Genomic DNA, 57,671 nt, shown 5'->3' with positions numbered 1-57,671 from the left:
CGCGGCGCGGTCTTGGCGTCGCCCTTGTAGCGTTCCGGCCCCGACTTGGCGCCGCCCTCGGCATAGGGGTTTGCGCCGCTGGACTTGACGTTCAGACGGATCGGCGTGCCAGGCAGGTCGAAGCTCTCGCGGATCGAGTTGATCAGATAGCGCTTGTAATGCTCCGGCATCGACTCGGCGCGGTTGGCCATCAGCACGAAGGTGGGCGGACGGGCTTTGGTCTGGGCGATGTATTTCGGCTTGATGCGCTTGCCGTCCACGGCGGGGGGCGGATGCCGCTGCGTGGCCATGGACAGCCAGGTGTTCAGGTCCTTGGTCTTCACCTTGACCGACCAGGTGTCATAGGCCTGCAGCACAGCCGGCATCAGGCGCTCGACGCCCCTGCCCGAGTGGGACGACAGGGCCACGAAAGGCGAACCCTTCAGCTGCGGCAGCTTGTCTTCAGCCATGGCTTTCAGCTTGGCCATGCGGGACTGGGGTTCGTCCTCCAGGTCCCACTTGGACGCGACATAGATCAGGGCGCGGCCTTCGCGCTCGACCAGATCGGCCAGTTGCAGGTCCTGGGTGTCGAAGGCGTCGTCCTTGTCCATCACCAGGATCACCACCTCGGCGAAGGTGATGGCGCGGATGGTGTCGGCGACCGACAGCTTCTCCAGCTTCTCCTGCACGCGCGCCTTGCGGCGCATGCCGGCGGTGTCGACCAGACGGATGTTCTTGTCTTCGTAAACCCAGTCCACCGAGATGGAGTCGCGGGTGATGCCCGCTTCCGGCCCAGTCAGCAGCCGGTCGTCGCCGATCAGTCGGTTGATCAGTGTGGACTTGCCCGCGTTCGGGCGACCGATGACGGCGATGCGGATCGGCTTGTCCGGCTCGTCGATCTCTTCGATGAAGATGTCGGCCGAGGCGGCGATCAGGGCGGCGTACAGATCGGCCATGCCCTCGCCGTGCTCGGCGGAGATGGCGACAGGTTCGCCAAAGCCCAGGGCATGGGCCTCGCCCACCCCGCCGCCGCTTTCACGGCTTTCGGACTTGTTGGCCAGCAGGATGATCGGCTTGTGCACCCGACGAAGCCGCTCGGCGAAGATGCGGTCCAGCGAGGTCACGCCCTCGCGCGCATCCATCATGAACATGATGACTTCGGCGTCTTCGATGGCGGCCTCGGTCTGCTCGCGCATACGGGCTTCGAGGCTGTCGTCGGTGACATCCTCATAGCCCGCCGTGTCGATCAGGGTCAGATCGAAGTCGCCGATATTGCCGTCGGCATAGCGCCGGTCGCGGGTCACGCCGGGGCGGTCATCGACAAGCGCAAGACGCTTGCCGACGAGGCGGTTGAACAGGGTCGACTTGCCCACATTGGGGCGGCCGACGATGGCGACCTTTAGAGCCATGTCGGCTTTCTAGCTTAATTCAGGCTGAAAATCAGCGGATGCAGATCAACTGACCATTGTCGGTCAGCACATAGAGCGCGCCATTATAGGCGGCGGGAGCGATATAGGCTGGCGCGCCCAGCTTCAAGGTCGTCTGGGCCACACCTGTCTTCGGATCGAAGGCGACCGCCTCTCCGTACGAGTTGACCATCACCAGACGGTTCGAAGCCAGAAGAGGACCGGACCACTGCGGCGTAATCGTGCGGCGTCCGATGGTCAGGAAGCCGCCCTCCTTGCGCGCGCGACCTTCGTTCAACTGACGCGTCCAATAGACCTGGCCCGTGTCGCGGTTGACGGTGATCAGTTCGCCCGACTTGGACACGACATAGACCACGTCGCCGACCGGCAGGGGCGCGTTCACGCCCACGACCGGCAGCTGCCACTTGGGCTGGCCCGAGCGCAGATCGGTGGCGGACAGAACGCCGGAATGGCTGACGCCGTAAACCATGGCGCGGCTGATGACCGGACGGCCTGCGATGTCGCGAACCTCAGACAAGGCGCTGGTGCGGCTGGTGCGCGACAGGGTTTCTTCCCAGACAGCCTGACCGTTCAAGGCGCTGAGCGCGACCAGTTGGCCTGAGGCGAAGGGCGCAACCACCGTATTGCCGCTGACGGCGGGGCTGGAGGCGCGCATGACGTGCGCCGGTTCGCCGATGCCGCGATAAGTCCAGTCCTGAGCGCCCGTCGTGGCGTCAAAGGCAAACAGCTGGCTGTCCACGTCCACGACATAGACCCGGTTGCCCGCAACAGTCGGTGCGCCGTGGATCGGGGAATCGACGTTCTGGGTCCAGACCTTGGCGCCCGTGTTGGCGTCCAGGGCTGACATGGAGCGATAGCCGGACGAGACATAGACCTTGCCGTTGCCGACCGCGACGCCGCCGCCGAAGCCGCCGTTGCGGTCACGCTCGTTGTCCTTGACGTTGGTCTTCCACAGCACTTCGCCCGTGTCAGCAGACACGGCGGAGACGGTGGATTCGCCATCCAGGACGAAGATCTTGCCGTCGGCGGCCACGATCGGGGCCATGACATTGCCGACATGGGCCGAACCAGAGCCGATGCTGCGCTTCCAGGCGATCTGGAAGTTCGGCGCGGCGATGACGTGTTCGACCAGGTTTTCAGTCGTGCCGCCGGGTTGGGTCCAGGCGGTGACGGCCTGCGGGCCCGGCAGGAAGAAGTCACGTCCCGACAGGGCCGCCGACGGCGCCAGCTGCTGTTCGAACTCCAGCACCGAAATACGCTGGCCTTCACTGGCGGTGGAGCCCGCATCCTTCTTGCCGCCCAGGCCGAAGGGCAGGTTGCGGCTGACGGTGCCGCACGACGCCATGGTGGCCGCGACGCCACAGATCAGTGCGACTTTCAGAACTCGGTTCATCTGGGGCGTCCTGTAAACGGTCGTCACTGTTGGGCAGGGCCGACCAGAGCCGGGCTCTGCGTCGGGGCGGCGACGGGGGCGACAGGCACCTTGTCCGCCGCTGCGATGATATCCTTCAGATTGCCTGCGGTGCCAGCATCAATCGCTTCGATGGCGGCGCTGGCGCGCTGGCGCACGTCGTCAGACACGTTCTGACCCAGTTGCAGCAGGACGAAAGCCTCACGGGCCTCCTTGACCTTGCCGTGCTGCAGACGGGCCAGAGCCAGGGCTTCCTGAGCGAAGGCGTGCAGAGGACGCTTGTCGTCCGTCAGCGGCGTCAGGCGCTTTTCAATCTCTTCCAGCGGCGCGGTGTCCATCAGCAGGAAGGCGGCCTTCAGGGCAGGCGGGTCCGACAGGATCGGGTCCTTGGAGGCCTTGGCCGCCTCGTCGAACAGACGGACCGCATCGGGGAACTTGTTGGCGCTGACGGCCAGACCGGCCTGCTGCTGCAGGGCCAGCGACTTATAGGCGCCGTTGCCGACGTTCACGGCCTCTTCGAAAGCGGCGCGCGCGTCCATCGGCTTTTCAGCGCGCAGGGCCTCCATGCCGCGGTCATAGGCTTCCGCGCCCTTGGCGGCGCGGTTGGTGTTGTAGCTGTCCCAGCCCCACCAACCCAGCGCGCCGATCAGCGCAACGACCAGAACAACCGCCGCAACGGGCAGCCATGTGCGGGCCAGGCGCTTGTAACGGTCGGAGCGGAGCTCCTCCTCGACCTGCTCGAAGACATCAACCACGGATATGCAGCCCCAAAATTCTCTAAAGCAAACCGGGGCGGACCCTAGAGGGTCGTCTCTCCGCCCGCAACGAACCCATTACGACGAAGCCGGTTTTTTCGAGAAGTAGGTCTCGACTTCGGCAGGAAAACGGCGGGCGCGGACGTCAGAAGCGAATGAAGCCGCCGCGCGGTCAATTTCCGTGCGCAGATCGGCGTATTTGCGCACAAACTTCGGCGCCCAGTCGAAAACGCCCAAAACGTCCGTAATCACCAGAACCTGACCGTCACAGGCCGCCGATGCCCCGATGCCGATGGTCGGGGTGTCGATTGTCTCGGTGATTTCGCGCGCCAGTGATTCGGCGACGCCTTCGATGACGATGCAGAAGGCGCCCGCCTCGCTGATAGCGACGGCTTCGGCCATGACCCGTTCGCGCTCGGCGTCGGTGCGGCCCTTGGCCTTGAACCCGCCCTCGGCCAGGACCGCCTGCGGGCGCAGGCCGATGTGGCCCATGACCGGAATGCCGCGCTTGACCAGGAAGGCGACCGTCTCGGCCATCTCCACGCCCGTCTCCAGCTTGACCGCCTGGGCGCCGGTTTCCTGCATCACGCGCACGCTGGCGGCGTAGGCGGCCTCCTTGCTGGCTTCATAGGAGCCGAAGGGAAGATCGACCACCACCATGGCCCGACGCGACCCGCGCATGACCGCCTGGCCATGCAGGATCATCATGTCCAGCGTCACGCTGACGGTGTTGGGCAGGCCATGCACCACCATGCCCAGACTGTCACCGACCAGCAGCACGTCGCAGTGCGGGTCCAGCAGCCCGGCCGTCGGCGCATCATAGGCGGTCAGGCAGACGATCGGCTCGCCACGCTTGCGGGCGGCGATCTCCGGCACCGTAATGCGTTTGACGGTCTCTTGGGTTTGCGCGGACATCCGACGGGCCTCCTGACTGAACTGCGGTCAGATAGGCGCACCCGCCGGTGGAGTCACGCTCAGACGTCCTGGGACAGCTTGACCGCGCCCGCCGCCAGAAGCGCGAACAGCGCCCCTGCCACGATCCAGAACGCCATCATGCCCGAGCCGCTCATCAGATCGAATGAACCGATGCCCAGCCCGTCCAGGCCGCTCTGGGTTGCGCCCTGCGCCGTCGCGGCGACGGCCCGCACGCTGTCGGACAGGCTGGACGCCTGATGCGCGCCGCTCTTGAAGTTAAACTGCACGACCTCGCGCACGGCGACGCCGCCGCCCACAACCCCCGCCGCCGTCAGGGCCAAGGTCCGCCAGCGCGACCGCTTCTCCATCCGCACCGCCAGTTCAGCGGCGAACAGGGCCTCATCGGGCAGAGGCGTCGTCTTGGCGAACAGTCGTTCGATCATCGGATCGTACTCATCAACCGACATAGGTCGACCTCCCGCCAGATGTCTGCGCCGGTGATAGCCGGGCGCGGAGTTTATCCAGACCACGTTTGACATGGGATTTCACCGTTCCGAGCGGCAGATTCATGGCCGCCGCGATTTCCGGATGCGCCATCCCCGCGCCGTGGCAGAGGGTGACGCAGACCCGTTCGGTTTCGTTCAAGGTCTTCAAGGCTTCATCCAGATCCATCAGGCCGGCGGTGTCGACACTGATCTGAGCGTCATCCGTCTCGACCTCTTCGACATAGCGGGCCTCACGCGCGACGCGTTTCAGATACAGACGCGCCGCGATCTTCTTGATCCATCCCGCGAAAGTCCCCTGCCCCCGGAACTCCGCACAGCGCTGGAACCCCTGCAGAAAAGCGTCCTGCGCCACGTCGTCCGCCAGGGACGGCGCGGCGCCCATGCGGCGCAGCAGGCCCCGGACCGCCGAGCCATGCCGACGGACCAGCTCCCCATACTCCCGCCGACCACCGGCCGCCGCCTGGGCGGCCAGTTCGACGTCGTGCATCTCTCGAAGAGATTGCTTCATGACGGTTGCCCCTGCCGGTTCCCGTCAGTCCTTGTGCGGGTTGAAGAAGCTCAGGACGATGAAGGCCAGGCCAATCGTCGCGGGGATGCAGGCGATGCCCAACAGACCGTTGTCGAAATTGCCGTTCCAGCGCGCACCGCCAATCTCGCTGACGACGCTGAATGCGGCGATGCCGATGCCGACCGCGAGCCAGATGATGCCGCGACGAATGTCCTTCAGACGTGAGGGCAGCGCCCGCTGCACATCCTTGGTCAAGGCGTCGATCAGTTCTGCTGGCAAGGGCTGTCCCTTGTCCACCCCGTGGCGGATCGTCTCCTGCATGTCGCGCTTTTCGCGGTACTTCAGGAAGATCGGGCCGAAGACGATGGCCGTGATCGTGCCGAAAACGGCGAAGATGGCGAAGATCGGAATGAAGTCTTCCATGGTGCGTACCCTCGTTAGCCCTTGCGGCCAGCCTGCTGCGGCGGCCTTCTGATCACAAGAGGCTGCGACGCGACCCTATAGATGCGAAATCCTAGGTGAAATCTTCGTAAGGTTCGAACGACGGCAACCTATGCAGCATCTCATGTGTTTCTGGCGCATCCAGACGGGGCGACCCGTTCACCCATCAGGAGCGACCCAATGGCCCACATCACCTATCGCATCGTCGAACATGACGGCGGCTGGGCCTATACGCTCGACGGCACCTATTCAGAGACCTTTCCCAGCCATGAGGCCGCTCGGGGCGCGGCTGTGCGCGCCGCCCGCGAACAGAAGGTGCCCGACCAGAACGCCGTCATCGAATACGAAACGGCTGGCGGCAAATGGGTGACCGAAAGCGCCGACGGCCACGACCGTCCCGAGACCGAAGTTCAGGGCTGATCTCCAGCCTTCCGCCTATGCAAAGGCGGCCGCGTAAACGTCCGGCTTGAAACCGACCAGACGACGCTCGCCCAGGTCCAGCACAGGGCGTTTGATCATCGACGGCTGGGCGACCATCAGGGCGACGGCCTTTGCCTTGTCGATATTGGCCTTGTCGGCGTCCGGCAGTTTCTTGAACGTAGTCCCGGCGCGGTTCAGCACCGTCTCCCAGCCGTGCTCGTCGATCCACTGACCCAGCAGTCCCGCATCCGCGCCCGCCTTCTTGTAGTCATGGAAGACGTAGTCGACGCCGTGCTGGTCCAGCCAGACACGCGCCTTCTTGACCGTGTCGCAGTTGGGGATGCCGTACATGGTGATCATGCACGGCTCCCTAGCGCGTCAGAACCGCTTCGTCAGCCCCAGGCTGAACACGCGCCCGCGCGGGTCAGCCGCCACCGGGTCGTAGCCCAGGGCGAACTGGGCCAGCGGCGGGTCTTCATTGGTGATGTTGACCACGCCCAGCGCCAGATCGAGATCGGCGCCGATGGTGCGGGTGTAGAGCAGATCCGCCGTCGTCTGGCTGGCGATGTTCGGGTCGGTGATGCCGCTGCGGTCGTTCTGGTATCCGGCGGTGTAGTGGACCAGGGCCGTGACTGCATTGGCGCCATTGCTCCAGCCCAGGGCGAACTCACCCCGATTACGCGGCAGAGACCGGCCGATGTTGTTCAGGTTGGTCGAACCCACACCCGAAACCGAGGCCGAACCCGCGTTCAGTCGGATGTCGTAGCTGTCGACATAGGTCCAGGTCGCCGAGGCCGTCGCCCGTCCGCCCCACAGGTCATGGCCATAACGGGCGGACAGATCCACGCCTTGCGTCTCGATGGACGAAGCATTGGCGAAATAGAGCTGTACGAAGGTCAGGGCGCCGTTGGGCGCGCGGGTCACGCGCTTCTGGGCGTCCGTGCCGGTCAGACCCGCCGCCGTGTCGGCCGCCGCCTGATCGATGACGGCCTGTGCGGACTGTTTGACCACCAGATCGGTGTAGTCGAAGCGCCAGGCGTCCAGACCCAGCTCCAGTCCCTGAACAGGCCGCCACAGGGCGCCGAGGCTGAGGCTTTCAGACTTCTCGGGCTTCAAGTTCGCATCGCCCGAGGTCAGGGTGTTGACGAAGACAAAGGCGCCCCGGTCGAACACCGACGGCTGCGACGCCTGTGCGCCCGACAGGGCATAGACGGACGGTGCGCGGAACCCCTGCCCCCAGGAGGCGCGCAGGGCCAAGGCGTCGGTCGCGTCCCAGCGGATCGCCGCCTTGGGGCTGAAACGGCCCTGATCGCCATCGTAGGATTCATAGCGTCCCGCCAGTTGCGCCTCGATCCGGTCCCCCAGATGGATGCGCGCCTCGGCGAAGGCGGCCAGAGCCTCCTGATCGCCGGAAAAGTCCGGCGAATAGCCCGAGGTCAACAGGTCGCCCGCGTTGGCCAGATCGCTCCAGTCATGACGGAAGGTGCTGCGGCGATACTGGGCGCCGACGGCGACATCGACCGACCCGCCGTTCCACGCAAACGCCTGTCCGCTGGTCGCGGCGTCCAGGGTGATCAGACCAGAGGCGCCGCGCAGGCCCACATTTCCGGTCAGGCTGTCGATCAGGGCGGCGCTATTGGCCGTGCCCGTGCCCAGATAGGCGCTGCCGAACGGATTGAAATACTGACAGCCGCCGGCGCCTGGAGCGCCCGTCGCCGGATTGCAGCCTGCCCCACCCAAGCCTTTCAGTGCGTTCTGAAGCGCGCTGCCGATCACGTCCGGCTTGTCATAGGCGACGTGCTGGCGGCTGGCGGTTGCGGCGACGTTCCAGGTCCAGCCGTTGGCGAAGGCGCCGTCCAGACCGGCGGTCAGGCGCCAGGTCTGATATTCAAACTGCGACCGCATGGCCCCGGCCTCGGCGCCCAGCAGACGTCCCCGGAACAGCACGTCCTCGCCAAACGGATTGTCGGGGTGTGAGCCCGGAACTGTCAGGGCCTGGGCCAGGATCGGCAGTGACGGCGTCAGGCGCGCCTCCGTCTCGGTCGAGGAATAGGCCGCCTGGAGCGACAGGTTCATATCGCCCACCGGGCGGCGATAATCGGCGAACACCTGGGTCCGCGTTTCTTCCGGGATCAGGTCGAAGAAGTCGGAATAATCCAGGCGGCAGAAGGTGTCGGATGCCGAATTCTTGTACGCCTTGCCAAAGGCCGGATTGCCGCAATCCGGATCGGGCGCATAGGCGTTCTTGCTCGGTCGGAAATAGGAGCCGGGTTGGCCATAGCTGGTCACGGCGGTCCATCCGGCGCGGCCGTAACGTTCTGCCTGGGTGAAGTCGCGCTCGTCCGAGCCCAGGGCCGAACGGTGGAAGTGCGAGGCCGCCAGCGTCAGGTCGCCGCCCAGCAGCTTGAACCCGCCGATGGCCTCGATGACGCTTTCCTCAGACCCATCCGCAACCGCGTATTTGGCGCTGATTTCCGGGCGGGCCACGTCGTGACGCGTAATGAAGTTGACCACGCCGGCGACGGCGTCAGAGCCATAGACGGCGGATGCCCCGTCCTTGACGATCTCGACCCGCTGCAGCGCGATCATCGGAACCAGCGAGTTGATATCGACAAATGCCGAACCGTCGGTGGCGACCACCGCGCTGCTGGTCCAGCGCTGGCCGTCGACCAGAACCAGGGTCGAACCCAGGCCCAGATTGCGCAGATTGAACTGGGCCGTGCCCGAACTCTGGGGCTGGTTCAGTTGATCGACCCGCGCCTCTGATCCCGAGTTGGCGGCGACCAAACGCAGGATTTCGGAGGTGTCGGATACGCCCGCCGCCGCCAGGGCCTCGCGCCCCACCGTTTCGACCGGGGCAATGCGATCGCCGCCTGCGATGCGCGATCCGGTGACGACGATGTCATCGACGTGGGATGTCGCATCCTGCGCCTGTACGGCGGTCACGCCCGCCATCCATGCCAAGCCTGCTGTCGCCATCAAGGCCTTACGCCGCGCCATATTCACTGCTCCCCGCAATTGGTCGGCGGCTTCTAGCCAGCTCCGCCATTTTGCGAAAGTGTAATTTCGCAATTTTGCAAAAATAGGAAACTGCAAAGCCAACAGCCTCCGAAGATACGCACGCGAACGCACGCTCTCGCGGGAGAGAGAGAGAGAGAGAGAGAGAGAGCGAGGAGGTCAGGCCTGGAAGGGAGGGGCTTGTCGCAGCGGGCTGAACGCCTCACGCCGCAAGGAAAAAGCCCATCCCACGGTCAGCGGGATAGGCTTTTGGCATTCTAGAGTTTGTCTTCCGACGCGGCCTGCGAAGCGGCGGCGGCGCGACGGGCGGCATCGGCCGCCTCAGCCTGTTCGATCAACTGATCGTACCGGGCGCGTGCCTTTTCCTCGTCATAGAGGATCTCGGACTGACGAGGCGGGGCGATGACGTAGAACATCGTGATCGGCGCAAAGGTCATGCGCTGGCGACGCCACAGGGCGAACCCGTCGCGGCCCTCCAGTCGGGCCCAGGCGCCGTCGTCGTTCGGATGATCAGGAATCGCAGCCATGTAAGCTCCTCTACTGTAACGAGTGCGCCTAGAGCTTAGAGACGGCGATTTTGCGTCACACAACCGCCTTTGTGCGGAGCGCCGCTATTCGAGCCACGCTGGCGCGACCGGCAAGGTGGCCACATCCTCAGTCGAATGCTGGACAATGATCCGCGCATTCTCGTGCGCCGCCACCCCGTCAAAACGTGCGAATGAGGCCAGGGTGTCTGCGCGGCTGACATTCACCGACGGGACCCGGTGATAGGCCCTGTTCTCCCGCGTATGATACAGGTCGCCGGTCAGAAGAATGGGGCCAGCGCCCTTCAGCCGGATCAGCAGCGACTTGTGCCCCGGCGTATGGCCAGGGGTCTTCAGGATCAGCACGCTGCCGTCGCCGAACACATCGGCGTCACCGTCAAATCGACGGATCGTGGCGTGATCCAGCACCGTCAGAAGACTGGGGATAACCCCCAGCGGCGCCGGGTCGGCATGCAGGCCGACGAGCTCCACCGGGTCCATGATCCAGGTTGCGTTCGGGAAGAGATTGGCGTTGCCCGAGTGGTCGGCATGAGTATGCGACAGGGCGACATAGGTGATGTCAGATGGCTTCAGGCCCAGCCCAGCCAATTGTGAAACCAGCGTCCGCCCGACGGTCCACCGGCCGCCGAACTGACTGATGCCGCCGGGTACCGCGGCCAGTCGATCACCAAGACCTGTATCCCACAACAGCCATTCCGATCCGTGGCGGATCAGGAAGCATGGAACCGCCATCACGCCACGCTCGCCAGCGTGTTCCCCCGTATCGGAAAACGGCGCCATGTCGTCGAGCGCCAGGGTCCCGCAGTCGAGCGTATAGAGGCGCAACGGCACCGACTGCGCTTGGGCCACTGGCGCGAAAGAAAGGACAGCCGCCAGGGCGGCGGCGAAAACGGCAAGCCGGGACATCAGACAAAGCTCCTATCAATGAGCCCTCGATTTGGCGTCTTCGCCTCTGTGTGAAAACTCGGACAATCCGCACACGATCTGTGCGAATATGATCGGATGCTCGATTGGGACGACCTGCGGATTTTTGAAGTCCTGGCGCGCACAGGATCATTGTCTGCGGCGGCGCGACTGCTGAAGGTCAATCACGCCACCATCGGGCGCAGGGTCGCGGCGCTGGAGGCGGAACTCGGCACAACCCTGGTCACCCGCCTGCCCCGCAACACTGTGCTGACGCCGCAGGGCGATGCTATCGCTGCATTGGCGCGCGAGATGGAGCAGACCGCCCAAGCCGTCACGCGTCGCGCCCGCGCCTTCGACAACAACCTGACAGGCAATGTCCGCATCAGCCTGCCCCCCGCCCTGGCGAGTGATTTTCTGGCGGAAAGGCTGACGGGATTCAGCGCCCTCTATCCCGGCCTGACGGTGACGCTGAAAGCCACGCCGTTCGTCAGTTCGCTTGAGAGGGGCGAAACCGACCTGGCCATCCGCCTGGTTCAGCCCGATGGGCCGACCCAGGTCGCGCGTCGACTGGGCGTCATGCAGTTGGGGTTGTTTGCGGCGCCGTCGGTGGCAATCACGGCTCCGAAGCACTGGAGCTTTGTTCTTTCGGATGAAGACCTGGCGCATCTGCCGCATCAGGTCTGGCTGGCCAACTACGCCGATGGTCGGCCGATTTCGGTGCGGTCCAGCGACATCCACACCCAGATCAGCGCCGTTCGCGCGGGACTGGGCGTCGCCGCCCTGCCGGTCTTCATGACCGAGAACACCGATCTGGTCCGCGTGGACGTGGGCGTCGCGGCGCCCGCTCGCGGCATCTGGCTGGTGGTGCATGAAGAAGTGCGAAAGGCCCCCGCGGTTCAGGCCACGATGAGCTGGCTGGCGGAGACCTTTGCGGCGTCGGAATTCCGCGCGCCTATCGATTTCGACTGGTCGACGGCGCGCTAGAAATCACTTGGCCGGGACGACCGCGCCCTCATAGGTGCGGTTGATATAGTCCTTGATCTGCTGGCTGGTCAGTGCGGCGGCCAGGGCCTTGATGCGCGGATCGTCGCGGTTGTCCGGGCGCGTCACCAGATAGTTCACATAGGGGCTGTCGCCGTCCTCCAGCGCCAGGGCGTCGTTGCGCGGGCTAAGCTGGGCGTCCAGCGCATAGTTGGTGTTAATCACGGCCAACGCCACCTGATCCAACACGCGCGGCAGGGTAGCGGCTTCCAGTTCGCGGAACTTTAGCCCCTTGGGGTTGCCCGAAATGTCGGCGACCGTCTGCAGGGGATCCTGACCCTTGCGCAGGGTGATCAGACCGGCCTTCTGCAGTAACAGCAGCGAGCGCCCGGTGTTGGAGGCATCGTTCGGCAGGGCGACGTCGCTGCCGGCCGGCAGTTCAGCCAGCGACTTGTAACGGCGCGAATAGGCACCCAGCGGCTCGACATGCACGCCCGCCACGGTCACCAGACTGGCCCCGCGCGCCTTGTTGAACTCGTCTAGGTACGGCTTGGTCTGGAAATAGTTGGCGTCCAGCCGCCCTTCGGCCAGTTGCGTGTTCGGCTGGACATAGTCGTTGAAGACCACGATCTGCAGGTCGATGCCCTCATCGGCCAGGATCGGCTTCACCTGCTCCAGAATCTCGGCGTGCGGAACGGCGGTGGCGCCGACCTTCAGCGGCCCTTCGCCCGCGGGCTTGGACTGACCGCAGGCGGCCAGGATCAGGGCGAGGGCGGACAGGAGAACAGCACGACGCAGCATGGCGGAACCTTTGACTTAGCGGTGCGAAACCCTAGCGACCCAACGGTCGCCGAGCACCTGCAGAATTTGTACGATTATCAGAAGCAGAACTACGGTCACCACCATGACGTCGGTCTGGAAGCGCTGATAGCCAAAGCGGATGGCCAGGTCGCCCAGGCCCCCTGCCCCGACCACGCCCGCCATGGCCGTATAGCCGACCAGGGCAATGGCGGTGACCGTGGCCCCGGCCAGAATGCCCGGCAGGGCTTCGGGCAACAGGACGCGAGTGACGATCTGCCACGTCGTGCCGCCCATCGCCTGTGTGGCCTCGATCATGCCGCGCTCGACCTCGCGCAGGGCCGTCTCGACCAGACGCGCATAGAAGGGGGCCGCGCCAACGACCAGCGGTGGAATGGCCCCCGCCACGCCCAGCGATGTCCCCACCAGCAGCACCGTCACCGGCAGCATGACGATCAACAGGATGATGAAAGGCACCGATCGCAGCACATTGACGATGAAGGACAGCACCAGATTGACGACGCGATTCTCCAGCAGCCGCCCCTTGCCCGTGGCGTAAAGCGCCACCCCCAACGGCAGGCCTAGAATGACCGTGATGGCCAGCGACGCGAACAGCATCAGCAAGGTGTCGCTCGTCGCCTCAGCTATCGTGGTCCAGTCGACATTGGCGAACATCAGGACAGGACCTCCACTTCGACACCCTCGGCCCGCAGCCGGCTGATGGCCATTTCGGTATGCTCGCCCTGGAAGGCGATTTCGAGCTGGCCATAGGGTTGATCGCGAAACCGGCCGATGCGCCCCGCCAGGATGGCGTGATCCACGCCCGTCTCGCGCGAGATGCGGCTGAGCACAGGGTCAAACGTCCCCTGCCCCCGGAACACCAGACGGGCCACCGTGCCGCTGGTCGGACGCGGGGCGGCGGTGTGGGATTCGCCCTCGGCCAGCAGACTGCGGGTCGCGGCGGTCTGGGGGTTCAGGAAGACGTCGGCGGTCGCGCCGGTCTCCACGATCCGCCCGTCCTGCATCACCGCCACCCGATCGCAGACGCGGCGCACCACCTCCATCTCGTGGGTGATCAGCACAAGCGTCAGGCCCAGTTCGCGGTTCAGCGAATCCAGCAGCGCCAGAATGTCTTCGGTCGTTTCGGGATCGAGGGCGCTGGTCGCCTCGTCGCACAGCAGGATCGACGGTTCACTGGTCAGGGCGCGGGCGATGCCGACACGCTGTTTCTGGCCGCCGGACAGTTGCGCCGGATATTTGCGGGCGTGTTCGGTCAGGCCCAGCCGCTCCATCAGTTCATCGACACGGCGCGCAATCTCAACCCGCGACCGGCCTTCAAGCACCAGAGGCAGGGCGATGTTGTCGCGGATGGTGCGGCTGTGCAGCAGGTTGAAATGCTGAAAGATCATGCCGATGCGACGGCGGGCGGCGCGAAGCGCGGCGGGCTTCAGGGATGTCAGTTCCTGATCGGAGACAAACACCCGCCCGGCATCGGGCCGCTCCAAAAGGTTGATGGTCCGCACCAGCGTCGACTTGCCCGCGCCGGATCGCCCGACCACGCCGAACACCTCGCCCGCCGCGACGGTCAGGTCGACATTGTCCAGCGCCGTGCGCGCGCCTGCGGCGCTGCGGAATTGGCGGGTGACACCCTCAAGACGGATCATGGCAGACGGATCATGGCTGGTCCTGAACAAGAACGGCGGCGCCGGTCGCGCGGTCTAGTGTGATGACGGCTTGCAACGCAAGTGCGGCCTAGAGTTCGTCCTTCACGACTGCATCCGCCGCCGCCTCGGCCCGCAGCCAGGCGACGAAGGCCTGGGCTTCCGGCCGCAGGGCGCCGCGACGTGTGATCAGACGATAGGCGTTGTCCGTCGCCAGATATCCGTCGGCGAACGGCGCAGCCAGACGACCGGACGCCAGATCGGCGGCGACGAAGGCGCGCGGCGCCAGCGCGACGCCGCGACCATGGACAGCGTCCTCGATGGCGAAGGCGGTCTGGTCAAAGCGTGGACCCAGGGTGGCGTCGATCTGATCCAGCTTGCGTGATCCCAGCCATGCCGCCCAGTCCGGGCGCGGCTCCTCCAGCGTCGAACGGCCGACGTGGATCAGGGTGTGGTTGATCAGGTCGGCGGGCGTCGCCAAGGGCTTGGGGCCATGCAGCAGGCTGGGGCTGCAGATCGGGATCACGCCTGCCTCCACCAGAACCTCGGTCCGCACGCCGGGATAATCGCCCTGACCATAGCGCACCGCCACATCGGCGCGCCCGCCTGCGATGTCGGCCAACTGCATGTCGGCGGAAATCCAGATTTCGATCTCGGGATGCTGCGCCGAGAACCGCGCCATGCGCGGCACCAGCCAACGCACGGCGAAGGACGGCGGCACGCTGACCGACAGGGACTGACGCCGCGACGGCCCATAGATGATGTCGGCGGCGCGCTTCATATGTTCGAAGGCGTCACGCAAAACCGGCTGCAGCCGGGCGCCCAGTTCGGTCAGGACCAGCCCGCCCGCCTCGCGCCGCACCAGCGGACCGCCAGCATGGTCTTCCAGCAGGCGCACCTGCTGGCTGACGGCGCCGGGCGTGACGCTCAACTCCTTAGCGGCCAGCGACACGCTGGACAGACGGGCCGCGGCCTCGAACGCCTTCAGCGCGTTCAGGGGCGGCAGCTTACGGGGATCGGAGTCCTGGCTCATGCGCCCTCCAGCCATGACGGAACCGCAATGCCGCGCGTGCGCAGGAAGGCGGGATTATAGATTTTTCCGGCGTACCTCTGACCGGGGTCGCACAGGACAGTGACGATGGTCTTGCCCGGCCCCAGCGCCCGCCCCAGACGGATCGCGCCTGCGATGTTCACGCCGCTGGACGGACCAAGGCTGAGGCCCTCGTCGCGGACCAGATCGAACAACAGAGCCAGCGCCTCTTCGTCCTCGATCCGCCAGGCATGATCGACCGTCAGACCTTCCAGATTGCCGGTGATGCGGTTGACGCCGATGCCCTCGGTCACAGAGGAGCCGTGACTTTCCAGCACCCCGCGCGTGAACCAGCTGTGCAAGGCCGCGCCCGGCGGGTCCGCCAGGGCGATGGCGATGTCCGGCTTCTGTTCGCGCAGATAGGCCGACACCCCCGCCAACGTCCCGCCGGTCCCGGCGGCGCAGACAAAGCCGTCGATCCGCCCTTCCGTCTGCTCCCAGATTTCTCGGCCGGTCGTGGCGTAGTGGGTGCGACGGTTGGCCAGATTGTCGAACTGGTCGGCATAGATGGCGCCGTTGGGTTCGCTTTCGTTCAACTGGGCGGCCAGACGCCGCGAGAAATGGACGAAGTGGTTGGGGCTCGCAAAGGGCGCGGGATCGACCTCGACCAGACGCGCGCCGTGCATCCGCACCGCCTGCTTCTTTTCCTGGGTCTGACTGCGCGGCATGACGATGACGACCGGGTGCCCCAGGGCCGCCCCGACGATGGCCAGACCGATGCCGGTGTTGCCCGCCGTGCCTTCGACGATCGTGCCGCCTGGTTTCAGTTCTCCTGATGCCCGGGCCGCCTGAATCAGGCCCAGCGCCGTGCGGTCCTTGATCGACTGACCAGCGTTCAGGAACTCGGCCTTGCCATAGATGTCACAGCCCGTCGCCGCCGAGGCGGCGTTCAGGCGGATCAGCGGCGTATCGCCGATGAGGGACAGAATATCTGCGGCGGCGCGCATGGAAGGTCCGATTCGAAAGACAGCTGCGCGTTGTAGAAATTCTCATGCAAAATGAGAAGACCTTCTTTGCTGACAGCCGTTGATAGAGTTTGTGTACAGACGATCTATCAGCAAAGCCGCCCCGCGCACATCGCGCCCCATCATCGGCCGCGAAAACAAGAAGGCCGCGCCCGGGGATAGCAGACGCGGCCTTAAGTGCGGGAAAGAGCGCGGGGAGGCGCGCCTCATCTCTGTAGCCAGCGTCGTGTCCGGACACACGCCAGAAGGAATGAGCGCGGGTGCAGTTTTTCTGAACTAGATCAAAGCCCGGCGCGCCCGTCCCAGACGTTCCGCAGCCTGGTCCAGAACCGCATCCGACTTGGCGAAACACAGGCGCGCCACGGTGCGCGTGATCGGCGTCGCCTCGAAGGCCGACAGCGGAATGGCGGCGACGCCGAACTCGGTGACGATCCGCCGACAGAAATCCTGATCCGCCAGGGTAATGCCCGACGCCGCCAGATCGACGCACAGAAAATAAGTCCCCTCGCTGGGCGTGACGGCATAGCCCTCGGCTTTCAGCGCGGCGCCCAGTCGGTCACGCGACCGTCCCAGATCGTCGCCTTGCGCCCTGAACCAGTCCGCACCCCAGCCCAGACCCGCTGCCACCGCCGTCTGCAGATTGGGCGCTGTGGTGAAGGTCAGGAACTGATGCGCCTTGGCGACAGGGGTGATCAGTTCGGGCGCTCCGCAGGCGAAGCCGACCTTCCACCCTGTCAGACCGAACATCTTGCCCGCCGACCCGATCTTGATGGTCCGCTCCGCCATACCCGGCGCCGACAGCAGGCTGCGATGGGGTCGCCCGTCAAAGACGATATGCTCCCACACCTCATCGCTGACGGCGATCAGGTCATGACGGACGCAGACCCTGGCCAGTGCGGCGATCTCCTCGGTGTCGAACACCCGCGCCGCTGGGTTCAGCGGATTGTTGAACAGCACCATCCGCGTCGCAGGCGTCACCGCCGCCTCAATCGCCTCTTCCGTCAGCCGCCATGTCGGCGCGGTCAGGGTCACCGCCCGCACCACCCCGCCCGCGCGCTGGATCAAGGGACGATAGGCGTCATAGGCGGGCTCGAAGATCAGCACCTCGTCGCCCGGACTGACATGGGCGAACAGGGCGTCCGCGATGGCCTCGGTCGCGCCGGATGTGATCACCACCCCGTCCACCGACAGATCGACCTGCTGCAGACGGCGATAATGCTCGACCACAGCTTCACGCAGGGCGGGCACGCCGCGCGACGGCGGATACTGGTTCGGCCCGTTCAGCACAGCCTCCGCCGCCAGACGACGCAGCGCCTCTGGCCCCGGCGCATCGGGGAACCCCTGCCCCAGATTGATGGCGTCGTGCTGGCGGGCGAGGCCGGACATGACCTCGAACACAGTGGTCGGCATGTCGGTGAAGACGGGATGGCTCATGCCTGCATCCGAACCGGCTTCGCAGCCTCTTGGCAAGCCGACGCAAAAAGAAGGGCCGCACCAGAGGCGCGGCCCAGATCAAAGGGAGGATCACATGACACAACCGTACATGGCACAGGATCGTCGGATGGCCCTTTCAGAAATAGGCACGGCCCCGGCGGTTTTTCTAAGCTGACCGCCGGGACGCTGCCTTCTTCAGATCGTCATGACCACGCGGCCCTCGATCTGGCCCTTGTGCATGCGCTGGAAGATGTCGTTGACGTTCTCCAGCGGCTCGACCGACACCGTCGCCTTGACCTTTTCGTCGGCGGCGAACTGAAGCGCCTCCTGCAGGTCCAGACGCGAGCCGACGATAGAGCCGCGCACCGTCGTTCCGTTCAGCACCATGTCGAAGATCGACAGAGGGAAGTCGCCGGGCGGCAGGCCGTTCAGCGCGATGGTCGCCCCGCGCGAGGTCATGTTGACCGCCTGCTCAAACGCCTTGGGCGAAACGGCGGTGACCAGCACCCCCTGCGCGCCTCCATCCGTCTGGGCCTTGATCTCAGCAGCGGGATCGTTGGAAGTCTTGGCGTTGACGGTCACGGTGGCACCCAGACGCCGCGCCAGATCCAGCTTGGCGTCGTCAACGTCGACAGCGGCGACATTCATGCCCATCGCCTTGGCGTACTGGACCGCGACATGGCCCAGCCCGCCGATGCCAGAAATCACTACCCAGTCGCCGGGCCGCGTCTCGGTCATCTTCAGCCCCTTATAGACCGTGACCCCCGCGCACAGGATCGGCGCAATCTCGGTGAAAGAGATGTTGGCGGGCAGATGGCCGACATAGTTCGGGTCGGCGATAGCGTATTCCGCAAAGCCGCCGTTGACGGAATAGCCGGTGTTCTGCTGATCGTGGCACAGGGTCTCCCAGCCGCTGAGGCAGTGCTTGCAGTGACCACAGGCTGAATACAGCCACGGCACGCCGACCCGGTCGCCTTCCTTCACCAGCGTCACGCCTGCGCCCACGGCGGAGACGAAACCGACGCCTTCGTGGCCCGGAATAAAGGGCGGGTTCGGCTTGACCGGCCAATCGCCCTCGGCGGCGTGCAGGTCGGTGTGGCAGACGCCGGACGCCTCGATCTTGACCTGGATCTGGCCGGCACCGGGTTCGGGAATAGGCGCCTCTTCGATGGTCAGCGGCTTGCCGAATTCGCGCACGACGGCGGCCTTCATGGTCCTGGGCATGGATCAGTCCTTCTAGGTCGGATTGTGAAGGTGACGGGCGGGCCGAAAGCAGGTCATCGACCCGCCCGTCGTGGGGGACGCTCTCCGAAACGGTTGACGGAGAGCGATACAAGGATGACCGGTCAGGGGGTGGTCATCCTTGATTCAGATCAGAAGAAGCCCAGTTTGTCGGGGCTGTAGCTGACCAGCAGGTTCTTGGTCTGCTGATAATGGTCCAGCATCATCCGGTGATTTTCACGCCCGATGCCCGACTTCTTGTAACCGCCGAACGCCGCGTGCGCCGGATACTGGTGATAGCAGTTGGTCCAGACCCGGCCCGCCTGAACGGCGCGGCCCGCGCGATAGGCGGTGTTCATGTCGCGCGACCAGACGCCGGCGCCCAACCCATATTCGGTGTCGTTGGCGATCTCAATGGCTTCCTCCAGCGTCTTGAAGGTGGTCACGGCCAGCACCGGGCCGAAGATTTCCTCCTGGAACACCCGCATGTCGTTGGTGCCCTTGAAGATGGTCGGTTTGACGTAATAGCCGCCCGCCAGATCGTCCTTCAGCACGGCCTGATCGCCGCCGGTCAGAACCTCTGCCCCCTCATCTTTGCCGATCTTCAGATAGGAGAGGATCTTCTTGAGCTGCTGGTCCGAGGCCTGGGCGCCGACCTGGGTGGTCGGGTCCAGTGGGTCGCCCTGTTTGATGGCTTCGACGCGGGCGATCGCCTTCTCGATGAAGGCCTCATAGATGTCTTCGTGGATCAGGGCGCGGCTGGGGCAGGTGCAGACCTCGCCCTGGTTCAGCGCGAACATGGCGAAGCCTTCCAGCGCCTTGTCCAGGAAGGCGTCGTCGTGATCCATCACATCCTTGAAGAAGATGTTCGGCGACTTACCGCCCAGCTCCAGCGTCACGGGGATGATGTTCTGGGTGGCGTACTCCATGATCTTCTGGCCGACGGCGGTCGAGCCGGTGAAGGCGATCTTGGCGATGCGCGGATTGGTGGCCAGCGGCTCGCCGACCTCGACGCCGGTGCCGGACACGATGTTCAGCACGCCTGGCGGCAGCAGGTCCTGGATCAACTCCGCCACCAGCAGGATCGAGGCGGGCGTCTGTTCCGCGGGTTTCAGTACGATGCAGTTGCCCGCCGCCAGAGCCGGGGCGATCTTCCATGCCGCCATCAGGATCGGGAAGTTCCACGGAATGATCTGGCCGACCACGCCCAGCGGCTCGTGAAAGTGATAGGCGACGGTGTCGTTATCCAGCTCCGAAATCCCGCCTTCCTGCGCGCGGATGCAGCCGGCGAAATAGCGGAAATGGTCGATGGCCAGCGGGATGTCGGCGGCCAGGGTCTCGCGAACCGGCTTGCCGTTGTCCCAGGTTTCGGCCTCGGCGACAGCCTGCAGATTGGCTTCGATCCGGTCGGCGATCTTGTTCAGGATCAGGGCGCGCTGGGCCGGGCTGGTCTTGCCCCACGCGTCCTTGGCGGCGTGGGCGGCGTCCAGCGCCAGTTCGACATCCGCCTTGTCCGAGCGCGCGACTTCGCACAGCACGCGGCCGTTCACCGGGGACAGGTTCTCGAAATAGCGGCCGTTGACGGGGGCGACCCATTCGCCGCCGATGAAGTTGTCATAGCGTGCCTTGAACTTGGGGGTCGCAGCGCGGACGAATTCTGGCTTGGTCATCAAAGCCTCCTGCTTGTGTTCCTCGGGCGTCGATTATCGACGTCGTTGGGATCAGAAGGTCTGCCTGATTGGTGCGCGACGCCAGATGGCCGGATGATGGTGCAGCGCAAACCTGTAGCAGGAGTGCGACAGGTCGCGGTCAGTGAGGCTCGCCGCTCAGACCCAGCCGATGCAGCTTGCGGTGCAGGGTCGCGCGGCTGACGCCCAGGGCCCGCGCCGCCGCCGAAACATTTCCGCCGTTCAGCGCCAGCGCGCGACGCACCGCGCCGCGCTCGGCCTCCAGAAGGTCAGCCTCCACGCCGCCGCCGCCCAGAACCTCGGACGCCGCCAGCTGATTGGCGATCCGCTCGTCGGTGATCGACAGGGTCAAACGCGCCGCCCGCGTGGCGCCCACCACCAGATCATCGCGATCCACCGCCAGCAGGGCGGCCGCGTTCCGCTCCATCGGATCGCCGGCCAGCACGATCCGGGCGTCCGCGAACGCCTGCCGGAAGGCCTGCGCCTCGATGGCCCGAGCAGCGTCGGCGACGGCGGCGGCGATCAGGCCCAGCATCGCCTCGGTCGCGTCCGCCCGGCACGATGACACATCCAGCAGGCCCGCCAGCCGCCCCATCGGATCGTGGATCGGATGGCTGGTGCAACTCAGGGCCGTGTTGCGGGTGTGGAAATGCTGGTCGCGATGAATGGTCAGGGGGCGGTGCTCGGCCAGCGCCGTGCCGATGCCGTTGGTGCCCTCGACCGCCTCGGACCAGACTGCGCCGGGCCATAGGCCCCAGCGCTGGAACATCTCATCGTCCGCCGCCGCCCCGCGCCGCTCGATCGGCACGCCGTCGGCGTTGGTCAACAGTACGCAGCAGCCCGTATCGCCCACCGCCAGAAACAGTCGGTCCAGCACGCCCTGCGCCGCCAGCGTCATCGGCTCCATCGCCTGACGGGCTTCGCGCAATTGTTGTTCCGTCAGGCTTTCGGCGCGTCCCCGATCCTCAGGGTCAAGGCCGTAAAGTGACATGGATCGACGCCACGATGCAGCCAGCGCAGACCGGGCCGGTCCCGTGCCGTCGTCCAGCGTCTGGGTGATCAGGCGCCTGTGATCGCTTCCTGGCCGCTCGCCCATGGTGTCTCCCAGGCGTTGTATGCGGTCAGCATCAGACGCGTCGATGCGCCGAACGTCAATGCGACCTTCGGCGACACCCGTGGCCCAAACGCAAAACGCCCGCCTGGAAGGGCGGGCGTCCGGGGGGAGAGCCAGCGCCCTCCCCTTTGCAATCACTCGACTTAGAACGAGGCCGTCAGCGTCAGGGTGACCGTGCGCGGCGCGCCGTAGAAGGCGACGACCGAGTCGCCCGTCAATGCGCCAGGGAAGTTGTAGCCGCCTGCGCGGTAACGTTCGTCGCCCAGATTGCGACCCGCCAGACTGACGCGATAGCGGCTGTCCGGCGCGGTCCACAGCAGGGTCGCGTCGTAGAGCCAGTAGGCGCCCTGATCGAGGATCGGGATCGGCGTCTCGAACATCTGGGTCGCGCCACGGTAAGAAGCCGTCGGCGTGAAGACCAGCGAGCCCCGGGCGCCCAGGTCTATGCTGTAGGGCAGCGCGACCGCGCCGGTCCAATCCGGCGTGTTCTGGAAGTGGCGCTGATCAGCCAAGTTCTCGCGTTTGCCCGTCAGCGGGTTGAACGTGACGAAGTCGTTGAACTTGGCGTCCAGGTAACCCAGCGTCAGACGCGGCACGAAGTTGTTGGTGATCCGCGCGCTGGCTTCCAGCTCCCAACCCCAGATTTCGCTGGAGCCCGCATTGTCGACGAAGCTGACGACCGAGGTCGGCGGAATAAAGAATTGCGACGTGATCTGCTGGTTCTTGTAGTCCGACTTGAAGAAGGCGGTCGCAAAGTTGACCCGGCGGTCCAGCAACGAACCCTTCAGGCCGATTTCATAGGTGTCGACCAGTTCCGGCTGATAGCCATTGACCGTTTCCGGATACAGCGAGGCGTCGCCGCGCATATCGAAGCCGCCCGACTTGAAGCCGCGACCGTATGAGGCATAGCCGGTCAGTTCAGGCGTGAACTTGTAGCTGGCGCTGACCCGCGGCGTGAACTCCGAATAGGTGTCCGAGTTGCTGTAGTTCGTCGACGGCGCACCAACCGGAATGGCGTTCGGGTTGTGGAAGTACGGGCTGCGCAGACCGAGGTAGACTTGGCGCAGTTGCGTGACGCTCTTCTTGTCCTGAGTCCAGCGGCCGCCCAGCGACACCGACAACTGATCCGTCACATCATAGTTGAAATCCGCGAAGACCGCGAAGCTCTTGGTGTCGACCTTGCCACCCGTATAGGTGGTGATGCCCGCATTGCCGACGACCGTGTCAAATGCGCCCTTGGCCATGGCGTCCATGTAGAAGACGCCCGCAACACCCTGCCAGCGCGAGCCTTGGAACAGCAGCTGGAACTCCTGCGTCAGTTGGCTGTCACCGTAATAGCCGGGGATGTCCAGGATCGGCTGCGGCAGACCGTCGAAGTCAATCCCGTCGCCCTTGGTGTCGCCGTCACGATAGGCCGTGATGGACTTCAGGGTGATGGCGTCGGAGACGGTCCATTCACCGGTCAGCGACAGGCCGCGCGTGCGGACATAGCCTTCATCGCCAATTCCAGCGCGGGTGTCGTAAACATTGTCCAGCGTCGGCGCCAGCATGCGCGAACCGTGGCGGGCGTTGGAGTTGTCTTCGGTCAGGTCACCGGCCAGACGGAAGAACAGGCTGTCGCTCGGGGTCCACTCGACGCTGGCGCGGGCGGCGGTGACATCCTTGTCGTAGTGTTCGGCGCCGGTGTTCAGGTTGGTCCCGTAACCGTCACGCGTGTAGCGGGCGATGGCGCCGCCGATGCGCAGGGTGTCGTTCAAAGGCGTCGAACCTGAGGCGATCAGGTCGATCTGGTTATAGCTGCCGTAGGCGGCCTTCAGCGTGGCTTCCTGTTCCTGCGACAGGCGCTTGGTCACATATTTGATCGCGCCGCCGATGGTGTTGCGGCCGTACAGGGTGCCCTGCGGTCCACGCAGGACTTCCAGACGCGCGATGTCGAAGACGTCCAGAACCGCACCCTGCGGACGGGCGACATAGACGTCGTCGATATAGAGGCCCACGCCGGGCTCAAAGCCCCACAGCGGGTCCTGCTGGCCGACGCCGCGGATGAACGAGGTCAGGGTCGAGTTTGAGCCGCGCGCGACCTGAACGGTGGCGTTCGGAGTCTGCTGCTGTAGGGTGGTGATGTCTGCGGCGCCGGTCTGCTCCAGACGTTCGCTGGTCACGGCGGTGACAGCAACGGGCACGTCCTTCAGGGTTTCTTCGCGACGGCGGGCGGTGACGACGACGTCGTCTACATTGGCGGCCTGATCAGCAGAGTTCTGCTGCGCGAAGGCGGGCGCTGCGAACAGCGGGGCTGCGACGAAGACGCTGGTCATCAGCGCCAGACGCAGATGTCTGGTGTATCCCATTCTCTTTTCCTCTCCACGCGCGGTCGTTCAGTCGCCGCTGGTATGTGTTGGGCCTACGGTGGTCAGTGAATGGCCTCGTTGTCAACATCATTCATTCCTTCATGAATGACGAACCGCAAAACGGCTCGACATGAGCGGGAGGGTTGTTCATCCTAAAATGAACGAGTGCGACGCAGATCGCCCAAGGGACGGACAATGAATCAGATCAACGACACTGCGACTCATCCTGTCGTGACGACCCCATCGGGCGACCTTCGCGGCCGTCGCGAGGGTTCGGCGAATGTGTTTCGCGGCATTCCATACGCCGCCGCACCGATCGGTGATCTGCGCTGGCGGGCGACTCAGCCGCACCCGAAATGGGAAGGCGTGCGTGAGGCGTCCGAGTTCGGACAGTCGCCGCCCCAGGCTGGGCCTACCGACGTAGCCGACATCGTCTCCATCGGCGGCGCGCCCGAACCGACCAGCGAAGACAGTCTGACGCTGAACATCTGGTCTCCCGCCGATGCCGCCGCGCCCTTGCCGGTCATGGTCTGGCTGCACGGCGGCTCTAACCGGATGGGCGCAGGCTCCCTGCCCTTCTATGACGGCTCGGCCTTCGCTCGGGACGGCGTGCTGCTGGTCAGCGTCAACTACCGCCTGGGCCATCTGGGCTTCTTCGCCCACCCGGCGCTGGCGTCCGAGGCGCCCGCGCACGAACCCCTGGGTCAGCAGGGTCTGCTGGACCAGATCGCAGCCCTGGAATGGGTGCGGGACAATATCGCCGCCTTCGGTGGCGATCCGACGAACATCACCCTATTCGGTGAATCAGCGGGCGGCTTGGACATCCTGGCTCTGATGACCGCCAAGCGCGCACGCGGTCTGTTCCACAAGACCATCGTCCAGTCGGGCGGCGGCTGGCTGCCTGCGACGCCGTTGAAAACAGCACTGGAACGCGGCGTTGCGGCCGCGACGGCGCTAGGTTTGACCAATCCAGACGCCGCCGCTCTGCGCGCCGTTGAGCCCAAGCAACTGATGGCCGTCGAAGGCGCCTTCAATCCCGTCATCGACGGACGCCTGCTGGACCGCGATCCCGTCAGCGCCTTTGCACGCGGTGACTTCGCCGATGTGCCGATGATGATCGGCGCCAACTCGGGCGAGGATTCGCTGCTGAACTACGGTGGCGGGTTGAAACGGTTCGGCCAGATCATCAAGCCGACCGACAAACTGGCCGCGGTCTATCCCGAGGCCGGGGGCGACAAGGATGAACTGGTGCGTCTGGGCTTCCGCGACTTTGGTTTCGCCGCCCCCGCCCGCTGGATCGCCGCCCGTCCGCGCAAGTCCAAGGCCTGGCTCTACGCCTTTGACTATGTGGAGGAAGCCCGCCGCGCCACGGTGAAGCGCGCCGCCCACGCCGCCGAAATCTTCCATGTGTTCGAGACGCTGGACCAGCGCCCCGACGACTCGCCGCCCGCCACCGACGCCGACCGCGCCTTCAGCGCGGCCATGCACGCCCGCTGGGTCGCCTTCGCCAAAACCGGCGCGCCCGGCGCCGACTGGCCTGCCTATAATCCCGTCAAGGACGCCTGGATGGTGTTCAACTCCACGCCCGGCGGCGAGGTGAAGCGCGGTTGGTGGAAGACGTCGCTGGACCACCATCTGCGCAAGGCCAAGGTGCTGATCCTGCTGCTGCGCGCGCGTGATCGCCTGCGCCTGGTTTTCTCGGCTAAGATGCCGCGATGACAACCGCCAAGCCCCGCGTAAAACCGACCTCCAAGCCCAAGGCTCAACGTCGCGAGGAAACCACCGCCCGCATTCTGGACGCCGCAGAGGCCCTGTTTGCGCGCGACGGTCTTCACGGCGTGACCCTGAAGGCCGTAGCCAAGGAGGCCGGCGTCGATACGGCCCTGCTCCACTATTATTTCGACGACAAGAACCGGCTGTTCTCGACCGTTTTCGGGCGGCGGGCAGAGGTGGTGAACCGGGCGCGGCTGGACAGTCTGGATCGGTATGAGGCCGAGTTCGGCGACGACATGACCATTCGCGGGGCCATCGACGCCTTCCTGCGCCCGCTGTTCGTGCTGTTCGACGGGGATCCAAGCTGGCTGAACTATGCCGCCCTGGTGGCCCAGGTGAACAACACTCCGGTCTGGGGCGGCGACACCATGCACCAGCATTTTGACCCGGTGATCCACCGTTTCATCGGCGTGCTTCAGCGCATTTCGCCAGAGACGCCGGATCGTCAGATCTACTGGTTCTATCACCTGCTGTCCGGCTCGCTGACCCTGTCGCTGGCGCAGACGGGCCGGATCGACACCCTGTCGGGCGGCCTGTGCAAGTCATCCGAAATGGTGGCCATCTGCGACGCGATGGAAACCGTCTTCACCGGCGGGTTCGAGGCCATGCGCCGCGCCTGAATGCAAACGAGGGGCGTCCCGCAGAACGCCCCTCGCCTCTCCGATCACTCAGGCCATGTCGGCGGTTATGGCGCCGCCGGGACGAAATCGACATCAAAGGCGCAGGCCTGATCATAACGCCCCTTGGCGGCGTCGCAGAGGGCGGCGACCGACGCCGGGGTCGGCTTATTGCCGCTGTCGACCCAATCCATCATGGCTTCGAAAATCGCCACATATTCCGGCGCATGCAGCGCGCTGTGGCTGGTCTCGTTCGTGAAGGTCTGGACCAGCAGATCGGACCGGCCAGCGGCGGCGACATGATCGCGATAGACCGCTTCATGCCAGACAAAGGCGGTGGGATCGTATTTGCCGTGAATGGTCAGGGTCGGGGCCACGATCATGCCCGACAGGTCGGCGTCATAACTCAGCCGCGCCAGCGCCATCGGATCAGCCGAAAACCTCTGCACGCCCGCATTCAGCGCCGCATCATCATGTGATCCGGCATAGACGGTGTCCGCGTTCGAGAAGGGATTGAGGCCGTCCAGCCGACGCTGAACCATGTCACGGAACAGGAAGGTGCCCCATGCCAGGTGGCCGACCAGTTGATCCTCCTCAACGCCCGTAACCGCCAGAATATCGGCCAGATTGCGTTTCTGGATCGCCGAACGCTGGGCCTGAGGCAGGCCGACGCCGGTGCAGGTTTTAACACGCTCCGCCAATTGGGCGCGCGTCAGGCGTGAACCTTCCGGCAGACCCTGCCACAGCGGATACTGCGGCTCGTTCGGCTGGGGATGGTTGTTGCAATAATACTGATAGACCGCGCGCAGATCGGCGCGGAAGCCGTAGGCGTGCGTCCCGCCCGCCAGCACGCCGCTGGTCAGGACGACGCCGTCCCAGACCACCTTGCCCTCGGCGTCGCGAGCGTAGAGTTCGGCGGCCTTGGAGGCGACGTTTCCGCCCCATGATTGCCCGTGCAGCAGGGTGCGGCGCGGACGACCGAACTGATCCCAGAACAGCTGGCGCAGGTCATTGGTGTCTTCGGCCGCCATACGTACGCCGTAGCCGCCCCTGCGATAGGTGGAGCCCGCCCAGGCGAAGCCCTCCTTCACCGTCATGGAGAAGCGGTTCAGGTCCTCAAGCGGATCGTCGATCCTGGGCGCGCTCGTGCGGGGCCCGCCGTGCGCGTGGACGATCAGCGTGCCGTTCCAGTTCTGCGGCACGGCGATCCAGTAGAAGCCGCCCTTGGCCGCCTGCCCCGACCAGCAACGCGTGCCTTGCGGCAGCGTGTCAGGACAGGCGGCCTCGGCAGGCGACGGCGCGGTCGACGCTGTCGGGATCGCGTCGCCCTGGCCCGCGATACGCTGCGGGGCTGTACTCTGGGCGAAGGCTGCACCGGGGGCGAATACAAACGCCACCCCCAGAACCGCCAAACGAAGCCAATCGCGTCGAACCGTCATCGCCGTCTCCTATCCTTGGATCAGAACGTCTTGGAGACGGTGATGTACCAGTAGCGGCCCCATGGGCTGTGGACCGTGCCGCGATAGCCGTTGTCGGCCAGCGGCGGACCTTCGTTGGTCAGGTCGCGCGCGCCCAGACGGACGCGGGTTTCATCGGGGAAAGCATAGTCGACATAGCCGTTGATCGTCTGGCGGCCATCAACCTCCCAGGGCGAACCCGAGGCTCCCAGCAGGCCGGGCTGATCAAAGCCGCTGACATACTGGCTGGACGCGCCCGCACGCCACGGCCCCTTGCGCCAGGTCAGGCTGGCGTTGACCCGCCATTCGGGACGTCCGTTCTGACCGATCAGTTGCGTCGGGTCCGGCAGGGTCGTGCCGGCGTTGATCGCGCCGCTTTCCCGCGCGGCGTACAGTTCATTGACGATGTCGCCCGGATCACGCGTGAATTGCTCCAGCTTGGAGGCGTTCACATTGACGGTGAAGGAGCCGTAGCGCGTGCGGCGCAGGGACCAGTTCATCGCCAGGTCCAGCCCCGAAACCGTCTGCGGCTGCAGGTTGATGAAGCGGTCGTTGATCGAAACCACATCCCCCGCAGGCGACAGACCCGTACCGTCGAACAGCAGGATGTCTTCCGGCGTCGGCGCGCGACGGTTCACCAGCGTGTTGGTCTGACCCTGCATGCGGTACAGGTAATCCAGCGCCAGCGCCGTCTGGGCGCCCAGCAAGCCGACGATCTTCTCCTGCTCGATCCGCCAGCGGTCGATGGTGAAGGTGAACGTGCCGAAGCGCGACGGAATGAAGTGTGGCTGCAGCACCAGCCCGTACGAGGTGTTGGTGCTCTCTTCCGGCTCCAGGTCCGGGTTGCCCGCGACCAGCAGCGATACGCCTGAGGTGTTCTGCGAGCACTGGGCGAAGTTGGTGATGCGGCCCGCGCGCAGGTCGGCTTCACAGCGCACATAGTCCACGCCGCTGGCCAGACGACCGTATTCAGTGGCGTTGGTCTGTTCCAGGTTCGGCGCACGGAAGCCTTGCGAGTACGACCCGCGAACCCGCACGCCATCGATCACGTCCCAGGCGGCGGCGATCTTGGGCTTGGCCACCGAACCGAAGTCCGAATAGTGCTCGTAGCGACCGGCCAGTTGAAGATCGACGCGCTGGACCAGCGGGATGTTCATCTCGGGCGAGATCACCGGCACGGCGAACTCGATATAGGTCGAGAAGACGTTGCGGCTGCCCTTGGTGTCCGGGTTGGGGCTGACGGCCGAAACGTTCGACGGGTTCTTCTCACCCGTCACCATGTCGGTGAAGGTGTAGGTGCCGTCCACGTTCTCGTCGCGGTCGTCGCTCTGGGTTTCGCGACGCGCTTCCAGGCCGAAGGCCATGCCCACCTGACCGGCAGGCACATTGAACAGGTCGCCACGCGACAGTTTGAAGTCCACCATGCTCAGGGTCGTCTTGGACACGCGGCGCATGTCGAAGACGATGGCGTCGATTGCAGCCTGTGAACTGGGCGAGCAGTCGCCATAGCTGGGCGTGCCGACGCAGCCGCCGCTGAACGGATTGTAGGCGTCCGGCGTGGACAGGGCCAACTGCTTCTGCAGGGCCGTCATGTTGATGTTGGGCGAGCTGTCGGTGGCCTTAGCTTCCGAATAGAGCAGCGCCGACTCCCAGTTGAACCCGCGCCATTCGCCCCGCAGACCGCCCAGCAGGCGAGCCTGATAGTTGTCGACCTTGACCACCTGGAAGCCCGTATCGACGAAGCGGTAATTGGTCATCAGGACCGGCAGACCGCCCGTCGGCACGCCGGTCAAGCCCGGCAGACGGTTGGGGTTCAGCGTGCCGTCGGCGAAGGTCACAGGACCGAACGGGTTGTAATAGTTGCTGGCCGGGATCCAGATTTGGTTCAGGTTGACCACCGGCGGCTGCACCGCCCGGCTGCTGGCGCTGTAATAACCGATCTCGCCAAAGGCCTCGACGTCCGGCGTGATGTCGTAACGCCCCGTCAGGAAGATGTTCATCCGTTCGACCGACGGACGCACCGTTGTGTCGTGACGGGTGTCGTAACGCATGTCACGGTTGGTCGTGTTGAAGTTATGGTTGCCGCTGGCGATGCAGATGTCGTTGCCGACGCTGACGCCGCAGCCGAAGCTGGTCGGCTGGTAGCGGAAGGCGCCCGCCGCATTGGTCACGGCCACGCCGTTGGAGCGGATCACTGCGCGCGACCCGACAGACAGACGGGCCCAAGGGGTGTGCGATGACCGACCGTCCAGGGACTGAACGCCAGCGAAATCCGGATAGCCCGAGAACAGGTCACGCAGATCGTCAGAACGGGTGAAGTCCTGATCCGACGCCCACAGCGCGGATCGCGAAGCGTAGTTGGCGAAGATCGAGACATTGCCGCGGTCGAAGTTCTTGCCCGCGAACAGGTTGGTTTCGAAGTCGCGCATCTGCGTGCCTTCTGCGCCGCCGTAGCGGGCGCTGATCGACAGGCCGTCGATGTTATCGCGCAGCACGGTGTTGACCACGCCGGCCACAGCATCCGCGCCATAGATGGCGGCCGCGCCGTCCAGCAGGACTTCCAGACGCTCCAGGCCAGCAACCGGGATGGCGTTGGAGTTGTAGCTCAGCACCGGCACGGTGCCGGTGTCGGACGTGCCCTGGCTGGTCGGGTGCTGCACCACCCGGCGACCGTTCAGCAGCACCAGGGTGTTGCCCACGCCCAGCGAGCGCAGATTGACCGAGTTCACGTCGCCGCGCGCCGAGTTGGAGGTCTGGGCGCCGCTGGAGCTGTCGAACTGGACATCGCCCATCTGCGGGATAGTGCGCAGCAGTTCGTCGCCGGTGGAGGCGCCAGTGGCCTCGATCTGCTCACGGTCGGCGACCACCACCGGCAGGGCCGCCGTGGTGCGGGCGCCGCGGATGTTGGTGCCGACGACGACAATGTCATCGACCTGGGCGGCTTGCTCCGCGGCGATCGGTTCGGCCTGCGCCCAGGCTCCGCCAGCGGCCATCAGCGTCACAGCCGAAGCCGTGGTCGCCAACAGAGCGAATTTCGAGTGTCTGTTCATTCCTGTTCCTCCTCTTGGGCCGTCGTTGATCGACGGTCCCCCCTCTCAAGATGCGTCCGGCAGATCAGTCGTCTGCGAGGACAGTCGGGTCGCCCGGCCCAGCGGCCGGATCGGGTTGTGCGGCGATGGGCGTGGGCGCGCCGTTCAGCGCAGCCTTCAGCGCGTCACGGTCCAGTTCGCCTTCCCAGCGCGCGACCACGATGGTGGCCACGGCGTTGCCGATGAAGTTGGTCAGGGCCCGGCACTCGCTCATGAAGCGGTCGATGCCCAGGATCAGCGCCATGCCGGCGACCGGCACGCTGGGGACCACCGACAGGGTCGCCGCCAGGGTGATGAAGCCCGCGCCCGTGATGCCCGCCGCGCCCTTGGACGACAGCATGGCCACCAGCAGCAGCAGGATCTGGTCCTGCAGGCTCAGGTCGATGTTCAGCGCCTGGGCGATGAACAGGGCCGCCATCGTCATATAGATGTTGGTGCCGTCCAGATTGAACGAATAGCCGGTGGGGACCACCAGACCGACGACAGACTTGGACGCGCCCGCCCGCTCCATCTTGGAGATCAGGCTGGGCAGAGCCGCTTCCGAAGACGAGGTGCCCAGCACCAGCAGCAGTTCTTCCTTCAGGTAGCGGATCAGCTTCAGGATGTTGAAGCCGTTGGCGATGGCGACCAGCCCCAGCACGCCGACCACGAAGATGATGGCGGTCAGATAGAAGGTGGCGATCAGCGCAAACAGATTGGCGACCGAGGCGATGCCATAGGCGCCGATGGTGAAGGCGAAGGCGCCGAACGCCCCGATGGGCGCGGCCTTCATCAGAATGCCGACCAGCTTGAAGAAGGCCGCGCTGGCGGATTCCAGGAAGGTCAGGACCGGCTTGCCCAGATCGCCGACCATGGCCAGGGCCAGGCCGAACAGCACCGAAACAAACAGGACCTGCAGGATGTTTCCGGTCGAGAATGCGCTGACGACCGTGTCGGGGATCACCCCCATCAGGAAGCCGATCAGGGTGCTCTCATGCGCCGCCTGGGCATATTGAGCGACCGCGCCCTTATCCAGGGTAGCCGGATCGATGTTCAGGCCGTGGCCCGGCTTGACCAGATTGGCGACGATCAAACCGATGATCAGGGCCAGGGTCGAGAAAACCAGAAAATAGGCGAAGGCCTTGGCCGCGACCCGGCCGACCCGGCCGATGTCGCGCATCCCGGCGATGCCGGTGACGATGGTCAGGAAGATCACCGGCGCGATGATCATCTTCACCAGCTTGATGAAGCCGTCACCCAGCGGTTTCAGGCTCTCGCCGAAGGTCGGCCAGAAGTGTCCGATGGTCCCGCCCAGGGCGATGGCCACCAGCACCTGGAAATACAGATGACGATAAAACGGACGGCGCACAGGGGTCGCCGACGCAGCGGACGCGGTGGGGATCAAGTGAATGCTCCAGACAGCGAGCCCGGCTCGCGATTTCCTCCGCGCAATCTGTGTCGCGCTTGAAGATCAGTTTCAGGGGCGCAGACCCTATCGCCAAGCGGCCACGCGAACAGCATCAACAATCTGTTTCTTAAAAGTATTTTTGAATTAACAGCAGTCGTTCGATTTCAAATGTGCGTCAAACCGCGCAAATATGTGGCTGTTTTGTGCGGATTATCGCACAGTAGCGCCATGCCGTTTCGTCGTTTCGATTTCCGAATCCTCGCCTTCTGGCGGACCCGCTCGCGGCGGATATGGTTCGCGCTGATCCTGACCTGGCTGATCGTCACCGTGGCTGCGGCCTATCTGGCGGGCGCGACCGCGCGCCGGGACGCCAGCGCCGAATTGGGCCGTCAGTCCGAAGCGGCCACCGCCCTGCACGCCGCCGTCCTGCGCAGCGAACTGGAGAAGCACCGCTCGCTGCCGTTGGCGCTGGCCACCGATCCCGAAATCGCCCAACTGCTGGACGCCGCGCCCGGCGCTTCTTCTGAGGCTATCAACCGCAAGCTGGAGGAACTGGCCCGACAGACGCGGGCGGCGGTCATCTATGTCATCGACGCCAAGGGCCAGACCCGCGCCGCCAGCAACTGGCGCCTGCCGACCAGTTTCGTCGGCGCCGACTACAGCTTCCGCCCCTATTTCATCGGCGCCATGCGCAACGGCAGGGCCGAGTTCTTTGCGCTGGGCACCGTCAGCGGTCGTCCAGGCCTGTATCTGTCACGCCGCGTCGATGACGCCCGCGGACGTCCGGTCGGGGTTGTCGTGGTCAAGGTCGAGTTCGATGCGTTGGAGGCCGAATGGGCGGCGTCAGGCGAACCCGCCTATGTCGTCGATCCGGGCGGCGTCATCCTGATCACCAGCGTGCCGGAATGGCGGTTCCGCACCCTGAAGCCGCTGGACCTGGCCAGCCGCCAACTGACGCTGGCCGATCAGACCCTGGGTCACGAAGCCCTGACGCCCCTGCCCTTCGCCACGCCGGACACCAACCGCCCCAGCCTGATCAAGGCGCCGCTGGGCGGTGTGGAGCGCGATTGGATGCACAGCCGCGCCGGTACGGCGACGCCTGGCTGGACCCTGCATCTGCTGACGCCGACCCGCGGCGCCATCGAGAGGGCGACCGCCAACGCACGCGCCCTGACGGCGCTGATCCTGACCCTGATCTTCGGTGTTGGCGGGGTGCTGCTGCGCCGTCGCCAACAGGCGGTCGCCCGTGAACGCGCGACCGAGGCCGCCCGCATCGAGCTGGAGCGGCGCATCGCTGAACGGACCCAGGATCTCAGCGACGCCAACCTGGCCCTGAACCGCCAGATCGAGGAACGCCAGCTGGCTGAAGCGGCGCGCGAGGCCCTGCGCGACGAACTGGTGCAGGCGGGCAAGCTGGCCGCGCTGGGCCAGATCGCGGCGGGCGTAGCGCATGAAATCAACCAGCCCGTCGCCGCCATCCGCACCCAGGCCGAAACCGCCGCCGCCTATCTGGAGCGGGATCAGGCGTCCAAGGCCGCGCGCCCCCTGCAGAAGATCGGCGACCTGACCGCCCGGATCGGCGCCATCACCCAGGAGCTCCGCGCCTTCTCGCGCAAGGCCGAGCCCAGACTGGAGGCTGTGCCGTTGCCCCAGGCCATCGACGGCGCCCTGCTGCTGCTGGGCGGACGGATGCGTCAGCTCGGCGTCCGACTGGTGCGTGAAAAGCCGCCCGCCAATCTGATGATCATGGGCGACCGGTTCCGGCTGGAGCAGGTCATCGTCAATCTGATGCAGAATGCGATGGAGGCGCTGGAGGACACCCCCGCGCCCGTCGTCACCCTGTCGATCCTGCATCGGGGCGCCGAGATCGACCTGATCGTCGCCGACAACGGCCCCGGCGTTCCCGCCGACATCCGCGACCACTTGTTCACGCCCTTTGTCACCAGCAAACCGAACGGGCTCGGCCTGGGCCTGGTCATCTGCCGTGACATCATCGCCAGTTTCGGCGGCGAACTGTCCCTGCGTCCGTCACCCACGGGCGCTGAGTTCGTCATCACCCTGAAGGCCGCCTGATGGAATTCACCCGCCTGACCGCCGTCGCCCTGGTCGAGGACGACGAGGATTTCCGCAACGCCCTGAACGAACGTCTGTCGCTGGAAGGGTTCGAGGTTCAGGCCTTTCGCACCGCCGACCTCGCGCTGAAAGCCGTCACTGCCGACTTCCCCGGCGTGGTGGTGACCGACCTGCGGATGCCGGGCATGGACGGTCGCCAGCTGCTGACCCGGCTTCAGGCGCTGGACCCCGCCCTGCCCGTCATCCTGATCACCGGGCATGGCGACATAGCCGAGGCGGTCGCCGCCATGCGGGACGGCGCCTATGATTTCGTGGCCAAGCCCTTCGCCTTCGACCGCCTGCATGACAGCCTCAGACGCGCCATGGAGAAGCGGGCGCTGGTGCTGGACAACCGCCGTCTCGCCGCCCTGTCGTCGGAAGCAGGGGTGGAGTTGCCGCTGCTGGGCGAAAGCCGCGCCATCCGTTCGCTGCGAGCCACAATCGCCCAGATCGCCGACGCCCGCATGGACGTGTTGATCGAGGGCGACACCGGCGTGGGCAAGGAGGCCGTCGCCCGCGCCCTGCACAACGGCGGTCGTCGCCGGCCGCATCCCTTCGTCGCCGTCAACTGCGGCGCCCTGCCCGACGGCATGGTGGAGAGCGAGCTGTTCGGCCACGAACTGGGCGCCTTTGCAGGCGCCCTGCGCCGCCGCGTCGGTTACGTCGAACGCGCCCACAACGGGTCGCTGTTCCTCGACGAGGTCGAGAGCATGCCCCTGACGGTGCAGGTGAAGATGCTGCGTGTGCTGGAGGAGCGCGAAGTCCATCCGATCGGCGCCAACGAACCCCGCGTTCTGGACCTGCGCGTTCTGGCCTCGGCCAAAAGCGATCCTGCGCGCGCGGTCGAGGAAGGCCGCCTGCGCGAAGACCTGTTCTATCGCCTCAACGTCGTGCGTCTGCGGGTGCCGCCGCTGAAGGAGCGGCGTGAGGACATTCCCCTGCTGTTCGCGCATCTGTTGGCCCGCGCCCCGACCGCGCCGGGCGCCCATACGCCGCCGGTGACCGACGCCGTGCGTTCGCGCCTGCTGGAAGCCGATTGGCCCGGCAACATCCGTGAACTGGCCCATTTCGCCCAACGCTTCGCCCTAGGCCTTGAGCAGGTCGACGCGGCGCAGTCAGAGCTGGACCTCAGTCTGATCGAACGTGTCGCCCGGTTCGAAGCCCAGGTCCTGACCGACACCCTCAGCGACGCGTCTGGCGACATGGTCGAGGTCCAGCGCCGCCTGAAAATTCCCCGCAAGACACTGTACGACAAACTGGCCCGCCACGGCTTGAAGGCCTCCGCCTTCCGCACTGGGAAATCAGGCGCCGACAAGACCGGCCCCGACAAATCAGGCCTGGATTAGAAACCCCGGCCTGTCGTTGTCCCGCCACGAAGCGATGCTATGTTCCCGATGCAGAGTGATCGGGAGCATGATCGCCCCCGACGCTCTGTGAGCCGAAATCGGGACCGACGACATGGCGCAAAACGCCGGGCAGCCAAGCCATTATCCGACCCGCGCCGCGCGTATCGCGGATCTGGTCGTGCATCTGGTCGGATTGGGGTTCGCCCTGTTCGGCGGCGGCGTCCTGCTGGGCCTGTCAGTCGCGCGCGGGGATGTCGGCGTCATTGCCGCGGTCAGCGTCTATGCCGTCGGGCTCTTGGCCATGCTGGGCTTCTCGACCGCATACAACTTCGCCAAGCCGTCGTGGCAGCCGATGATGCGTCGCCTGGATCACGCGGGCATCTTCCTGATGATCGCCGCCTCCTACACGCCCTTCACGACCCACACTTTGACGGGCGTCTGGGCCATCGCCATGACGGCGACCATCTGGACGCTGGCGTCGTTGGGCGCGCTGGGCAAGCTGTTCCTGCCGGGGCTGGGGCGCGGCTTCTGGGTCGCCATCTACATCGCCTTGAGCTGGCTGGTGCTGCTGGCCTTCAAGCCGATGCTGGCCCACGGCTCTTGGGTGGCCCTGCTGCTGCTCGGCATCGGCGGCATGGTCTATATGTCCGGCGTGCTCTTCTATGTGCAGAAACGGCTGAAGTATTTCCGCGCCATCTGGCATGGCCACGTCGTCGCCGCCGCCAGCGTCCACTGGGCCGCCGTTCTGGTCGGCGTGGTCCTGCTGAACGGCTCGCACTAAGCGGTTTCAGACCACAAAGGCGAACTCCAACCTCGTCTGGCCCGTCGCGGTCCCGCTGGCGTCAAAGCGGCGTTCCGTGATCAGCCCCCGCCCCTGCGCGTCGATCATCACCACCGTGCTGCACCGTGTGCCGTACTGCGGATTGCGGATGAAGATCGGCGAGACGCGCGGCTCCCACGGCGCATCGGATGGTTCGGCCGGGACCACGCCCTCCTGCTCCAGCCGATCTTCATGCAGGCCATCCATCAGCACGTCCGGGGCATCGCTGTTCGCCAGCCAGTCGGACATGATGGTCTTCAGCCGCACCGTCTTGGGCCACGGCTCATCCAACTGTCCGTTCGACAACCCATAGACGCCGGGCGACAGATCCTGCCGCTGCGGCTCTGGCTGATTGGTCCAGAATGTCGCCGCGTCGCCAATGACCCGGATCAGGTTGAAGGGGCTGAAACGCTCCAGTTCGGCGTCCGTCGGATCGATGAAATCACCCTCTCCGCGCAGCATATCGCTGAGCAGCAGGCCGCGTGACGGGGCATTGGCCCTGGGCCCTCCAAAACCGCGCAGATTGGTCACGACCGCCAACCGCCCCTGTTCCGACACGCCCAACCATGTCCCGCCGGACAGCCGATCACGCCCCGCGATGACGTGTTCCGCCTCGGCCCAGCGCGCCAGAGGATCGGCAGGCCGGGCATGAAGCTCATCCCGGTTTCCCGCCAACACCAGACGCCAGCGCGGATGCGCCCGCCAGGCTAAGGCCAGGACGCACATGGCGATCTCCGCTCATCAAGGACGTTCATCCCCTCGGCTTACGAGCCTGAGATCGCCGCGTCACCTCATGAAGTGGCCGATCAGCGCACTTCGAAAGTCGTGGTCAGGTCCGCGCGCGAGTCCCCGCCGATCCACACATCGAACACGCCGGGATCGATCACCCATTTGCGCTCCGCCCCGCTCCAGTATTTCAGCTCCGCCTCGCCCAGGGTGAAGGTCAGGGTGCGGCTTTCACCCGGCGCAAGGGTGATGCGCTGGAAGCCCTTCAACTCACGCACAGGACGGGTCGCGCGCCCGGCCCGCTGGTGGATGTAAAGCTGGGCCGTCTCGTCTCCCGCGCGCGCGCCGGTGTTGGTCACGACGACAGACACCGTCAATTGTCCGTCTGCCGCAATGCTGGGCTGGCTCACGGCGATGTCGGAGAATTTGAAGTCGGTGTAGCTGAGGCCGTAGCCGAACGGATACAGCGGCGTGGACGCCTCGTCCCAATAGCGGGTCGCCGCCGTGGCCGGGTCCTTGGTGCGGTTGTGGGCGTAGTACAGCGGGATCTGACCCGCATCGCGCGGCCAGGTGATCGGCAGCTTCCCGCCGGGGTTCACATCGCCGTAAAGCACATTGGCGACTGCGGCTCCGCCCTCCGAACCCGGATGCCAGGCTTCCAGAATGGCCGGAACCTGGGTCGCAGCACGGCGGATATCCAGCGGACGGCCATTGACCATCACCATCACGACCGGCTTGCCCAGGGCAGTGACGGCGTCGATCAGCTTCTGCTGCTCGCCCGGCAGGGACAGTGACACGCGCGAGGCCTGTTCGCCGCTCATGTAATAGTCTTCGCCGACTGTCAGGATGATCAGGTCCGAACGCTGCGCCAGCTCCAGCGCCCGCGCATATTCCGCCTCGGCTTTCGCTTCATCCCAGCGCGCAGGCATGGGCCGCATGGCCGAGAACATCGACGGCGTGCCGCGACGAATCTGCACGCCCGGCGCCGTCTCGACTTGAGCCGCGCCTTCCAGTTTGGCCTTCAGGCCCTTGAAGATGGTGACAGTCTCGTCCGTCTTATCGGCGAAGGCCCAGGGCCCGACCGTATCGACGGGCGAATCCGCCAGCGGCCCGATGACGGCGACACGCTGGTGGGCGCCGCGTTGCAACGGCAGGGCGCCGTCCTTGTTCTGGAGCAGGACCATCGCCTGCTCCGCCGCTTGACGCGCCAGCACGCGGTGATCAGGCGCCGTCAGCACGGACTCGGTCAGGGAGGCGTCGACATAGGGGTTTTCAAACAGCCCCATCTTGAACTTGGCGATCAGCACACGCCGCACGGCGCGGTTCACCACGGCCTCGTCCAGACGCCCGTCACGCACGGCGGCAACCAGATTGTCAAAGGCCCCCGTCCCCATCGCCATCTCCATGTCGTTCCCGGCGCGGATCGAGCGGATGGCGGCGTCGGTGGCATCGGTGGCGAAATGCTGTGGGATCAGGCTGCGCACGCCGTTGGCATCCGACACGACGAACCCTTCAAAACCCAGTTCATCGCGCAACAGGCCGTTCAGCAGCCAGTCGTTGGCCACCGCCGGCACGTCGTTCAGCTCCATATAGGCGCTCATGACATTGGCGGCGCCCGCGTCGATCGCGGCGATGAAAGGCGGCAGATAGACGTTGTAAAGCTGGGTGTCCGACAGGTTCACGCTGTCATAGTCACGCCCGCCCTCGGACGCGCCATAACCCAGGAAATGCTTGGGGCCTGCCAGCACATGGCCTGGCGCGCCGATGGTCTCGCCCTGAAAGCCGCGCACCTGGGCCGCCGCCAGAACCGACGCAAGGTAGGGGTCTTCGCCCGGCCCCTCGACGATGCGGCCCCAGCGCGGATCGCGCGTCAGGTCCAGCATGGGGGCGAAGGTCCAGTGAATGCCCGATGCGCGGGCCTCCTGCGCGGCCACGCTCTGCGACTGTTCCACCAGTCCGGGGTTCCAGGTCGCCGCCATCGCCAGCGGCACGGGGAAGACGGTGCGGAAGCCGTGGATGACGTCGTATCCGAACAGCAGCGGAATCCCCAGCCGGGTCTCCTCCACCGCCATCTTCTGAATGCGGTTCACGACGACCGGATCACGCACGAACAGCACTGAACCCAGTTGGGCGGCTTTCACGCGGGTTTCGACGGGCGCGGCGCTGCCCAGCACGAACTGCTGGCTGACCTGACCGACCTTCTCCTCCAGCGTCATGCGCGCGATCAGGGCGTCAGCCCGCGCCTCCGGCGACTGAACAGCTGCAACAGCGGATACAGGTGCGGCCGGTCTGGCGATCACGGAGGTTCCGGTCAGGCTGCACACGGCGACACCGACAAGAAGACGTTTCAGAAGTCGCGATCGCATCAGACGCACCCCAGTAAAAAAGAAGGCCGATGTGGACGCTGATCCACATCGGCCAGTCAGCAAGCAGGACGGCCCGGGAGAGCCGATCAGCTCAGGTTAGAAGGTCTTGCGAAGCCCGATCGAAACCACCCGCCCCAGGGTCGAGCCGTTCGCGGTTCCGCCGTTCCCGTTGTAATACGGCGGTGCTTCATCAAAGAGATTGTCGACGTTCAGCGTCACCGTGGTGTCGCTAAAGGCGCCGCTGAGGCCAAGGTCATACGAACCGAACAGATTGACGGTGGTGAAGCCGCTGACCTTGTTCTGATTGGGTATGCCCGTCAGGTCCGCTGAAGAGCTGTGATTGACCGTCAGCTCCCCCGCAAAGGCGCCCGAGATCAGGCCGCTGGAAGCGACCAGAGAGTAACGTCCGGTGCCGTTCTTGAACTCGTTGATCTTAAGGTCCTGTTTGGAAAGACGGCTTTCACGGTTCAGACCATAGGTTCCGGCCAGACCGACGTGCCACAATCCGAACGAGGCGGGACGCGCATATCGCAGGTTGAAATCGATGCCGTCAACATCCAGCGTGCCGAAGTTATGACGGCGCGCATCGAAGAAGATGGCTGGCGATTGGCCGCCTAAATAAAGCGACGCCAGACTGGGCGCGCCATCGACAGGCAGCCCCCCTAGCTTCGCCGTCAGGGCCTCCAGTGTCGGGTTCCGGATGAACAGGGAGGCGAAGCCTGGATTTGTGAAGAAAGAGCCTCGACCGACTGGCGTCACGCCGATCGCATCCTGGAACGCCACATTATAATAGGTGACGCTGGCGGTCAGGCCCTCAAGCGCCCCCTCGGGGTGCCAGTCGAAGCCCAGCGACCAGGTGTCTGCCGTTTCAGGCTTAAGGTCAGCGTTGCCGCCTGCCAGAATAAGGGTAGAACGCGCGATCTCACCCGGGAGCGCATCAGGCGGCAACACCGGGCTGAAACGTATAACCTGGACGCGAGTGTCAACACCGTCGCCCATGTCGGCCAGGCTGGGCGCGTGGAACGAGGTGCCCCAGTTGCCGCGGAAGGTCAGGGTCGAGATCGGGCGATAGGTAAAGCCGATCTTCGGGTTGGTGGTGTCGCCCACATCGCTGTAGCTGTCATAGCGCACCGACGCCGACAGATCGAGCGACCCCATGCTCGGGCTGTTGAACACGGGCGCCAGGACTTCGGCGAACAGCGATTTCACATCACGGCTGATCGATGAACGCACCAGGTTCAGCGCCGACGGAGCGCCATTGCCCTGCTGCGCCTTCAGCGTCTCTTCGTGATATTCGACGCCGACAGCCAGCTTCACATCGCCGGCAGGCAGGGTGAACAGATTGCCGTCGACAACGGCGCGCGCCTCGCGGATTTCCTGAACCGAATGGCCGTAGTTCTGGAAGTCGATGATGCCCTTCAGCACCGCCGCATTGGTGGCACCGATATTATAGGGGTTCAAAGCTGTCGCCGCCGTGGTTCCGGCCAGAGCAGCGGCTTCCGCCGTCGTGTTGATGCCCCAACTGCGAACCTGATTGGTGCTGCGCCCCCAGTTCAGCGACGCCTTCAGACGCCAGTCGTCATTGATCTGATAGGTCAGCGACGGCGTAAACCCAGCCGAGGTGAATCGGCTGTTGTTCTTCGGCAAGGAGCCCCCCCAAGCGTCATCATAGTTGAAGGTGACAATATTCCCGAGCTCACCCGCAACCGACTGGAAATAGGGGTTCAGCGCCGTGATCAAGCCGCCGCCGGCCAAACCAGTACCTTCTCCTACCGAAATACCACGACGCGAGGTTTCACGCTGCGAATAATAGGCCGTGGCGTCCAGCGACAGGCGATCATTGACCGTCTGGCTGACAGTGGCGAACAGGCTATGGCGCTCTTCTTCTGGATAGAAGTCAATCACCTTGGCCAAGTCGCAAAGATTGGCGCCCGGCGTACGGCCCGGCATTTTAAAGTCTGTACCCGGAAGTAGGATCGAGAACGGATTCGGCACGGTGATCGTACCTGGCGAGCAGGATTTGCTGCGGTAATCACCGCCCCCGCGCGAGGTCAGATCCTGGGTGAAGTAGTCGCGGTCTGCACCGGCTATGTTGCTGTGTTCAGCATAGGCATAGGAGATGATACCCGAACCGCCGTCCCAGCTCTTGCCCGCCGTCAGGTTCAGGTCGAACTGGTCATAGCCGTCGCCCACGCCGTAACGGCCCGTGGCCTCGATGCCTTCGAACTTCTTGCGGGTGATGAAGTTGACCACGCCGCCGATGGCGTCCGAGCCATAGATGGACGAACCGCCGTCCGGGATCACTTCAACCCGCTCCAGCACGCCGGGCGGAATGACCGACGGATCGGGTGATGTCTGCAAAATACCTGCGCCGACCATGCGGTTGCCGTTCAGCAGGACCAGGGTGGTCGAACCACCGGATGCACCCAGATTGCGGATGTTCGGACGGTTGATCGGCAGGGCCATGGTCGCGCCCGGCTGGGGCGCGGTGTTGAAGGCGCTGGAAATCTGGGGGATGCGCGCCAGAAGGTCGTTGGACGAGGCGGCGCCCGTGGCGATCACGTCCTGACGGCCCATGCTGACCACATTGGTGCCGGTCGGGGCCACGCCGCGCAGCAGGGTGCCGGTGACGACGATGTCATCAACCTCGGTCGCCGCTGCGCTGTCGGGCGCAGGCGCGGTCTGGGCCGAAGCGGCTCCAGCGGCGGACAGGCCGATCACGACCATCGCCGTCGTGGCCAGAAGCCGTGTGTTCAAGGGTGCGTTGCGCATCTGTTTTCCCCCAGGTCGTCGGACCTGCCCGCCTTCGCGGGTCTTTCCTGGATATTGATCCGCCGGACGGGTGCCCGATCAGACTGTCGTTTCCGGCGACGGTTGAGCCGTCGTCCCAGATTGTGAGTTGAGGTTCCGCGATTTCAAAAAACAGGTCAAGAACTATTTGAGCGATTGCATAACCAAATAGCTTGGGGCTAGCCTGACTGTTTCCGGACGGCCACAAAGCGCCGCCCTCGCCGCTGCCTTAGGTGGTTCACCCATGTCTTCTCTGTTCGCCCGCTTCGGCCCGCTGGCCGCCGCCGCCGCCCTCGCCCTGCCCGCCTGCGCTCAAAGCACAGTCAAGGTCGCGCCGCAGCACGCCGTCTCAAGCGCCAACCAGACCGCGCCCCAGACCTTCGCCATCTGGCCCGGCGCCGCACCGGGGTCAGAGCGCGCGACCCAGGTCGAGACCATCAGCCGCTTCCCCGGCGCGGGCTTCGAGGTGGTGCGCAACGTGACGCGCCCGACGCTGGAGGTGTTCCGACCCGAACCCGGCATGGCGACTGGCGCTTCCGTCGTCATCGCGCCGGGCGGCGGCTTCCGCTACCTGACCATGCAGGCCGAGGGTGCCGATGTGGCGCGCGCCCTGACCGCACACGGCGTCACCGTCTTCGTGTTGAAATACCGCACGCTGGAAACACCCGCCGACGACGGCCAGCACTGGCGCGAATTCTTCGTCTTCATGGCGGGCGCGGCGCGTTCCAACGGCGCCTTCAATCTGGATGAAGCTTCGGTTCAGGGCGTCGCCGACGGGGTGCAGGCCCTTCGCCTGGTGCGCCAGCGCGCCGCCGAGTTCCAGATCGACCCGGCCCGTGTCGGCATGATCGGCTTTTCCGCCGGCGCGCGTGTGACGGCCGGCGCTCTTCTGGACGCCGACCCGGCGGCCCGCCCCGCCTTCGCAGGGCTGATCTATGGCGCCACCTTCAACGACGCCGCCCTGCCCGCCGACCTGCCGCCGGTTTTCCTGGCCGTGGCGGGCGACGACAAGCTGGCTGAGCCGACCGTGCTGAACTTCTACCGCGCCGCAGCGAACAAAGGCCGCCAGCCCGAACTGCACCTCTATCGCGACGGCGGCCACGGCTTCGGCATGAACAAACAGGGCAAGAGCAGCGACTTCTGGATCAACGATCTGGTGAACTGGCTGCAAGTCCAGCAACTGGCCCGCCCCTGACCACGAACCGAAACGGGCGGCCCATCACTGGGCCGCCCGTTGGTTCTTAAGCTGCGGCCATCTCGGCCAGGGCGGTCTTCAAGACCTTGCCCAGACCATTGCGCGGCAGTTCGTCGACGAAGGTGATCGCCGACACCCGCTGCAAGGAACCCAGCCGCTCATTGGCCCAGACGCGCAGGGCCTCCGCCTCGATGGTCGCGCCCGGCTGGCGCACGACATAGGCCACCGGCGTCTCGCCCCATTTGGCGTCCGGCACGCCGATGACGGCGGCCTCAAGCACCTCGGGGTGGGCGTCAATCTGAACCTCAAGATCGATCGGGTAGATGTTGAATCCGCCCGAAATAATCATGTCCTTTTTGCGCCCGACGATCTGCAGGAAGCCCTCGGCGTCAAACCGGCCCAGGTCGCCGGTGCGGATGAAAGCGCGGCCTTCAGGATCCGTCCAGCGTCCCGCCTCTGTGGCCTCCGGACGGTTGTTGTAGCCGATCATCATCTGGGCCGAATGGCTGACGATCTCGCCCGTCTCGCCGACCGGCTGTTCAACGCCGTCGTCGTTGATGATGCGGATGTCCGACCCCGGCGCGGGCATGCCGACCGTGTGCAGTTTCTCGGGGAACAGATGGGCGGGCAGGAAGCAGATGCCGCCGCCTTCGGTCATGCCGAAGATCTCCAGCAGACCACCCGGCCAGCGGCGTAGCACCTCGGATTTCAACTCCACCGAGAAGGGCGCGCTGGTGCAGAGCTTGAGCTGGAACGACGACAGGTCGAAGTCGTCAAACGCGGGTTCCGCCATCAGGCGCTGGTACTGAACCGGCACCAGCATGGTGTGGGTGATGGCGTGCTTCTGCGACAGCTCCAGGAACGATTTGGTGTCGAACTTGCGCATCACCACGACCGCGCCGCCTGCCCGCAGCGTCGGCAGCAGGGTCACCAGCGTCGTGTTGGAATAGAGCGGCGTCGTCAGCAGAGTGACGACTTCGCCGCTGAACAGGGCGGACAAGGCGCCCATCTGGCCTTCGCGCATCCGGTGCGAATGGATGATGCCCTTGGGCACCCCCGTCGTGCCGGACGAATAGATGATGTTGAAGGCGGTCGCCGGATCAATCGGCTCCACCACCGGCGCCGCGCCTTCGGGGGCCAGCCAGTCTAGCCAGGCCCTGCCGCCCGCCGAACCGTCCAGGGTCACGATCTCGAACCCGTCCAGACGCGCCGACTGGCTGGCGTCCGAAAAGACCAGACGCGGATTGGCGTCGACCAGCATCGCCTTCAACGTCTCGTCCGTCACGCTGGGCGCGAGCGGCACCGGCGTCATGCCCGCACGAACCACCGATACAAAGGCGGCGGCGTATTCGACACTCGGCTCGCCCAACAGGGCCACGCGGTCGCCGACCGACAGGCCGTCGCGTTGGAGGGCGGCGACGACCCGGTTCATCAGGGCGTCGAGCCCCGCATAGGTCAGGATCACATCACCCTGGATCAGGGCGGGGCGGTCACCGCCGTCACGCGCGTGCTGGGCGATGGCTTCGGAAAGGGAAGAGACAGTCTGGGTCAAATCGTTTCACTCATCTTTGCATGAAGATGAATGTAGCTGCACCAGGGGCCGCCGCATAGACGGCATGTCCATTCTCGTTTCTGAGGTAGCGCGCGCCGCGTGGCGTGCGTTTCAGCCGCTCGCCGCCATTGGGCAGCCAGACCTCTGCGTGGGTCGCGCCGGGAATCACCACATCCAGAACAGCCGTCTCCCCTTCCCTGCGCCAGGCCGAGCGCACCTCACCGCGCGGCGTCACCACCCGGCCCGAGGCGTGATCCAGTCCGGTGGGCAGGGCCGGACGGATGACCACGTCGGCAAAGCCAGGCGAACCCGCCCGAATGCCTGCCAGACCCTCGTAGAACCAGTCACTGACCAGCGCGAAATAGTGGTGGTTCCACGAGCGGGAGTTCAGGCCCCAGCCTTCCAGCATCGAGTTGATGTCATTGGCCAGCCAGAAGCCCCAGCTGGGCTGGGTCGTCTTGGTCGCCACCTTGTACACGGTGTCGGCGTGGCCGTAGTCCGTCAGCAGGGTCAGGCCATACCGCATCGGATAGACGCCCATGGTCAGGGTATAATCATTGGCTTCCAGGTCGGCGGCGACGGCGTCGGCGACGTGCTGCTGCTCACCGTCGGGCACGATGCCGAAGGCCAGCGGCAGGATGTTCTGGGTCTGGCTGAACGGCGGGGTCGGCCCGTTCTCGACCGCGCGTGTCACATAGCGATGCGTCTCCGCGTCCCAGTATTTGCGGTTATAGGCCTCGCGAACCTGCGCGGCCAACGCCTGATAGCGAGCGGCGTCCTCGGTTTTGCCCAGGGTCGCGGCGTTCCGCCCCAGCGTCGAAACCATGTAGAAATAATAGGCCGAGGCCGTCGCATCGACCGGCCCGAAGGGCCCCTTGCCCGCATAGTCGCCCAACCCTCTGGAATAGGTGAAGTCGGGTGCGGTGATGAAGGTCGAGGTGTAGTCCACCAGACGTTTCTGGCTCGCATACATGTCGGCGATGATCCGCTCGTCGCCATAATGGCGCAGCATGTCGTCGGAGATGACGAACATGGCCGCATCCCACGACGGTGTCGGCCCCCAGATGTAGGACCAGCCCGGCGTCTGGTCGAAACCGTAATAGGGCGTGGACGGCACGATCTCCGGCAACTCACCGCTGGCCGCCTGGGCGTCGCGGAAGTCAGCCAGCCACTTCGTCCAGACCCGCGCCATGCCGAAGTTGATGCTGGCGGCGGAGGCCGAGGCCTGGCCATCGCCGGTCCAGCCGTTCTTCTCCAGGCTGGGCGTGTCGCTCATCAGGCCGTGCATATTGTTCAGCAGGGCGTTCTGCGACGCCTGCTGGATGCGGTTGATCAGTTCATTGCCGCTCTCGAAGGCGCCGATGCGCTCGACGTCGGAATGGATGATCTCGGCTGTGACAAAGTCTTCGCCCGGCGCCGATCCAAGACCCTCGACCTGCACATAGCGGAAACCCGCATAGCTGAAGCGCGGCGCCCAATGCTCAACGCCGGTCCCCGCGAATGTGTAGTGATAGGTCTGAAGCTGGGCGTCGATCAGGCCGCTGGCGACCTGAGCCGACCCATCCTCGGCCTTCTTTTCCGTCAGGACCAGGGTGACGGTGCGGCCCGCCGGCCCCGTCATCTTCAGTTGCGGACGCCCCGTCAGGATGCGGCCGAAGTCGAACACCCAGACGCCGGGCCGAACCTCGACCCGCGCGACGGGCTGGACCTGCTCGATAGGGCGGATCGGATCAGCAGCGGCGGCGACCAGTTTGCCCGCAGGCGCCGCCGCCTCCAGCGCAGGCGTCCAGCCCTGTCCGGTGAAACGCGCCGAGCGCCAGCCGATCGGCTCACGCCGCGCGTCATAGCGTTCGCCCGCATAGATGGAGTCATGAAGGGTGGGACCGTCGGCGGTCGTCCAGTTGCGATCGGTCGTGACCACCTCACGACCGCCGTCAGCATAGGTAATTTCAAGCTGGGCCCGTAGGGACGGCTCGGCGTGCCACGGGGCCTTGTGGAAATACCACTCGTTCGGCTCGGTCACCCCGTACCAGGCGCGGCCAAGTTCGGCGGCCAGCACATTCTCGCCTGCGCCCAACAGACTGGTGACGTCATAGGTCTGATAGAGGACGCGCTTGCCGTAGTCGGTCCAGCCCGGCGCCATCGGCAGTTCGGACAGAACCCCGCCGTTCAGCGTCAGATCGGCCCAGCCGCCTGCCGCCACATAGAGACGCGCCGAGGCAATCTGGCCCTGCCCCACCGTGAACGCCCGCCTCAACAGGGGCGCCGGGTTCGAGAGAGGCAGCACGATATCCTTGGTCGGCACGCCCGAGGCGATGATCAGGCCATCTGCGCCCAGGCTGCCGCCCGTGAACGGGTTCTCGCCATTGGCGAAGGTGGTTTCGAACGGCGCGCCCTCGGTGGGAACCACAGACAGGCGGTGCACGACGGCGGCGTCTGGCGCGGCGGACAGGAAGCCCACCGTGCCGCGCGTCTGGGCGTCGTCATGCATCTCGTCGATCACGCGTCCATCCAGGCGGGTGACTATCCGGTCGCCGACGGCCTCGATGCTCAGGCTGTGACGGCCCTGCCGCAGGGCGTCCGCCGTCATGCCCAGGTCGACCTTCTTCAGAGATGTCTGATTGACCACCGCCCGCGTCCCGCCCGGATAGCGGCGCACCTGGGCGTTCAGAACCGCCCGCCCCTCGTCCTCGCCGATGCGCCAGACATAGGCCTCGCCATAGGTCTTGCCCTCAGGCGAGGCGCGGAACAGCACGTCGAACTGACGGCCCTTAAGCGTGAAATCGACGGTGATCGTGGCATCCGACCACCCCGTGGGCGCGGCGGCGTTGCGCGAGATCCAGGTCGCGGTCCAGTCGGACGGGTTCAGCAGCCCCATCTCCCACGACGCGACATTGCTCCAGGGCGAGGCGCGGCCACGTCCGTCCCAGGTGCGAACCTGCCAGACCCGGCGGTCGCGCGAAGACAGAACGGGCCCCTGGTAGATGACGGCCGCATCGGTGGCTGAACGGACGCGACCGGTGTCCCAGATCACCTGCCCGGCCATCAGGGCCTGCTCGGACACGCCGACGCGCAGCTGATAGGCGCTCTGCGCGCGGGCGGCGGGCGGACGCCACGACAGGCGCGGGTTCAGGGTGTCGATGCCCAGCGGACTGGGCGCGCCGTTGACGACCAGGGCCGAGGGACGATCCGTCGCCTCAACATCATCGGCGCGCGCAGCGCCTGCGGCGACAGTCAGGCAGGCGAAACCCGCCACGGCTAGCTTGAGCATCGACATGGCGGGCTCTCCCGTTGGCCGCTTTCGCGGTCAGTTACGCGTAATGGTCACGACCGGGCGAACAGCCGCCCGGCCGCAGGGTCGTCTCAGTGGTTGGCGTGCGCCGGAACAGCGCGCAGCAGGGCGTCCAGTTCAGCCAGAGCGGCGTCGTCCAGATTGGCCTGCGGGAACTCGGCCAGCTGACGGGGCGACAGGCCGCCGATCATTTCAGCCAGACCAGCGGATTCTTCCGGCGTCATGGCCGGGGCGCCGGCGGCGATGCGGCGCTTCTCGAAGAAGTCGCCCAGCACCACCTTGGCCTGCGGATCGGCGCTGATCTCGGCCATCGTCGTGTCGACGGTGAACTTGGGGGCGGGTTGCGCGGCGGCGGGCGCAGGCGTCTGCGCCATGGCCGGAGCGGCGACTGCGGTCAGGGCCAGAGCGGCGGCGATGGCAAGAGAGCGGATCATTGGTCGTTTCCTTTGAGCGTGTTCTGTCTGGGTTTGGCCGGTGTCCGTGACTAGCGGACCAGCACTTTCACAAGCGCCTCAGCGTGCGCCTCGATGACGTCGGGATCGGCAGGATCGATGTTCCAGACGCGTCGGACTTCGGGAGCCAGCGCGTAGAAGGTCTGGGCCGCGCCGACGAAGATATAGACCAGGGCGGGCGTCGACACGTCGGGCAGGATGCCCTCGCGCTTGCACATTTCGATGAATTTGCCCGAGACGCGGCTGATGTCGACGATGAAGGTGTCGGCGGCCCAGTTCAGGCGATCGTTGTCGCGCATGCTCTCCTGAACCATCAGGCGGGCGTGCTCGGGGTGTTTGGCGTAATACAGGACCACGGCGCGGATCACCGCGCGGGCATAGGCCCGGAAGTCGGCATGAACCGGGTCGTCATGACGCGGCATGGCCAGCTCCTTGGCCTGACGCTCGAACAGGAAGGCCACGGCGGCGCGCCACAGCGCGTCCTTGCTGGAGAAGTGATATTTGATCAGGGCGTTGTGCGCCCCGGCCAGGGCTGCGATCTCACGCGTGGAGGCGCCGTCGAACCCCTTTTCGGAAAACACTTCCAGCGCCGCCTGAAGCAGGCTGGCCTGCGTCGCCTCGCGTTGCTGGACCCTGAGGTTGACCTTGGTCAAAACCGTTCACCTGAAACAACATACATCCGAACGACGATCTCGTGGAACGCCGATTCTGGAGTCTACCGAAACGCAACCTGCAAAGGCCACTCGACATTCGTTATGCATCTGCATAGCGTATTGTGCAAGCGATCAGGCCAAGACGCCGGACTGTGATCCGCCGCGCTGATCGGGGAGAAGCCACAGATGGTCCAGACACGCCGCCGCCTGAAATCCCGCACCGCCTGGACAGCGGCCTGTCTGGGCGTGACCCTGATGGCGCTCGGTGCCTGCGCCCAGGGACCGATCGCCGCAGTCCCCACCCCGGGCGTCTCGATCGAGACCCGCATCGCCCAGGGCCCGGTCAAGGGCGTGGACGAAGGCGCGGTGCTGTCGTTCAAGAACATCCCCTATGCCGCCCCGCCGGTCGGCGACCTGCGCTGGCGCGCCCCCCAGGCCGCACCGCACTGGAGCGAGGTGCGCGACGCCAGCACCTATGGCGACGACTGCATCCAGCCGCGCCCGGCATGGGACGACACGCAAAGCCGTCTGCCGACCAGCGAAGACTGCCTGAGCCTGAACGTCTGGACGCCCAAGCATCGCACGGGCGGCCCGGCTCCGGTCATCGTCTGGATTCACGGCGGGGGCTTCATCATGGGCTCGGGCAGCCAGCCGATCTTCGACGGCGCCAGGCTGGCCGAGCGCGGCGCGGTCGTGGTCACCTTCAACTATCGCCTGGGCCGTTTCGGCTTCTTCGCCCACCCCGCCCTGACCGCAGAAGCGGGCGCCGCCCCGACCGGCAACTACGGCCTGATGGATCAGGTCGCGGCACTGAAATGGGTGCATGACAATATCGCGGTCTTGGGCGGCGACCCGTCGCGCGTGACCATCATGGGCCAGTCGGCGGGCGGCGGATCTGTCCTTCAGCTGATGAACATCCAGCAGGCGCACGGCCTGTTCCATCGCGCCATCGTCCAGTCAGGCGGCGGTCGTGACCAGTGGCCCGACCTGAAGGCGGCCGGCGATGCGCGCTCGGGCGAAAGCGTCGGCGTGGCCTTCGCCGCCGCCCAGAACCTCAGAAACGCCTCGGCCGCCGATCTGCGCGCCATCCCGGTGGACCGCATCAAGGGCCGCCTGGACCTGCTGACCCCGGAAAAGGACACCTTCTCCGGCCCGATCATCGACGGAAAACTGGTCACCACCCAGGTCCTGAGCGCCTTCACGCGTGGCGCGCAGGCCGATGTGCCCATGATCATCGGCGCGACCGATCTGGAGCTGGGCGTCGTGCCCGCCCTGTTCCGCGGCATGGTCGCCGACCGCACCATCGCCGACATGAATATTCCGCGCGACAGCCTGACGCCGCTCTATGGCGACCGCTCCACCCTGAACACCTACATGCCGTCGGAACTGACGTTCGCAGAGCCCGCGCGACGGCTGGCGGCGCTGGATGCGGCCAGGAACCGCCCGGTCTGGCTCTACAGCTTCGGCTATGTGCCGGAAGAAAAGCGACGCGACACGGCGGGCGCGGGCCACGCCACCGATGTTCCGTTCAGCTTCGACAATCTGAACCGCATGAAGGGCAGTTTCAGCGAAGCGGACAACCGCACCGCCGCCGCCCTGGCCGACTACTGGGTCGCCTTCGCCCGTGACGGCCGCCCCGACGCCGCCAACCACCCCGCCTGGCCCCGCTATGACGCCCGGACCGACCGCGCCCTGCTGATCGGCAACGACGGCGTCACCGTGGGACCGGTTCCGAATACGCAGCGTCTGGATGCGCTGGGCCGACTGCGGGATTCGCTGAACGCCGCGCCACGCTGACGCACAAAAGGGGAGCCTCGCAGCCCCCCTTTCCATTCCGCCTATCCGGCCGTCAGTTCGATCTTCAGGGTTCCCGCGCCCGACGCCTTGACCCGCACGATCTGCGAAACCGTGTCATGGATCCAGTCCGCCGGAACGCCCGACAGGGCCACGGCGACGCCGTCGGGATAGCGCCAGTTCGGCACGAAGATCTCCGTCGCCCCCGTGACCGCCTCATCCACCTCGATCACCGCCGTCAGACGCAGCGACTTCGCGTCGAACGCCATCGATGCGATCACGCCCTGCCCGCGCTGGACATAGGGGCGAGAAAAGCCCTCCAGCGCGCGACTACCAGACGCCGGATCATTCTCTGACGTCGTCTGGTCGGGCGAATAGATGGACAGGTCCTCCTGGTTCCAGCCGTCGCCGATCCGCAGGTCATTGGCGTTGGTCGCCGAATAGTTCCACTGGGTCGAGGACAGCAGAAGCTGGTCCATCGTGTCATACATGGTGCCCAGTGCCTGCGAATGGGCGCGCCAGACATCGGCACCATGATCGCCCTCGGCCCAGCGTTCGAACGCCTCGCCGTCGTTCATGTCGTAGGGGATGCCGAACTCGCCGATCAGGGTCGGCGCCCCGCCCTCTCGCATCGCCAATCCCATGGCGCGGATGAAGCCCAGTTGGAAGGCGTAACGCTGGCTGCGGTCGTTGCCTGGCGTATCCGAATCGTAACGCTTGGTTCCCAGAATCTCGACATCGTACCAGTGGCTGGCGTTGACGGTGCGTTCCGGCATGGGCTGGGGGAAGGTCTTGCCCTGGATCATCAGATAGGGACACATCTCACCGAACAGCAGCCAGTCGGCGCGCACGCTGCGGATCGAGGCCGCGACCCGCGCAAAGAACGGGGCCATGAAGTCGTGCTCGTGGTCGATGGCCCGACCGTCGCGGATGCGGAAGAAGTCTTCGTCTCCCACGGTCGCCACGCCGTCGACCAACGACCATGCGCCGGCAACCTCGAACGGGTCAGGCCCATCGTTCAGCCAGATCGAGACGCCGTTGGGGTTCAGGTCGGTCTCGCCGACCACCTCAGGCTTGCCAATGCCGGTGCGTTTCATGACCGGCAGGCGCACAGGCAGGCCCCGCGCCGCCTTCAGACAATCCAGCGGCGTCCACAGCGGCCCCGACCAGATCGGCGTCGCGTTGCTGGCGTCCGGCCCGTCGCGGCGTTCCGACACCTTCTGCCCGACCCAGCCCAGCGCCGGTTCATTCAGGCTGTCGAAGCCCAGCACGTTCGGCAGATCCCTCAGGCGTTCCGCCACCGCGCGCATGGCGCCCAGATAGGTCTCCTGCAGGAAGTCCTGCACATTGCGCCCATCGACGATCCAGTCCGGCGTCAGGGTCGCCCCGGCGAAGAAGGCGGTCCACATCACGCCGTTGACCGGCATCTGATAATTCCGCGGCCAGCTCATCATCGGATAGCGGTCTTCCTGACGATGCTCGCTGGACGCATAGTCATACCGCTGCTGCATCACATGAACCGCGTCGGCGGCGTCAAAGGCCGCCAGGTTCAGCCCCACCGCCTCGAACACCCAGCCGGGTGCCCCGTCGCCGCCGCTCATCCGGCTCCAGACGTCCTGGTGGAAGTCGATGAAGACCGCCAATCCATAGTCGTTGGCCTTGGTGCAGACGGCGGTCAGATAATCCAGATAGGCCTCGTCATACTGGCCCTGACCCGCGTGCTCGACCGCCTCCCAGGTGGTCAGCAGGCGCAGGACGTTGAAGCCCCAGCTCTTGATCCGCGACAGATGCTCGTCGGCCTGGTCCAGCGGGAAAGGACGCCCCACAAAGCTGACGTCGCGGTGGTCCGCAAAATCGCGCGGCGGGTTCCGCCCGTCATGACCGAACGGCAGCTTCGTATCACCGCCCAGATTGACCCCGCGCAGGATGGCGTGCCGCCCCTGGGCATCGACAAACCGGGGTCCATCGATGTCAAACATCAGTTGCTGCATTCGCCCTATCGACCTCACGAAAAACTCGTTATACAGTTGGACAATAAGAATACGACTGGGCGCAAGTCCAGCCAAAAAACCTAGGGCTTGGAGAGGGATGGCATGTTGGGGAATATCCCAGTGACGGCGCCCGTGCGGATTTCGGCGGCGCGCAAGCTGGCGATCGGCGTCGGTGATTTCGGCTGCAATCTGTATTGGCAGATGACGCAGCTCTATCTGCTGTTCTTCTATACCGACGTCATCGGCCTGCCCGCCCAGACCGCCGGTCTCATCTATATGATCGCCCTGATCTGGGACGCGGCGATGGACCCGGTCGTCGGCCTGATCGCCGACCGCACGCGCAGCCGCTGGGGTCGTTACCGCCCCTATCTGATGTTCGGCGGTCCGCTGCTGGCCCCGGCCTTCGTGGTGCTGTTTGTCGGCCCCACGGCCCAGGCGTTCGGCGCCGTCGCCTTCGCCCTGATCAGCCAACTGGCCTTCCGCAGCCTGTATGCCGTGGTCGCCATTCCCTATGCCTCGCTGTTTGCCCGCGTCACGACCGACAGCGCCCAACGCGGCGACCTGACCGGCTTCCGCATGGTCTGCGGCGCCCTGGCCGCCATCATCGTCGCCGCCCTGACCCTGCCCCTGGCCACTGCGCTGGGCGGCGGGGCGGAAAGCCGGACCGGCTGGGTCATCCTTGGCGCCGTCTATGGCGCGATCGCGACCCTGTGCCTGTTGATGACCGTCTGGGGCAGCCGTGGTCTGGACACAGCCCACGGTGCGCCTGCCCCGCGCCGTCCGTTCACCGAGGCCATGCGCAGCCTGGCCTCCAACCGCGCCCTGCACCTGCTGCTGGGGGCCATTGTGATCAGCTCATTCTCGACCACAATGTTCTCAAAGAACCTGCTGTATTATTTCAAATATGTCGTTGGCGACGCCAGCCTGGGCAGCGCCGGTCTGGGCATCATGGCCCTGACCATCGTCCTGACCACGCCGCTGTGGGCGGTGGCCCTGCGGCTGATTGGAAAGCGCAACACCTGGCTGGTCGGCGCCGTGCCCACCGTCGCCGGTCTGGTCTTCTGGCACCTGATCGACGGCCAGTCGGTGCCCATGCTGTTCTCCGCCCTGGTGCTGCAGGCCATCGGCGCCGCCGCCTATGTGGTCTGCTTCTGGTCCATGCTGCCCGACACGGTCGAATACGGTGAATGGCGCAGCGGCGTGCGCACCGAATCCCTGGTCTTCGGCCTGACCGTCCTGGGCCAGAAGGTCGCCCTGGGCCTGGGCGCAGGCGTTCTGGGCGTGGCCCTGACCCATATCGGCTATGTGCCCAACATCGTGCAGAGCGCCCAGACCCTGGCCGACATCAAGACCCTGATGTTCTGGCCGCCGCTGATCGGCACCCTGATCGCCGCCAGCCTGATCTTCTTCTACCCGATCAACCGACGCGCCCATGCGCAGATGGTCGAAGAGATCGCCGCCCGCGCGACGAACGACATCCCACCTTCTCACCAAGCCTGAGAGTCCGACAATGATGCTGAGAACCAGCCTGGCCGCGGCGTCCGCCGTCGCGGTCCTCGCCGCCGCCTGCGCGGCGAACGCCCAAACCGCCGCTTCAGTCTCGCCCGACGCCGCTGATCCCGCCTGCGGCGCGCTGAAGAACCTGCGCCTGCCGCATACCCGGATCACGGATGCTGTGGCGATGAAGGTCGGCGACCGCCAGCCGATGGAGGCCTTCGGCATTCCGTCCCTCCCCGCTGAGACCGCCTATTGCCGCGTGTCGGTGACCCTGACGCCGGTCGCGGGTTCGGAAATCCGCTCCGAGCTGTGGCTGCCGGTCGCCGGAAACTGGAACGGCAAGTTCGCCGCCACGGGCAACGCCGGTTTCGGCGGCTCTCTGGGTCCGCCCCGTCTGGCCATGCGCGCCAATGTCACGCGCGGATACGCGGTCGCCGGCACCGACATGGGCCACACTGAACCGGGCGCGGACGGCAAGGACGCCTCCTGGGCGTTGAACCAGCCTGAGAAGATCATCGACTTCGGCCACCGCGCCAACCACGTCACCGCCGTCGCCGCCAAGGCCGTGATCGCGGCCTATTACGGGCGTGCGCCGGTCCGCTCCTATTTCCAAGGCTGTTCGGACGGCGGGCGTGAGGCCTTAATGGAGGCGCAACGCTATCCCGACGATTTCGACGGCATCATCGCGGGTGCGCCGGGCGCCGCCTGGACCCATCTGATGACCACCTTCGCCTGGTCCTGGAAGATGGTGCACGAGAATCCCGCCAGCCAGCTGAAAGCCCCGAACCTGGCGCGCATCCAAGCCGCCGCCATCGCCGCCTGCGATGAACTGGACGGCATCAAGGATGGCGTGATCGAAGATCCGCGCATCTGCCACTTCGATCCAGCCACGGTCCTGTGCAGCAATGACGCCAGCGAAGGCTGCCTCAGCCCGGAACAACTGACGGGGCTCAAGGGCCTTTACGGCGGCCCGCGTCGCGGCGTGACCGGCGGCTCTCTCTATCCAGGCTTTGCGCCCGGCGGCGAGGCCCAGCGTTCGGGCTGGGATCTGTGGATCACCAGTGACACAGCCCAGCATCCCGACTTCGCCCGTTCCTTCTTCGCCAACTTCGTCTTCGATCAGGCTGACTGGCAGCTCAGCCAGTTCGACTTCGACAAGGACTTCGACACCGTGCGCGCGCGGATGGCGGACGTCACCGATTCCGACAATCCGGATATGAACGCCTTCAAGGCCTCGGGCGGCAAGCTCTTGATGTATCACGGCTGGAACGACGCGGCCCTGCCCGCCGAGGGTACCATCCGCTACTTCGACAATGTGCGTGAAACCATGGGCGCGGCCGAGACGGACGAGTTCGCCCGCCTGTTCATGGTCCCGGCCATGGGCCACTGCTTCGGCGGCCCCGGCCCCAACTCGTTCGACATTCTGGGCGCGCTCGACGCCTGGGTCGAAGGCGGCCCGGCGCCGGATCGCATCGTCGCCAGCAAATACGCCAACGATCTGGCCGTCTTCCTGAACATGCCGACGGGCCCCGCCCTCAGCACCCGGCCGCTGTGCGCCTATCCCGCCGTGGCGCGGTGGAAGGGCGAAGGCGCCACCAATGACGAGGCGAACTTCGAATGCGTCGTCCCGCCGCCGGCGACGACCAAAAGCTGAAAACAGGGGCTGGGAGCCAGATGGAGTTGAACATGGAAAGTCACGTTCGGGGCTCCGCCCAGCCCCCTCTTCTGACCCACACCATCGGGGCCGCGCTCAGTCGTGCGGCCCTGAACTGGGGTGACCATGAGGCCGTCGTCTGCACGGCGCAGAATGTCCGACTGACGTGGCGCGAACTGCACCGACGGGCCGAGGATTTCGCCTCTGGCCTGCTGGCGTCCGGCCTGCGTCCCGGCGACCGCATCGGCATCTGGTCGCTGAACCGCGTCGAATGGATCATCACCCAGTTCGCCGCCGCCAAGGCGGGGCTGATCCTGACCACCATCAACCCGGCCTATCGTCTGGACGAGCTGGACTATGCGTTGAAGAAGGTGGGGTGCCGCGCCCTGATCCTGTCGCCGCCGTTCAAGACCAGCGACTATCCTGCCCTGATCCGCGCCCTGGCCCCGGAGCTGGACGCGCCTGCGCCGCTGGGTCTGAATGCGCGTCGTCTGCCCGACCTGAAGCTGGTCATCCACATGGAGACGCCGACGCTGGCAGGCGCTGTCGGTTTTGACGCCATCGAGACGCTGGGCCGCACCACGGGCCTCGACGATCTGAAGGCGGTCGAGGGGGTCCTGACCTGCCACGACCCGATCAACATCCAGTTCACCAGCGGCACCACCGGACGGCCCAAGGGCGTGACCCTCAGCCACCACAACATCCTTAACAACGGCTATCTGGCCGGCGTGGCCATGGCCATCACGCCCGACGACCGGATCTGCACGCCGGTGCCGCTGTATCACTGCTTCGGCATGGTGCTCAGCGTCATGGCCGCCGTCTCGCATGGCTCGGCCATGATCTTCCCCGGTGAAGGTTTCGACGCCCTGGCGACGCTGGAAGCCGCTGCATCCGAACGCTGCACCGCCCTGTACGGCGTGCCGACCATGTTCATCGCCGCGCTGGAGCATCCCCGCTTCGCCGAGTTCGACCTGACC

Annotated in this window: 44 protein-coding genes (2 of these 44 cut by a window edge); 12 read left to right on the top strand and 32 right to left on the bottom strand. The window is 65.6% G+C overall.

The window, feature by feature from the left end; all coding sequences use genetic code 11:
• From der to JKF87_RS12795, 7 genes are all read right to left on the bottom strand, one after another.
• Window positions 1-1,388, bottom strand: partial view of a ribosome biogenesis GTPase Der gene (gene der / locus JKF87_RS12825; protein ID WP_201100284.1) — the 5' portion only. It extends 232 nt beyond the left edge of the window; only the first 1,388 of its 1,620 coding nucleotides appear in the window; the start codon lies at window positions 1,386-1,388; its stop codon lies off the left edge, out of view.
• A 31-nt stretch (window positions 1,389-1,419) separates the two neighbouring features.
• Complete coding sequence (locus JKF87_RS12820; RefSeq protein WP_201100283.1) at window positions 1,420-2,799, bottom strand: PQQ-binding-like beta-propeller repeat protein; 1,380 nt, start codon at window positions 2,797-2,799, stop codon at window positions 1,420-1,422.
• Window positions 2,800-2,822: 23 nt separating this feature from the next.
• Window positions 2,823-3,572, bottom strand: coding sequence for a tetratricopeptide repeat protein (locus tag JKF87_RS12815; protein WP_201100282.1), 750 nt, complete (start codon window positions 3,570-3,572; stop codon window positions 2,823-2,825).
• 78 nt (window positions 3,573-3,650) lie between these two features.
• Window positions 3,651-4,487, bottom strand: coding sequence for a 3-methyl-2-oxobutanoate hydroxymethyltransferase (gene panB / locus JKF87_RS12810; RefSeq protein WP_201100281.1), 837 nt, complete (start codon window positions 4,485-4,487; stop codon window positions 3,651-3,653).
• Window positions 4,488-4,546: 59 nt separating this feature from the next.
• Complete coding sequence (locus JKF87_RS12805) at window positions 4,547-4,954, bottom strand: hypothetical protein (RefSeq protein WP_201100280.1); 408 nt, start codon at window positions 4,952-4,954, stop codon at window positions 4,547-4,549.
• Window positions 4,944-5,501 carry an RNA polymerase sigma factor gene (locus tag JKF87_RS12800; protein WP_201100279.1) on the bottom strand — a complete coding sequence of 186 codons (558 nt, stop codon included), beginning with the start codon at window positions 5,499-5,501 and terminating at the stop codon, window positions 4,944-4,946. The genes JKF87_RS12805 and JKF87_RS12800 overlap by 11 nt, the downstream gene beginning before the upstream one ends.
• Window positions 5,502-5,525: 24 nt before the next feature.
• Complete coding sequence (locus JKF87_RS12795; protein ID WP_201100278.1) at window positions 5,526-5,924, bottom strand: DUF6249 domain-containing protein; 399 nt, start codon at window positions 5,922-5,924, stop codon at window positions 5,526-5,528.
• 198 nt (window positions 5,925-6,122) lie between these two features.
• Here JKF87_RS12795 and JKF87_RS12790 point away from each other — a divergent pair, with 198 nt between their 5' ends.
• The gene (locus tag JKF87_RS12790) at window positions 6,123-6,362 is read left to right on the top strand and encodes a DUF2188 domain-containing protein (protein WP_201100277.1); all 240 of its coding nucleotides are present in this window, start codon (window positions 6,123-6,125) and stop codon (window positions 6,360-6,362) included.
• Window positions 6,363-6,377: 15 nt separating this feature from the next.
• Here the strand turns inward: JKF87_RS12790 and JKF87_RS12785 are convergent, their stop codons facing one another.
• The 4 genes from JKF87_RS12785 to JKF87_RS12770 all read right to left on the bottom strand — a co-directional run bounded on the left by JKF87_RS12785 (window position 6,378) and on the right by JKF87_RS12770 (window position 10,831).
• Window positions 6,378-6,722: an ArsC family reductase gene (locus JKF87_RS12785; RefSeq protein WP_201100276.1), complete on the bottom strand. Its 345-nt coding sequence runs from the start codon at window positions 6,720-6,722 to the stop codon at window positions 6,378-6,380.
• 18 nt (window positions 6,723-6,740) lie between these two features.
• Window positions 6,741-9,362 (bottom strand): TonB-dependent receptor domain-containing protein, encoded by a 2,622-nt coding sequence (locus JKF87_RS12780; protein WP_201100275.1) that lies wholly within the window; start codon window positions 9,360-9,362, stop codon window positions 6,741-6,743.
• A gap of 275 nt (window positions 9,363-9,637) precedes the next feature.
• Complete coding sequence (locus tag JKF87_RS12775) at window positions 9,638-9,907, bottom strand: hypothetical protein (RefSeq protein WP_201100274.1); 270 nt, start codon at window positions 9,905-9,907, stop codon at window positions 9,638-9,640.
• A gap of 84 nt (window positions 9,908-9,991) precedes the next feature.
• Window positions 9,992-10,831: an N-acyl homoserine lactonase family protein gene (locus JKF87_RS12770; RefSeq protein ID WP_201100273.1), complete on the bottom strand. Its 840-nt coding sequence runs from the start codon at window positions 10,829-10,831 to the stop codon at window positions 9,992-9,994.
• Window positions 10,832-10,927: 96 nt separating this feature from the next.
• Here JKF87_RS12770 and JKF87_RS12765 point away from each other — a divergent pair, with 96 nt between their 5' ends.
• On the top strand, window positions 10,928-11,815 hold the full coding sequence (locus JKF87_RS12765; RefSeq protein ID WP_201100272.1) for a LysR family transcriptional regulator: 888 nt from the start codon (window positions 10,928-10,930) through the stop codon (window positions 11,813-11,815).
• Window positions 11,816-11,818: 3 nt separating this feature from the next.
• Here JKF87_RS12765 and JKF87_RS12760 read toward each other — a convergent pair whose 3' ends face one another.
• The 10 genes from JKF87_RS12760 to JKF87_RS12715 form a co-directional block, all read right to left on the bottom strand.
• Window positions 11,819-12,613 (bottom strand): MetQ/NlpA family ABC transporter substrate-binding protein, encoded by a 795-nt coding sequence (locus JKF87_RS12760; protein WP_201100271.1) that lies wholly within the window; start codon window positions 12,611-12,613, stop codon window positions 11,819-11,821.
• A gap of 15 nt (window positions 12,614-12,628) precedes the next feature.
• The gene (locus tag JKF87_RS12755; RefSeq protein WP_201100270.1) at window positions 12,629-13,285 is read right to left on the bottom strand and encodes a methionine ABC transporter permease; all 657 of its coding nucleotides are present in this window, start codon (window positions 13,283-13,285) and stop codon (window positions 12,629-12,631) included.
• Window positions 13,285-14,274, bottom strand: a complete 990-nt coding sequence (locus JKF87_RS12750; RefSeq protein WP_201100269.1) for a methionine ABC transporter ATP-binding protein — start codon at window positions 14,272-14,274, stop codon at window positions 13,285-13,287. The genes JKF87_RS12755 and JKF87_RS12750 overlap by 1 nt, the downstream gene beginning before the upstream one ends.
• A gap of 88 nt (window positions 14,275-14,362) precedes the next feature.
• Window positions 14,363-15,304, bottom strand: a complete 942-nt coding sequence (gene gcvA / locus JKF87_RS12745; protein WP_201100268.1) for a transcriptional regulator GcvA — start codon at window positions 15,302-15,304, stop codon at window positions 14,363-14,365.
• Complete coding sequence (locus tag JKF87_RS12740; protein WP_201100267.1) at window positions 15,301-16,308, bottom strand: cysteine synthase A; 1,008 nt, start codon at window positions 16,306-16,308, stop codon at window positions 15,301-15,303. Before JKF87_RS12740 ends, gcvA begins: the two co-directional genes overlap by 4 nt.
• Before the next feature lie 294 nt (window positions 16,309-16,602).
• Window positions 16,603-17,760, bottom strand: a complete 1,158-nt coding sequence (locus tag JKF87_RS12735) for an aminotransferase (protein ID WP_201100266.1) — start codon at window positions 17,758-17,760, stop codon at window positions 16,603-16,605.
• Window positions 17,761-17,955: 195 nt separating this feature from the next.
• Window positions 17,956-18,984, bottom strand: a complete 1,029-nt coding sequence (adhP, locus tag JKF87_RS12730; RefSeq protein ID WP_201100265.1) for an alcohol dehydrogenase AdhP — start codon at window positions 18,982-18,984, stop codon at window positions 17,956-17,958.
• Window positions 18,985-19,133: 149 nt separating this feature from the next.
• A complete protein-coding gene (gene exaC, locus JKF87_RS12725; RefSeq protein WP_201100264.1) occupies window positions 19,134-20,651 on the bottom strand; it encodes an acetaldehyde dehydrogenase ExaC in 1,518 nt (505 codons plus the stop codon).
• Between the two features lie 139 nt (window positions 20,652-20,790).
• Window positions 20,791-21,765: a GAF domain-containing protein gene (locus tag JKF87_RS12720; protein ID WP_201100263.1), complete on the bottom strand. Its 975-nt coding sequence runs from the start codon at window positions 21,763-21,765 to the stop codon at window positions 20,791-20,793.
• 161 nt (window positions 21,766-21,926) lie between these two features.
• Window positions 21,927-24,131: a TonB-dependent receptor gene (locus JKF87_RS12715; RefSeq protein WP_236261363.1), complete on the bottom strand. Its 2,205-nt coding sequence runs from the start codon at window positions 24,129-24,131 to the stop codon at window positions 21,927-21,929.
• A 195-nt stretch (window positions 24,132-24,326) separates the two neighbouring features.
• Here JKF87_RS12715 and JKF87_RS12710 point away from each other — a divergent pair, with 195 nt between their 5' ends.
• Both JKF87_RS12710 and JKF87_RS12705 read left to right on the top strand, forming a co-directional pair.
• Window positions 24,327-25,850, top strand: a complete 1,524-nt coding sequence (locus JKF87_RS12710; protein WP_201100262.1) for a carboxylesterase/lipase family protein — start codon at window positions 24,327-24,329, stop codon at window positions 25,848-25,850.
• Complete coding sequence (locus tag JKF87_RS12705) at window positions 25,847-26,524, top strand: TetR/AcrR family transcriptional regulator (RefSeq protein WP_201100261.1); 678 nt, start codon at window positions 25,847-25,849, stop codon at window positions 26,522-26,524. Before JKF87_RS12710 ends, JKF87_RS12705 begins: the two co-directional genes overlap by 4 nt.
• A 65-nt stretch (window positions 26,525-26,589) precedes the next feature.
• Here JKF87_RS12705 and JKF87_RS12700 read toward each other — a convergent pair whose 3' ends face one another.
• The 3 genes from JKF87_RS12700 to JKF87_RS12690 all read right to left on the bottom strand — a co-directional run bounded on the left by JKF87_RS12700 (window position 26,590) and on the right by JKF87_RS12690 (window position 32,451).
• The gene (locus tag JKF87_RS12700; RefSeq protein ID WP_201100260.1) at window positions 26,590-27,960 is read right to left on the bottom strand and encodes a hypothetical protein; all 1,371 of its coding nucleotides are present in this window, start codon (window positions 27,958-27,960) and stop codon (window positions 26,590-26,592) included.
• A 20-nt stretch (window positions 27,961-27,980) separates the two neighbouring features.
• Complete coding sequence (locus tag JKF87_RS12695; RefSeq protein WP_201100259.1) at window positions 27,981-31,028, bottom strand: TonB-dependent receptor domain-containing protein; 3,048 nt, start codon at window positions 31,026-31,028, stop codon at window positions 27,981-27,983.
• 64 nt (window positions 31,029-31,092) lie between these two features.
• Window positions 31,093-32,451 carry a dicarboxylate/amino acid:cation symporter gene (locus JKF87_RS12690; protein ID WP_236261362.1) on the bottom strand — a complete coding sequence of 453 codons (1,359 nt, stop codon included), beginning with the start codon at window positions 32,449-32,451 and terminating at the stop codon, window positions 31,093-31,095.
• Between the two features lie 231 nt (window positions 32,452-32,682).
• Here JKF87_RS12690 and JKF87_RS12685 point away from each other — a divergent pair, with 231 nt between their 5' ends.
• From JKF87_RS12685 to trhA, 3 genes are all read left to right on the top strand, one after another.
• Window positions 32,683-34,527 carry a sensor histidine kinase gene (locus JKF87_RS12685; RefSeq protein ID WP_201100258.1) on the top strand — a complete coding sequence of 615 codons (1,845 nt, stop codon included), beginning with the start codon at window positions 32,683-32,685 and terminating at the stop codon, window positions 34,525-34,527.
• Window positions 34,527-35,912: a sigma-54-dependent transcriptional regulator gene (locus tag JKF87_RS12680; RefSeq protein WP_201100257.1), complete on the top strand. Its 1,386-nt coding sequence runs from the start codon at window positions 34,527-34,529 to the stop codon at window positions 35,910-35,912. Before JKF87_RS12685 ends, JKF87_RS12680 begins: the two co-directional genes overlap by 1 nt.
• A gap of 112 nt (window positions 35,913-36,024) precedes the next feature.
• On the top strand, window positions 36,025-36,693 hold the full coding sequence (trhA, locus tag JKF87_RS12675; RefSeq protein ID WP_201100256.1) for a PAQR family membrane homeostasis protein TrhA: 669 nt from the start codon (window positions 36,025-36,027) through the stop codon (window positions 36,691-36,693).
• A gap of 6 nt (window positions 36,694-36,699) precedes the next feature.
• On the opposite strand, the gene JKF87_RS12670 is transcribed toward trhA, so the two are convergent.
• From JKF87_RS12670 to JKF87_RS12660, 3 genes are all read right to left on the bottom strand, one after another.
• Complete coding sequence (locus JKF87_RS12670) at window positions 36,700-37,458, bottom strand: NRDE family protein (protein WP_201100255.1); 759 nt, start codon at window positions 37,456-37,458, stop codon at window positions 36,700-36,702.
• An 80-nt stretch (window positions 37,459-37,538) separates the two neighbouring features.
• The gene (gene bglX / locus JKF87_RS12665; protein WP_201100254.1) at window positions 37,539-39,824 is read right to left on the bottom strand and encodes a beta-glucosidase BglX; all 2,286 of its coding nucleotides are present in this window, start codon (window positions 39,822-39,824) and stop codon (window positions 37,539-37,541) included.
• Between the two features lie 96 nt (window positions 39,825-39,920).
• Entirely contained in the window at window positions 39,921-42,596 is a 2,676-nt protein-coding gene (locus JKF87_RS12660) for a TonB-dependent receptor plug domain-containing protein (RefSeq protein WP_201100253.1), read from the bottom strand.
• 262 nt (window positions 42,597-42,858) lie between these two features.
• On the opposite strand from JKF87_RS12660, the gene JKF87_RS12655 reads away from it, so the two are divergent.
• The gene (locus JKF87_RS12655; protein ID WP_201100252.1) at window positions 42,859-43,809 is read left to right on the top strand and encodes an alpha/beta hydrolase; all 951 of its coding nucleotides are present in this window, start codon (window positions 42,859-42,861) and stop codon (window positions 43,807-43,809) included.
• A gap of 46 nt (window positions 43,810-43,855) precedes the next feature.
• Here the strand turns inward: JKF87_RS12655 and JKF87_RS12650 are convergent, their stop codons facing one another.
• The 4 genes from JKF87_RS12650 to JKF87_RS12635 all read right to left on the bottom strand — a co-directional run bounded on the left by JKF87_RS12650 (window position 43,856) and on the right by JKF87_RS12635 (window position 49,758).
• Complete coding sequence (locus tag JKF87_RS12650) at window positions 43,856-45,361, bottom strand: class I adenylate-forming enzyme family protein (RefSeq protein WP_201100251.1); 1,506 nt, start codon at window positions 45,359-45,361, stop codon at window positions 43,856-43,858.
• Between the two features lie 10 nt (window positions 45,362-45,371).
• Window positions 45,372-48,638, bottom strand: a complete 3,267-nt coding sequence (locus tag JKF87_RS12645; protein ID WP_201100250.1) for a family 78 glycoside hydrolase catalytic domain — start codon at window positions 48,636-48,638, stop codon at window positions 45,372-45,374.
• Window positions 48,639-48,724: 86 nt separating this feature from the next.
• Window positions 48,725-49,087, bottom strand: a complete 363-nt coding sequence (locus tag JKF87_RS12640) for a hypothetical protein (RefSeq protein ID WP_201100249.1) — start codon at window positions 49,085-49,087, stop codon at window positions 48,725-48,727.
• Window positions 49,088-49,137: 50 nt separating this feature from the next.
• Window positions 49,138-49,758: a TetR/AcrR family transcriptional regulator gene (locus JKF87_RS12635; protein ID WP_201100248.1), complete on the bottom strand. Its 621-nt coding sequence runs from the start codon at window positions 49,756-49,758 to the stop codon at window positions 49,138-49,140.
• Between the two features lie 186 nt (window positions 49,759-49,944).
• On the opposite strand from JKF87_RS12635, the gene JKF87_RS12630 reads away from it, so the two are divergent.
• Window positions 49,945-51,555, top strand: coding sequence for a carboxylesterase/lipase family protein (locus JKF87_RS12630; RefSeq protein WP_201100247.1), 1,611 nt, complete (start codon window positions 49,945-49,947; stop codon window positions 51,553-51,555).
• Between the two features lie 41 nt (window positions 51,556-51,596).
• On the opposite strand, the gene JKF87_RS12625 is transcribed toward JKF87_RS12630, so the two are convergent.
• A complete protein-coding gene (locus JKF87_RS12625; RefSeq protein WP_236261361.1) occupies window positions 51,597-53,531 on the bottom strand; it encodes a glycoside hydrolase family 5 protein in 1,935 nt (644 codons plus the stop codon).
• A gap of 114 nt (window positions 53,532-53,645) precedes the next feature.
• On the opposite strand from JKF87_RS12625, the gene JKF87_RS12620 reads away from it, so the two are divergent.
• The 3 genes in view from JKF87_RS12620 to JKF87_RS12610 are tightly spaced (at most 32 nt apart) and all read left to right on the top strand, a layout consistent with a single transcriptional unit that may run on beyond the window.
• Window positions 53,646-55,043 (top strand): MFS transporter, encoded by a 1,398-nt coding sequence (locus JKF87_RS12620; RefSeq protein WP_201100245.1) that lies wholly within the window; start codon window positions 53,646-53,648, stop codon window positions 55,041-55,043.
• Window positions 55,044-55,053: 10 nt separating this feature from the next.
• Window positions 55,054-56,694 carry a tannase/feruloyl esterase family alpha/beta hydrolase gene (locus JKF87_RS12615; RefSeq protein WP_201100244.1) on the top strand — a complete coding sequence of 547 codons (1,641 nt, stop codon included), beginning with the start codon at window positions 55,054-55,056 and terminating at the stop codon, window positions 56,692-56,694.
• Window positions 56,695-56,726: 32 nt separating this feature from the next.
• A protein-coding gene (locus tag JKF87_RS12610) for an AMP-binding protein (protein ID WP_236261360.1) crosses the window boundary here: on the top strand, window positions 56,727-57,671 show its 5' portion. Its footprint extends 729 nt past the window's final position; only the first 945 of its 1,674 coding nucleotides appear in the window; the start codon lies at window positions 56,727-56,729; the stop codon falls past the right edge of the window.

The sequence above is a fragment of the Brevundimonas nasdae genome, assembly GCF_016654005.1.
In the GTDB taxonomy this organism is placed as follows: Bacteria; Pseudomonadota; Alphaproteobacteria; order Caulobacterales; family Caulobacteraceae; genus Brevundimonas; species Brevundimonas nasdae.
Note: the sequence above shows the minus strand (reverse complement) of the source record. Positions and strands in the feature narration are given on the sequence as shown.

Bases quoted from the DNA above. Each gene is read 5' to 3' on its own strand.
- JKF87_RS12820 (WP_201100283.1), bottom strand. From the start codon at position 2,799: ATGAACCGAGTTCTGAAAGTCGCACTGATCTGTGGCGTCGCGGCCACC.
- panB (WP_201100281.1), bottom strand. From the start codon at position 4,487: ATGTCCGCGCAAACCCAAGAGACCGTCAAACGCATTACGGTGCCGGAG.
- JKF87_RS12805 (WP_201100280.1), bottom strand. From the start codon at position 4,954: ATGTCGGTTGATGAGTACGATCCGATGATCGAACGACTGTTCGCCAAG.
- JKF87_RS12800 (WP_201100279.1), bottom strand. From the start codon at position 5,501: ATGAAGCAATCTCTTCGAGAGATGCACGACGTCGAACTGGCCGCCCAG.
- JKF87_RS12795 (WP_201100278.1), bottom strand. From the start codon at position 5,924: ATGGAAGACTTCATTCCGATCTTCGCCATCTTCGCCGTTTTCGGCACG.
- JKF87_RS12790 (WP_201100277.1), top strand. From the start codon at position 6,123: ATGGCCCACATCACCTATCGCATCGTCGAACATGACGGCGGCTGGGCC.
- JKF87_RS12785 (WP_201100276.1), bottom strand. From the start codon at position 6,722: ATGATCACCATGTACGGCATCCCCAACTGCGACACGGTCAAGAAGGCG.
- JKF87_RS12780 (WP_201100275.1), bottom strand. From the start codon at position 9,362: ATGGCGCGGCGTAAGGCCTTGATGGCGACAGCAGGCTTGGCATGGATG.
- JKF87_RS12775 (WP_201100274.1), bottom strand. From the start codon at position 9,907: ATGGCTGCGATTCCTGATCATCCGAACGACGACGGCGCCTGGGCCCGA.
- JKF87_RS12770 (WP_201100273.1), bottom strand. From the start codon at position 10,831: ATGTCCCGGCTTGCCGTTTTCGCCGCCGCCCTGGCGGCTGTCCTTTCT.
- JKF87_RS12765 (WP_201100272.1), top strand. From the start codon at position 10,928: ATGCTCGATTGGGACGACCTGCGGATTTTTGAAGTCCTGGCGCGCACA.
- JKF87_RS12760 (WP_201100271.1), bottom strand. From the start codon at position 12,613: ATGCTGCGTCGTGCTGTTCTCCTGTCCGCCCTCGCCCTGATCCTGGCC.
- JKF87_RS12755 (WP_201100270.1), bottom strand. From the start codon at position 13,285: ATGTTCGCCAATGTCGACTGGACCACGATAGCTGAGGCGACGAGCGAC.
- JKF87_RS12750 (WP_201100269.1), bottom strand. From the start codon at position 14,274: ATGATCCGTCTTGAGGGTGTCACCCGCCAATTCCGCAGCGCCGCAGGC.
- gcvA (WP_201100268.1), bottom strand. From the start codon at position 15,304: ATGAGCCAGGACTCCGATCCCCGTAAGCTGCCGCCCCTGAACGCGCTG.
- JKF87_RS12740 (WP_201100267.1), bottom strand. From the start codon at position 16,308: ATGCGCGCCGCCGCAGATATTCTGTCCCTCATCGGCGATACGCCGCTG.
- JKF87_RS12735 (WP_201100266.1), bottom strand. From the start codon at position 17,760: ATGAGCCATCCCGTCTTCACCGACATGCCGACCACTGTGTTCGAGGTC.
- adhP (WP_201100265.1), bottom strand. From the start codon at position 18,984: ATGCCCAGGACCATGAAGGCCGCCGTCGTGCGCGAATTCGGCAAGCCG.
- exaC (WP_201100264.1), bottom strand. From the start codon at position 20,651: ATGACCAAGCCAGAATTCGTCCGCGCTGCGACCCCCAAGTTCAAGGCA.
- JKF87_RS12720 (WP_201100263.1), bottom strand. From the start codon at position 21,765: ATGGGCGAGCGGCCAGGAAGCGATCACAGGCGCCTGATCACCCAGACG.
- JKF87_RS12715 (WP_236261363.1), bottom strand. From the start codon at position 24,131: ATGGGATACACCAGACATCTGCGTCTGGCGCTGATGACCAGCGTCTTC.
- JKF87_RS12710 (WP_201100262.1), top strand. From the start codon at position 24,327: ATGAATCAGATCAACGACACTGCGACTCATCCTGTCGTGACGACCCCA.
- JKF87_RS12705 (WP_201100261.1), top strand. From the start codon at position 25,847: ATGACAACCGCCAAGCCCCGCGTAAAACCGACCTCCAAGCCCAAGGCT.
- JKF87_RS12700 (WP_201100260.1), bottom strand. From the start codon at position 27,960: ATGACGGTTCGACGCGATTGGCTTCGTTTGGCGGTTCTGGGGGTGGCG.
- JKF87_RS12695 (WP_201100259.1), bottom strand. From the start codon at position 31,028: ATGAACAGACACTCGAAATTCGCTCTGTTGGCGACCACGGCTTCGGCT.
- JKF87_RS12685 (WP_201100258.1), top strand. From the start codon at position 32,683: ATGCCGTTTCGTCGTTTCGATTTCCGAATCCTCGCCTTCTGGCGGACC.
- JKF87_RS12680 (WP_201100257.1), top strand. From the start codon at position 34,527: ATGGAATTCACCCGCCTGACCGCCGTCGCCCTGGTCGAGGACGACGAG.
- trhA (WP_201100256.1), top strand. From the start codon at position 36,025: ATGGCGCAAAACGCCGGGCAGCCAAGCCATTATCCGACCCGCGCCGCG.
- JKF87_RS12670 (WP_201100255.1), bottom strand. From the start codon at position 37,458: ATGTGCGTCCTGGCCTTAGCCTGGCGGGCGCATCCGCGCTGGCGTCTG.
- bglX (WP_201100254.1), bottom strand. From the start codon at position 39,824: ATGCGATCGCGACTTCTGAAACGTCTTCTTGTCGGTGTCGCCGTGTGC.
- JKF87_RS12660 (WP_201100253.1), bottom strand. From the start codon at position 42,596: ATGCGCAACGCACCCTTGAACACACGGCTTCTGGCCACGACGGCGATG.
- JKF87_RS12655 (WP_201100252.1), top strand. From the start codon at position 42,859: ATGTCTTCTCTGTTCGCCCGCTTCGGCCCGCTGGCCGCCGCCGCCGCC.
- JKF87_RS12645 (WP_201100250.1), bottom strand. From the start codon at position 48,638: ATGTCGATGCTCAAGCTAGCCGTGGCGGGTTTCGCCTGCCTGACTGTC.
- JKF87_RS12640 (WP_201100249.1), bottom strand. From the start codon at position 49,087: ATGATCCGCTCTCTTGCCATCGCCGCCGCTCTGGCCCTGACCGCAGTC.
- JKF87_RS12630 (WP_201100247.1), top strand. From the start codon at position 49,945: ATGGTCCAGACACGCCGCCGCCTGAAATCCCGCACCGCCTGGACAGCG.
- JKF87_RS12625 (WP_236261361.1), bottom strand. From the start codon at position 53,531: ATGTTTGACATCGATGGACCCCGGTTTGTCGATGCCCAGGGGCGGCAC.
- JKF87_RS12620 (WP_201100245.1), top strand. From the start codon at position 53,646: ATGTTGGGGAATATCCCAGTGACGGCGCCCGTGCGGATTTCGGCGGCG.
- JKF87_RS12615 (WP_201100244.1), top strand. From the start codon at position 55,054: ATGATGCTGAGAACCAGCCTGGCCGCGGCGTCCGCCGTCGCGGTCCTC.